Raw genomic sequence first — 57,671 nt, forward strand, 5'->3', positions numbered from 1 at the left:
CTGGGAGAGCATCTGCCTTACAAGCAGGAGGTCACAGGTTCGATCCCTGTATCCTCCATGTTGAGCCGTTAGCTCAGTTGGTAGAGCATCTGACTTTTAATCAGAGGGTCGGCAGTTCGAGACTGCCACGGCTCATTACAATTGAATATTATTTAGCGCATAATATATTGTATGCCGACTTAGCTCAGCTGGCAGAGCACCTGTCTTGTAAACAGGGGGTCGGAAGTTCGAATCTTCTAGTCGGCATTTTGCGGAAGTAGTTCAGTGGTAGAACATCACCTTGCCATGGTGGGGGTCGCGGGTTCGAATCCCGTCTTCCGCTTGTTATGCCGGGGTGGCGGAATTGGCAGACGCACAGGACTTAAAATCCTGCGGTCAGTGATGACCGTACCGGTTCGATCCCGGTCCTCGGCATATTATGCACCCATAGCGCAACTGGATAGAGTGTCTGACTACGAATCAGAAGGTTGTAGGTTCGACTCCTACTGGGTGCATTGTTTTAGCGGGAAGTAGCTCAGCTTGGTAGAGCACCTGGTTTGGGACCAGGGGGTCGCAGGTTCGAATCCTGTCTTCCCGATTGATAGGTTTGCTATCAAAAGTATCACACATCGCGGTGTAGCTCAGCTGGCTAGAGCGTCCGGTTCATACCCGGGAGGTCGAGGGTTCGATCCCCCCTGCCGCGATTTAGGGTCTTGGACCTTCTTGGACCTTTAGCTCAGTTGGTTAGAGCAGACGGCTCATAACCGTCCGGTCGTAGGTTCGAGTCCTACAAGGTCCATTTGACTCAATATTATATGTTTTTTTATAGTTACTTATGGAGGATTACCCAAGTGGCTGAAGGGGGCGGTCTTGAAAACCGCTAGGTGGGTCAAACCACGCGAGAGTTCGAATCTCTCATCCTCCTTTTAATTATCGCGGGATGGAGCAGTCTGGTAGCTCGTCGGGCTCATAACCCGAAGGTCGTTGGTTCAAATCCAGCTCCCGCAATTTTGGTTCGTTGGTCTAGTTGGTTAGGACGCCTGCCTGTCACGCAGGAGATCACGGGTTCGAGTCTCGTACGGACCGTTTTTGGCTCGGTAGCTCAGTCGGTAGAGCAATGGATTGAAGCTCCATGTGTCGGCAGTTCGATTCTGTCCCGCGCCACTATGATTAATTGAATATGCGGGTGTAGTTTAGTGGTAAAACCACAGCCTTCCAAGCTGTTGTCGCGAGTCCGATTCTCGTCACCCGCTTTTTCTTATGTTATAATGGGCCTATAGCTCAGCTGGTTAGAGCGCACGCCTGATAAGCGTGAGGTCGATGGTTCGAGTCCATTTAGGCCCATATTGGAGAAATACTCAAGTGGCTGAAGAGGCGCCCCTGCTAAGGGTGTAGGTCGCGTAAGCGGCGCGAGAGTTCGAATCTCTCTTTCTCCGTTAAATGACCCGTTGGTCAAGTGGGTAAGACACCGCCCTTTCACGGCGGTAACATGGGTTCAAATCCCGTACGGGTCATTCAATGCATAGTTTATTATTTTATATTATCGCGGGATGGAGCAGTCTGGTAGCTCGTCGGGCTCATAACCCGAAGGTCGTTGGTTCAAATCCAGCTCCCGCAATTTTGGTTCGTTGGTCTAGTTGGTTAGGACGCCTGCCTGTCACGCAGGAGATCACGAGTTCGAGTCTCGTACGGACCGTCACTTAAACGAATGTCTCCAAAGATTTGAGAGTTAACAGTGTTAATACTGTTAACTCTTTTTTGTTTGTTAAAAAAATTGAATTATATCGACCGCTAAGGGGCAATCACTCGAGCAGCATTATCGGCCAGTTACTAATTGGTGATTTATCCCTTTCATATAACAGGCAGTTTTAAACAAACTAATCATGAAGTTTACAATTGTAGTTGCATATTTCGACTACTTCGTCTACAATCGTAGATGTAAGAAAAAGAAGTTGGGTTGAAAGGAAGCATAATAGGGCCAACTCATTAATATGATGAAGCGATAGTAAAATAAGAGGGGGAAATAGAATGTCTAAACAAGAAAACAAGCATATGAAAAAAATGGTAATGAACTTGGATCAAGAAAATCATCAAGACAAGAACATGCAAATGGGTGAACATCAAGACCATCAGTCAATGTCTCACATGAAAATGACTCATCATAATATGGAGATGAACCATGACGACATGGAACATATGGATCACGAGATGTCCGGCATGAATATGGGGCATGGCATGAGTGGCCACCATATGAACATGGATATGGGAGATTTAAACCGACGTTTCTGGATATCCTTAATATTAACGATTCCGGTTATTTTGCTTTCTCCAATGGCGGGAATGGGTGGATTTGGATTTCATTTTTCATGGTCTCCGCTATTGTTAACGATCATTGGGTCTATCCTGTACTTTTATGGTGGTAAACCATTCTTTTCAGGCGCGAAAATGGAAATGAAGGGTAAACAACCGGGAATGATGTCATTGATTACTTTAGGTATAACGGTCGCTTACTTCTACAGTATCTATTCAGTAGTTGCCAACAATGTTTTTCACGTGACACCAACCGTTGATGAATTTTTCTGGGAGTTATCAACGCTAATTGATATTATGCTTTTAGGGCATATTATTGAAATGAAGTCGATTGTTAGTGCCGGTTCTGCAGTTGACGCATTGTCCAAGCTATTACCATCGACTGCCAAGGTTGTCAGAAATGGACAAGTGGTTAACGTTAATGTTGCTGACTTGAAAATTAACGATGTTGTTCAGGTGCAGGCCGGTGAGAAAATTCCTGCTGATGGCGCAATCGTAAAGGGAACAACGACAGTTAATGAATCATTAGTAACCGGAGAATCGAAACTGGTTTCAAAGTCAATTAATGATGATGTCATTGGTGGCTCCATTAATAATGATGGCACTTTTGAGTTTAAAGTTGATAAAGCACAAAATGACAGCTTCTTGAATAAAGTCATGCAGCTTGTGATGAACGCATCAAATAAAAAGTCACACGCTCAAACAATTGCTAACAAAGTTGCCGGATATTTATTTTATGCAGCATTAACAGTTGCAATTATAGCTTTTATTTCCTGGATGTTTGTGAGCGGTGCAACCATTGCGTTACCAATTGCAGTGACCGTATTAATCATTGCTTGTCCCCACGCACTTGGGGTGGCTATTCCCCTGGTAGTGTCCCGGTCAACAGCTTTAGCCGCTCAAAAGGGGCTGTTAATTCGTGATTCCTCGGCTTTGGAGCAGTCCAACAAGGTTCAATACGTTTTAATGGATAAAACCGGTACTTTAACGGAAGGAAATTTTAAACTTAACTTTTATCAGACGTTTAATTCCCATTATTCTAAAGATCAAATTTTAGCATTAGCCGGAGCACTTGAAAAAACATCCAGTCATCCATTAGCTAAGGGCGTTATGGATGAGGTTGCAGAAAAGAAACTGCAGCTTGATGAAGCGGAAGATGTTCAGCAAATTCCCGGGTTTGGTCTTACCGGAATAGTTAATGGAAAAAAGTATCAGTTGGTTTCGAGTAATTATTTTGAAAAAGAGTCAGTTGAGTATAATCAGGAAACTGTTAATAAACTGTTAGCCGATAAAAATAATTCCATCAGTTTTCTAATTGAAAACAATCAGGTTATCGGTGTGATTGGCGAAGGCGATGAAATTAAAGCCGGTTCAAAACCAATGATTGATTATCTTAAACGGCACCATATTCAACCGGTCATGCTAACAGGGGATAATGAAGCAATTGCTGCCAGCGTTGCTTCGTCACTTGGAATTGATGATTATCGCGCAAAATTGTTACCGGAAGATAAGCAAAAAATAGTGGCAGAGTATCAAAAAAAGGGGACAACCATGTTTATTGGCGACGGTGTTAACGATGCACCCAGCCTAAGTGGTGCAGATGTTGGTGTTGCCATTGGAGCTGGTACCGATGTTGCAATTGATTCGGCTGATATCGTTTTAGTTAGAAGTGATCCAAAGGATGTCGTTGATCTCTTCAAACTTGCCAAACGAACAGCGGATAAAATGAAACAGAATCTTTGGTGGGGTGCCGGATACAACATTATTGCATTACCATTGGCAGCTGGCGTCCTCGCATTTGCGGGTATTTTGTTAAGCCCGATGGTTGGTGCTATATTGATGTCGTTGAGTACCGTGGTTGTCTCGGTAAATGCCTTGACACTTCGCATTGGATAGGTTGTTAATTAAAAAGCACCAAATTATCTGAAAGAAATTAACCTTTCAAAATAATCTGGTGCTTTTTCGTAGTTAATATATAGTGCTAATGAATTTCCTTTTTTTCAACGGGGGTATAATAAGCCTCATGTGAATAAAAGCTGGGAGAATCTCGGTATTCTTTTGGAATAAATTCATGAGTACTGTTTTTCCAAAGCTCGAAGTCACGATAAGACTGCCAGGTTCCTAGAATGACACGTTGGCTAATATCCTTATGATAGTTCAAGGAATAAATTGAATGCATGCCCTGTGGAAGTCCATTGCTGATTAAACGATTAATTCTGGCATCAAAGACTTTTTGCTGATCGAAGTTTAGATCCAACGCGGAAAAACTAATGAAACTGTTCCAATTGTCTGTGCCACCGTGACCTAAAACATCGTAAAGAACTGGTGAATGAAAAATTGAATTTTCTCCTGAATAATCCAGCATCATTTGTTTACCGGTTTGATTCAAAGCTTTGTAAGTAACAAGTTCACGATCCGGATGTTCTTCTTTAATCTGTTTCATTATCCTATTATCACCAAAGGTAATTGCAATCTGCTTTTTCACAATACCCACCTCCTGTTTCAAATTCATTATACTTTTTTTGAGATGCTTATCCAAACATTTACTTTTAACCGATGCTAACCTATACTGAATTCAAAAAGTGGGAGGTATTTTCTTGAAATTAACAGTCTTGGGATTCTTAGGTGGCTATCCAGCCAATGGTAATGGGACTAGCAGTTATTTGCTGGAATCTGGTAATTTTCATTTCTTAATTGATTGTGGTAGCGCAGCACTTTTAAGCCTTGAAGAAATCCTTGATCCATTAAAACTGGATGCTTTGATTCTAACGCATTATCATCATGATCATACAGCTGATGTTGGTGTTTTACAGTATTACTGGCAGCTCCATGAAAAACGATATGATCAAAAGTGCTTACCAATCTATGGTCACACATTAGATAAAATTAATTTTGATGGTTTAAGTTGGCCTGACTCAACTAAAGGAGTCGCTTATGACCCGGAAAAACAACTTAATGTTGGTCCGTTTTCCATTACATTTTTCAAAATGCACCATCCGGTTCCGGCTTTTGGCTTAAGAATAACAGAGAAAGCAACCGGTAAAGTCTTGGTTTTTACAGCTGATACAGCCTATTTTCCGGAAATAGCATATTTTGCGAGAAATGCTGATTTATTAATGACCGATACCAATTTCTACGCTGATAAAACCGGAACAAAATGGCATATGACATCTACTGAGTCTGGTCAGCTTGCAAAGGATGCCGAAGCTAAACGCCTTTTGTTAACTCATTTACCGGCATATGGGGATCCAAACCAATTAAAGCAGGAAGCTGAAACTACAGCCGGAAGTGACATTCCAATCGATGTTGCCAGTCGGCACTTAACGATTCAGATATAAAAATTTAATTTGTGATGAAAATTTAGTGTTTGTTAGACTATTCTGTGAAACTTATGATTTTTATAACTTTATCCTTTATAATCAAGATATAGAAAAGATTATTAGGAGATGAGTTATAATGACAGTAAAATTTTTAATGACACCAAGCTGTACATCTTGTCGTAAAGCAAAGAAATGGTTGACTGAAAATAATGTGGAATTTAAAGAAAGAAATATCTTTGCGAACCCACTCACTAAAAACGAATTAAAACAGATTTTAATGCTTTCCGAAACTGGTACTGAAGGGTTGATTTCAACCCGGTCTTACGTTTATGATCAATTTAAGGATAAAATCAATGCACTGACGATTGGTGAATTGCTAGAGCTTCTTGAAACACATCCGGAAATGATTCGACGGCCAATTATGATTGATGAGAAACGTCTTCAAATTGGCTTTAATGATGATGAAATTCGACGGTTCTTGCCGCGCGACATTCGTAAAAGTGATCTTGAGCGAATGATTAAAAATGCCCAGTAAGTAAAAGGAATGATTTACTTGTCACTCACCATTTTTAGCCGTATCATTTACTTGGACAATAATTGTGTTACAATGATATAATAATTACCCTCAGAGATTGAAAGGGGTGGCTAACTATGGAAATGGAACGGATCAACGAGAATACAATTCGAGTTTTGATCGGAAATGATGACCTTGATAAACGTGGGATTACCGTTTTAGATTTACTCGGAAATCATAAACAAATTGAAAGTTTCTTTTATAGCATTCTCGAGGAAGTCGACAAGGATCATCAATTTCAAAATAATGATGCCGTCACTTTCCAAGTTCTTCCAAATCAGAATGGTCTTGAACTCTTTATTAGTAAGGATGTTGACATGTCTGATGAAGATGAACCGCTGCTTGGTTCCAGCGATGGGCACGAAAAGCACGACCAAGTTTCAAAATATATTGATGAACATGGCGTGGACAACAAGCCTCAGAGTGACAAGAAGACCAATGATGAATTTGGCCATCAAAAGAGAACTGTTATTCTTGAATTTGATGATTTGAATGATTTTATTGAACTTTCAAAGGCATTGCGTTTGGAAAATGGGACTTCGGATTTGTATTTATATGAAGGTAAGTACTTTCTAAAGCTTCAGTTGTTCAGTAATGATCCTGTTGATATGATTGTCAGTGACGAGGTTGCAATTGCCAATGAGTATGGCAAGAAAACGACGGTTACTGAGGACGTTTTAAATGAATATGGTCAACAAATTATGGAAAATAGTGCGCTTGAACTAAGCAGATACTACTTTAAATAATATTGAACGATAATGAGTTTTAACCAAAAGCTGTCACCCACAAATGTCATTTAACACTTGTGGGTGACAGCTTTTGTTATTTTAGAAACGATTCATACATCAATACGAGATCTTTACTTCAGTAAATTTTTATTCAAATACTTGGTTTTTACTTGGCCTGGCATAGTACATGGTCGTTTTATGACCATGTTTTGAAGCATCATGAACTTCCTGTGTTGCCGATTGAAACCCGCTTGTTTTAGCAACGATATAAAGTGGACGCTTTCTGGAAGCTTCAAAGATACGATACAGATATGATCCAACCAGTCCTAAAGACAGGAAGACAAGCCCAACTAACAAGAAAAGAGAAAAGACGGCAAATTGGAGCGTTTTAAATCCGGTGAAAAGTGTGATAATCAAGTAACCGATACTGAAAATGATTGAAAGAGTTCCCAGCCAATTTGCGAGTTGTAATGGAAAGGCTGAAAACGAGGTGACACCGTCCATCGCAAGTCGGATCATTTTAGAGAGTGGATATTTGGATTCACCGGCAATCCTTTCCTGGCGTTCATATTCGACTGAAGCCTGATTGAATCCAACCCAACTGACCATTCCTCTCACGTAAGGATCCGTTTCGTTCATCTTTGAAAGCTCATGGACTACTTTACGATCCATCAATCGAAAGTCGCCTGTATCTAGAGGAATATTTATACTGGTGATCTTTCTAAGTGTGCGATAAAAGATTGCGGCTGTTATTTTTTTGAAAAAGGTTTCGCCATCTCGGGAAACACGTTTACCGTAAACAACCTCAGCACCTTCCTTCCATTTTTTGATCATTTCAACAATTACCGAGGGTGGATCCTGCAAATCGGCGTCCATGACAACGACTGCATCACCACTGGTATATCTGATGCCAGCTGTGATTGCCAACTGATGCCCAAAATTTCTTGAAAATTGCACAACTTTTATATTACGATGTAAATTTTGTGCTTCATTGATGAGTGCGACACTTTTATCTTTTGATCCATCGTCAACGAAAATTAATTCAAATTTCTGAGGTTGATTACTGATAAAGGCTTCTAAAGTATCAATTGTTCTTTCAATCACTTGTTCTTCATTAAAAACCGGAAGGACAACCGAAATTAAATCTGTGCTTTTTTCCATTCAAAGACCTCCTTGCGTTATTTATAAATTGTGGACAAATCATATAGTGTTCCTGATGATCCCATACCGCCCATACCAGTTGGCATTGCGGTTTGTGATTTCTTGGTAGATTGTTTATTGCCGGTCTTAGCAGCGGACTTGGATGAGGTTGACTGTTTTATCTTGCTAGGAACGCCTTTGCCTGGCATGTTTTTGCCATTTCCCATACCTTTTGGTACATTTGGTGTTGTGGCTGATTTTTTCGAGTATTCTGGCTTATTAGTCGATCCTTTGGATGTTGAAGTACCAAAACCGCCAAATTGTTGCTTGCTGTTTGAGTCTTGATACAAACTACTTTTGACTTTAGTAGCATGTTTTTTGATCCAATTAATAATCTTGGTATTTCCGGAACGGCCGGAGTAATAGAAATACTTTAGATCACCATTTTTAACGAGTTTTTTAAATTGGGGAAGTGTAATTGCCGGATCGGTTCCATTGAAACCACCCATTGCCATAACCGCTTTTCCGGTTTTAATAATATATGGAGCAGCGGTAGTTGAATCACTGGTTGCAAAAAGATATTTTGCGTTTCCTTGATGTTTTTCCAAGTAATTCAATAGTTTTGTATTCACCTTGGAACTGCTCATACCACCACCAGGTCCTGAGCTGCTGGTGGACAGAAGGGACGGTCCAGCGGTGGGAATCATAGCCGATTCTGCTGAAAGAGTCGGTGTAAGTGACCACCATCCGGGAGCGATAAGAATAGTGATTGTCGCCACAACCATGCTGATCTTACTTGCGTTATTCTTAGGAAAAATGAATAAAAGAAGTGATGCAATGATCGTGATTCCCAAGATTAACCATGTCAGCCATGGATAATAACTGTAAACATACCCAGCCTGTAGTGCCGCTGTGGCTAAAATGGCAATCGGGAAGAGATAGAATTTCCAGCTTGTTCTGGTATTATCTTTAAATAATCTGGTTAATGAAACGGTACCGATTCCGAAAAGCGCTGCAATTGGTGGTGCCAGCATAATTGTATAATAAGGATGAAAGAAACTGGCGACCGAGAAGAAACCATATACGGGGACCAACCATCCTGTCCAAAGTACCAATTGCTTTTGCTCATGGGAAAGAGAATACCATCGCTTTTTTCGATCATGGTAATAGGTGAAACTGCCAATTAAACCAGTAATGGCAAATGGAAGCAACCAGCTAATTTGTGGTCCTAATGATGACTGGAACAATCTGAATGGTCCAATTGTACCGATATCAAAGGCACCACCGGCACCCATATTTTGCCGTCCTTTTTGACCGCCAGGAGTGCCTGTTGGCATTGTTGCCTTACCATTTCCCCCCTTTTTTATGGCATTCTTGGTACCAGTTGGTATTTTACCATTGCTGGGCATGCCCGTACTCTTTGACTGACTCTTAGAAGTCATACCGGCTCCAAAGGTTCCGCCGGTTCCCGTTGTTTGTCCAAGCAGACGCTCGGTGCCATTGTATCCAAATGCCAATTCTAGTTCCGAATTGGTTTCAGAACCGCCAACATAAGGACGCTGACTTGCCGGGGTCAAATCGACCGAGACGGGATAGGCGAGGGTGAAAACAGCTAGTCCTACCGTTGCCAAAATGAGTTTTTTAACCTTTTGTTTCCAGTTTTCATTAGCTGCCAACCAGTAGAATAAGTACATGGCTGGTAAAATCATAAAAGCCTGTAACATTTTAACGTTAAAAGCAATACCAATTAGAGAAAAGCTGACAATAGGTGCCCAGACTTTTTTCTGCACAATCGCCTTTTCAAGGAACCAAAGCGCTAGGAGTAAGAAAAAGACTAAAGTGGCATCCATATTATTTGTTCGTGAATCAGCTACCACGATTGGCGTGATCGTCATTGCTAAAGCAGCAAGTCGGCCAGCATTTTTGCCGAAATATGGTGCAACCAATCGGTGCATCAAATAGATGGAACCAACTCCAAATAGGACAGATGGCAGTACGATACTCCAACCATGCAACCCAAATATTTTTGCACTAATAGCCATAAACCAAAGGGCCACAGGTGGCTTATCAACCGTAATGTACCCGGCCGGATCAAAACTACCGTACCAAAAGTTGCTGAAGCTTTCGGTCATGCTTTTGATCGCGGCAGTATAAAATGCGTTGGCAGAACCTGCTTTCCATATTTGCCAACCGTATAAAAACAATGCCAGCAGTAGAATAACTGTTAATATCCAATCAAATCGAAATTTCTTTCTTGATTGACTTTGGATATTGCGTGACGAATAATTATTGATTTCCAAAGTGTTGAGCCTCCCTCATTGATGAATTTTTGAATACCCAAAATTTTGATAGTAGGAAATTAGTGGGTACAGTGATCACAAGACTAAAAATCGGAATTAGATGGTCATTGACCCCTGTGAAATGACTTAAAATATCGGCAATTGCTGTACTGAGAAGCCAAGTAGATAGATAAGTGGCATAATACTTAATTACAACCGACTTGAAATAAGCGTGCGTTTTGAATACCCAATGATTATTTAATGTCAAGCTGATCAATGATGTACCCCCATAACCGATCGCCATTGCAATTGTTGCATTTGTAGGGGATAGCAACAATAAATAAATAGCGTAGGTCAAAAACGTATTTGCGAATCCGATGACTCCAAACTTTAATAATTGCTTGAATCCAGAAATGGTTGGTCCCTCCTTCTCTTAGAATGAAAACTATTTTATCCAAATAACCATAAATTAAGCTTAAAAATTTTCGTTTCAATTAATTTCAAATTGAACAGTTGACGAATGAGAAGAAAACGGATAGTTTATGAGAAGGTTATAATTGGTGAAAAGGAGAAAATGTAAATGAAAGAACTGCATATCTTAATAATTGAAGATGATGAATCATTAGCCCAAAGCTTACAATTGTTTCTTGGAGAAATTGCCCAAACCACCGTTTCCCATGATGGTTTTGAAGGACAGATGCTGGGTGAAGAGGGCATTTATGACTTAGTAGTTCTGGATTTGATGCTTCCCCAGGTCAATGGCTACGATATCTTGAAACATTGGCGAACAGAGTCTCATTTATCGATGCCGGTGTTGATTTTAACCGCAAAAGATACGCTTGATGATAAAGTACACGGCTTTGAACTTGGAGCCGACGATTATCTAACAAAGCCGTTTCACCGTGAGGAACTATTAATGCGAGTGAAAGCATTACTTAAACGTAGTGGTCACTTGGGAAACGATAATCAAATGGTTGTTGAACCATTTACGGTTGACTTAAGTAATCGAACAGTGACTGTTAGGGATCAGCAGTTAGAACTAAATGGTAAGGAATTCGATTTATTAGTCTATTTTCTACAGAACCCCGATACGATTATCACGAAAGAACAGATTTTTGATCGTTTATGGGGATTCGAATCTGAGACGGCCATCTCGGTTGTTGAAGTATATATGAGTAATTTGCGAAAAAAAATAAAAACGGCAACTGACTTAAAACCGATTAAGACGCTGAGAAATGTGGGGTACATGTTCGAAACGAAGGAACTTGATTGATTAAAGGGGATCCACAAAAGAAACAGCAACTATCATTGTTTGCTAAGGAATTAATTGGATTTGCGCTTTTATTTGCAATTCTAGGATTAGTTGTCAATTTCTTTTTTCAACAATCAATTTATGAAAATATCGATCGTGGTTTGAATTGGCAAAGAATAGGAATACTGACCAATCGACGGCAGCCGACATTCAGAACGGGTCAGTCAAATCCATCACAAGGGCAGGTCCTGCCTGCTAGGAATACGCCCTTTAGGACCAATGTGTTGGTCTTTAACAGTAAGGGAAAAATAATGAACAATCAGATGTTGGGCAATCGACTTTATAATGTTTTTGTTAATACGCGCCTTGATGTTTCAAAAGTTAATAAAATTCGGGAAATGACATTAATGTCATCCGACAACTCATGGCATTATTTTCGAACACTGCTTATTAAAGTACCGAAAACTAATAAAAGCCCTATGTATGCCGGACGATATGTGTTGATACTGGAAAATATTGATTCGGATTTACTTGCGATTCGTGGCTTTCGACAATCCTTATTAATAACATTACTGGTATTTTGGTTCTTAGCGATTGCAGTGGCTTACTTTTTGTCGAAATCCAGCATGAAGCCGATCCTGGAGTCATGGAATCGCCAAAAACAGTTTAGTGCGAATGCAGCTCATGAATTGCGAACGCCGCTGACAGTCATCCAAAACCAAATGGAATATATGCTGACCAAGCCCAAAGCAACAATCATCGATCAGGCAGAACCAATTTCAACAACACTTGATGAGGTGAGACATTTGCAGACACTGACAAATCGACTCTTAATGCTTGCCCGTTCAGATGCCGATATTATTCAAATTAATCGTCAAAATGTTTCATTGCAATCTTGGTTTGATCAGGTCATTAAACCCTATATTGATATTGCAAATAGCCAGACAAAAGCGATGGAAACTTATATTCGTGTTTCAGGTGAAGGAAAGATTGATGAAGATTTAATTCGCCAGCTCATAATTATCTTATTGGATAATGCGATTAAGTATACGCCTGAGGATGGCACGGTCACTTTCACCGCTGAGAAAATTCGTGATGGTCGGCTTAAAATCGAGGTTAAAGACACCGGACCAGGCATTTCAGACAATGATAAAAAACACGTTTTCGAGAGATTTTATCGCTCTGATAAATCCCGTAATGCTAAGACGGGTGGAAATGGGTTGGGATTGGCGATTGCAAAATGGATAGTCGATGAACATAAGGGCACCATTTCAGTCAAAGATAATCATCCAAACGGTACTATTTTTATGGTTGTTGTCCCAATTAAATAAAATAAATGTCATCTGCAATAAGATTGTTGAGTCATTTAAAAACAAAAAGCATCTGAGGCAAATTAAGTTTTGCTGTCTCAGATGCTTTTAGTCTTAACATAAGTCAGTTTTTTAGGTTGAAGTGAAACTACCAATTCTTTTTGGCAGCCTTCTCAATAGTTGGGAATAATTCGTATAGGTATTGCAGTGGGCGGTCGTTTACTTTGTTTGAATAAACAACCTGCGTAATATTATCATATGTCAGCATTAGCAATTCTTCACCATGCTCGTCGCGAACGACATAGTAGCGAATTCCAAGCGCAATTGCATGAAAAATCAATCTTTGGGCATTGGGTGTTAAATGGGACATAGCCGGCAATAGGTACTGTGAATTGACTCGCTTGTTTTTCCATTTCTTGGCAGTTTGGATGCCAAAGGCTTTCAAACTATTGTTGTTGATCTTCGGTAATAACATTGCTGATGCCGTTAATTCAGGATGGCTCATGACTTCACTGAAATCATCCAGGGCTTGAAGTTGTTCCGAATGTGCATGAAGTTGCTTCGCCATTTCAATAAGGTTTCTAAAAATTTTTAAGCCCTCAGCTTCTTTAAAGGTTGGCTGGTCAGGAGATTCCAAAGCCACACGGTTATTATCATCAAATGACTGTTTTAATTTATCGTGGATACGCGTTTCATCGACAGGCTGAACCAAGAGGTACATTAAGAAAAATTTCAAAAAATACAAGGCATGGCGACTAATCCCGTTTGGCGTAAATGGTGTGTTGTCCATGACTCTGAATTCCAAATAGGAAATACCTTTGGTGCGATAGTCTTTTAGTGCGCCTTGTCCGCGTAAACGAACCGGACCGTAGAATTCTGCCGGGGAAAACAAACGGTGCTGGTCAATTGCATTTGAGATACGGTCAATATAGTTTCCTAAACTGGAGTAAAGTGTCACATTAACCTGATCCTCAGGTTTATTGACGTAACCATAAATGCTGTTTCGAATACTCCTTACCGGATGAGTGAGTGGTGCCGGCGTTTCACCTGAGAAAAAGCCCTTTTCAGCGATGGGACTGGCACCGAATAAGTAAGTTAACAGCCAACGATGAAGCACAAAATTTTGAGCGATTTGGAAGTAAAGGGCATTTTTAAATTCTACCAAAGATTTAAACTGACCCTCATAGTGTGTATATAAACGGTTAACGACCGGTTCAGGAATACTAAAATTGACGTGTAATCCAGTGACAATTTTCAACGGTACCTTGTATTTCTTGGTTAAATAATCACGGTATTCTTGAAAGGGAGGTCGAGCAAAGTGATTTTCAACAAAATGGATATCATCGTCTGAAAGTGCGGGCGGCATGCTTAACGGCCAGATATATTCGTCATCTTTCATTGAATGATAGAGAACGGTTTGAATGGTATCAAGCTGATCTAAAACGCCACCGATATTCGGGTTGGGATCTGTAATTAATTCGTTCATTGACTCGGAAAAATCTGATTGAAGATAGGGATGGTACTTTCGCGATCCCAGGTTTTCAGGATAGGGATGCTGACTTAACTGGCCATCCCCCTCAATTCGATGTTCTTCGATTTCAATACCAATTAAGCTGTGATAGAGCTGTTCTGCAACGTCTTCCTGTTTGATGTATGCTAATAGATTTTCAAGCATTGGTAGTCTCCTGATGGATAGATTTACAAATAATTATAAACAATTTTGACATGATTGATAGCATATTATCTCTATTTTGCAAAATCTTTGTTGAAAATAAAAGAATGTGTCATATAACGGTGTAATTAATAGTAAATACATAAAAAGGAGAAAAGACATGTTGGTTGCCCAATTCAATGGCCAGTTGATTCAAGCAAATGAAATTAGGCTTGAAAGAAAGGATAAACATGAAAAAAGACGTTATGTTTGGCCCCAATGTCAAGAACCGGTTATGTTCAAGCATGGTCATTCAAGAATCGCTCACTTCAGTCATTTTTCAGTCAGCAAGTGCCCATTTAACGAAAATGAAAGTCAGGTCCATTTAGAAGGGAAAATTAGGTTTAAGAAAGAATTTTTATCAATGGGGCATGAGGCAGTACTAGAGCATTCATTTACTCAGATCGGACAAAGAGCCGATGTCTATATTCCAGATTCTCAAACCGTAGTCGAATATCAATGCAGTCCAATTTCATTTTCAGAAATCAAACGGCGAACACGGGGATACCTTAGTGTTGCAAAACGTGTATTTTGGATCCTGGGAGCACGTTATAATACCGGTATTTACCATCGGGATACGGTTGCCAGATTTAGCAGATACCATCAACAGCTTGGCTTTTACTTTGTTTGTTATTCAGATAAGGATCAGTATTTTCGACTTCATTATCAATTAAAAGAGGTTGCCGGAAAAATAATTGGTGAAACCCAGAACTTTCTTAATTTGAAGACCTTGCTTCGATTTGTAAGAACCAGCCAATATTCTTCGAAAAAGTATCAGGTTGGTCAAAATGCTACCCGCCGGCTATTATTGCATCAGCTGAAAATGATTCAGCAAAGCAATTTAAACCGTAACCGGACATATCTAGAAAGTGTGACCGATTGTTACTCATTTCGTAAACTGTTTATTGGCTGCCCGATGATTTGTCATGGTAATAGGGGTAGTGGTCTGCCGATTTTTAACAAATCCGTGCTTTGTTGGCGAATCTGGGTCATTTTACGGCTATTTGATAGCAATCGGGCCTTACTGTCAGATGAATTTTTAAAGGGTATATTTAATATCAGTTATGAGCAGTTTGGTTTGGCTTTTGCGCAAATTGTCGATAACGAGCCATTTTTTAAGGCAGAATGGCGTCGACTGATTATTCAGCTACATGACCAAGGTTATATTCGTCATACTGTATCCGGTATTCAAATTTTAAAACAGCCGGTTTGGTTTTCCAACTATGATGAAAAGCGGTGGCATATTATGACGACGACACAATTCTTGTGATAATCTAGTGTTAATGACGAATAAGAAGGGATGTAATGAAATGTCAGAGACACAGAAATTACCATTACGAAAGGATGTTCCAGCTGACTTAACCTGGGATTTAACAACCATTTATCAAAGCGACGATCAATTTGAAAAAGATTTTGTAAGTGTTGAAAAGACGTTGCCAAGTCTTAAAAAATTATCAGGGACACTGACTCAGAGTGCAGCAGCCCTGTTAACGGCAACAGAAACGATGCTGACTGCTGCCAGGAAACTTGAAAAGGTTTATGTATACGCTCAGTTGAAAAACGATCAGGACACCAGTGAGGACAGTTATCAGGCCATGTACGCCAAAGCACAGGCTCTAGCAGCCCAGTTTGGGGCCGCAACCGCATGGTTTGATCCCGAACTGTTGAAACTCAATGATAAACAGATGACTTCTTACTATGAGGCACAACCCAAGTTACGGGATTATAAACGGTTATATGATCAAACCTTTGCAAAGCGCACACATATTTTGAGCAATGAGGTTGAGGAGGTTTTAGCCGGAGCCGATGATATTTTTTCATCCGGTGAAAAGACATTTGGCGTGTTGGATAACACAGACCTCTCATTTCCAACGGTTACTGATGAGAATGGTCATCAGGTTCAACTATCCCAAGGTGTGTACGGTATTTTGCTTGAGTCAACGAATCGGGACGTCAGAAGACAGGCGTTTCAAAAACTTTATGAGGTTTATAGTCAATTTCAGCACACATTGGCTGCAACACTGACAACAAATGTTAAAAATCATAATTTTAAAGCAAACGTACGTCAATATCATTCAGCATTGGAAGCAGCCTTGTCCTCAACCGAAATTCCGGTAAAGGTATATGATAATTTAATTTCCGAGGTTAACAAGCATTTGGATCTTTTACATCGATATGTTGCGCTTCGAAAACGCATTCTGGGCGTAGACGAGTTGCATATGTATGATTTATATACACCATTAATCGGGGGGAAATCGCCTAAATACACGTTTGATGAATCTAAGAAGGTGGCCTTGGATGCATTACAGGTGATGGGGCCCCAATATGTGAACCACGTTAAAGAAGAATTTAATAATCGATGGATTGACGTTGTTGAGAATCGTTATAAACGAAGTGGTGGCTATTCTTCAGGAACGTATGATACCAATCCGTTTATTCTATTAAACTGGAAGGACAATTTGGATAATTTATATACTTTGATCCATGAAACAGGTCATAGTATGCACAGCTATTATGCGTCACATAATCAGCCATACCAATATGGTGACTACTCGATTTTTGTTGCCGAAATTGCTTCAACAACCAACGAAAATATTTTGACGGATTATTTATTGGATAAATTTAAAGATGACGATAAGATGAAACGGTATATTTTGAACTATTACCTTGATGGATTTAAGGGCACTGTCTTTCGCCAGACACAATTTGCAGAATTTGAGCAGTATATTCACGAGCAGGACGCAAAGGGACAGCCGTTGACGGCCAACTTCCTTGATAACTATTACCGTCAGTTAAATCAAAAATATTACGGTGAAAGTGTTATTTCGGATAAAGAGATTGGTTTGGAGTGGTCACGAATTCCACATTTTTACTACAACTTCTATGTTTATCAATATGCAACAGGATTTGCGGCGGCTTCGACACTTGCAGACAATATTGTCAATGGTGATGCCGAACATGTTGAAAAGTATCTTAATTATTTGAAGTCCGGGAGTTCGGACACACCGATTAATGTCATGAAAAAGGCTGGTGTCGATATGACGCAGCCGGAATATTTGGAGAAGGCTTTCAGAATCTTTGAAGAGCGATTGGATGAATTCGAAAAATTGTTTTAGATGAGTCACATCACGAAAAATAATTGAAGCGAGTATACGTGAATTTATTAGTGGCACTGTTCATTTCACGTTTCACTTGTTAATAATAGTGACCACAAAAAAGGAAGCTGGGCAAAATGATTTTTGTCCCAACTTCCTTTAGTTACTAATAAAAGTCAATGATAAACTCGGAGATTTTTCGATTCTGATATCATGACTGAATTTCAGAAGAAATTTGATTGTGGATACAAGATAGTCGCACCCTGATTATTTTGATGCTGTTTAATCAATTCTTCGAAATGGTGAACAGATTTAATGCTTTGTGCACAGAATTTGAACATTGAGTTATAATCGAAGTCATTGATTAACACGCCGTTATTATCAACTGCCGAGTTAAACAACACTGCAGTTGCCGGTTCATCTACCGACATTTCATGAACCATCCGTTGATCACATTTAAACATGTTTTCCGCTAGGCTGGATCGTCGGTCTTCTTCAAACATACGACAATCCAAACCGTTATTTTCCGCCAAACCGTAAACCAATTCATCATTATAATTGCGATCATTAAGTAATAATTCTCGCTGCAAGTCCATCAAGAAATGGCGCCCTAACTTTTTACCTTGGAAGGATGCCGCTTTTGAATCAAGAACAATGTTATACGGAAGCTTGCGATCAAACTGGTCGCCTGCTTTCGCTGCCATTTGATTGAGAATCTTGATATTTAACATGGAAATGAATCGAACAGAAACCTTGGTATTTAATTTGCGGGAAATGTTATCAATCGTTTTTTCAGCGTCGTAACAATGTCGATTTAACGGATCAATGAATAAATAAATTTCGAGAACCATAATGCCCCTCCAATTTTTAATCGACAAATAAAAGTAATATACCAATTATTTACTTATATAAGAATACCAAATTTTGAACTAAAAACAATATATTTGCTCATAAAGTGCGTAAAGTAATGTTGGCAATCGGTGAAACAAAAGGCGTTCATTAGTAAAAAACGTTTTTACTTTTTACTAATAATCTTTGCGTTCGAAAGACTATTAGTACAACGAGCCAAGCTGATGGATGCACTTTATTAAAAAACACTGACGTTCATAAATGCTGATTCCGTTTTGGGGAATCCTCATTTATTATGTTAAAATATAGTCTGATTGTAAAATTTAAAAACTGAGTCATTAAAAGAGTAGATTAAATAGTCGTTAGTCGGCTTAATTCATGATATTAATGAAAGACAATCAGATCTCTACTCATCAAAAAGATTGGAAGTGATAGCTTGGTTGAGGATTGGGATAACTTTTTAATTCCATACAAACAAGCTGTTGATGAATTAAAAGTTAAATTACGGGGGATTCGGGCCCAATTTTTAAAATTGGATGGCCGAAGCCCAATTGAATTCGTAACAGGACGGGTTAAGCCTGTTGATAGCATTAAAGAAAAGATGGTTCGTCGACATATTTCCGAAGACCGACTCGAAGAAGATATGGAAGATATTGCCGGTCTCAGAATCATGTGTCAATTTGTTGAGGATATTTATCAGGTGGTTGATTTATTGAGAAAACGCACTGACATCAATATCCTTGAAGAACGGGATTATGTTCATAACAAGAAGCCCAGTGGATATCGTTCGTATCATATCATCTTCGAATATCCCGTGCAGATGTTAAATGGCGAAAAAGTGATTTTGGCTGAAATTCAAGTCCGAACGCTTGCGATGAATTTTTGGGCCACGGTAGAGCATTCCCTGAACTATAAATATAAGGGTGAATTTCCGGATGACTTGAAGGTGCGACTTGAAAGATCTGCAGAGGCTGCATTTAAGTTAGACGAAGAGATGTCTGAAATCCGAGGAGAACTTCAGGAAACTAAAGGAGATTCTTCAAGCAATGATGTGAGGAAGTCGTCAGATGAGAATAGCGATATATAGTAATTTGGGAGAAGCTTCAAATATTGTCGCAACTTCCTTAAAGAATCAAATTGAAAAGTCGTCCGATTTAGTCATTGATGGGCTTAATCCTGAAATTGTTATTTCAGTTGGCGGAGATGGCACACTTCTTTCCGCCTTTCATCACTATCAAGATATTAATAATAAAGTCCGATTCATTGGTATTCACACCGGTCACTTGGGCTTTTATACAGATTGGCGGGACTATGAAGTCAATGATTTAATTGCCAGTCTGGAAAATGATAATGGTCAAAGTGTGACTTATCCTTTACTGGATATTAAGGTCAACTATCCCGGTGGTGGTTCGGCAGATATTGGATTAGCACTAAATGAATCTACTTTAAAGCAGATTAGTGGATCGATGGTTGCGGACGTTTATATTAAGAATCAATTGTTCGAAAGTTTCCGGGGAGACGGCTTATGTGTTTCAACACCAAGTGGTTCTACTGCTTATAATAAATCTGTCGGCGGTGCGATTATCAATCCCAGACTGAATGCCATTCAAATGGCTGAAATCTCATCGATTAACAACCGGGTTTTTCGAACATTGGGATCCCCTTTAATTATTGCGCCTGATGAATGGATTAAAATTGTGCCAAAATCAACTCATCGAACTATCCTAACATGTGATCATCAAGTTATCACAACACGTAAAGTAGCATCAGTTGAGTTCCGGATTTCTCAAAAACGAATTGCTTTTGCCCAATACCGGCATACGCAATTTTGGCGACGGGTCAGCAACTCATTTATCGGTGAGGTTAATTTGGATGACTAAGTTTACCTGGGAGTATAAAGGAAGCTCACCTATTAAAGTTCGAACTTTTATTATGGGTTACGGGATTACCCGAACGTTGCTCAAAAAGATCAAGTATCATGGTGGTCAGACATTGGTCAACGGCGAACCGTCATTGGTTAACCGTAAACTGATAACCAATGATGTTGTTACCGTTGTTTTACCGCCGGAACCCGAAAACGACAACGTACCAGCTTCCGACTTACCGATTCAAATTGTGTTTGAGGATGAACATTTTCTGGTGGTCAATAAACTCTCTGGAATTGCTTCTGTACCGGCTCATAATCGAGCTAATGACTCTTTGGTTAACCGGGTAAAAGGTTACTATCAGCGTAACCATTATGCCAATCAGAAAATTCACATTGTCACGAGGCTGGATAAGGATACCAGTGGATTAGTTATTTTTGCCAAACATCACTTTGCCCATTCGGTTTTGGATAAACAGTTGAAAGATCATCAGATTAAGAAGACATATTTGGCGATTGTAGAGGGCACTTTTTCAACAACTCATTTTGAGATCTACTTACCGATTAAGCGTGCAGATGGCTCACTTGTTAAACGCCAAGTTGGGTTTCCGGGGAAAATGTCGATTACTGAAGCATGGACCAAGCAACGATTGCGGCAACACACACTTTTAAAGCTTCAAATCCATACGGGAAGAACGCATCAAATTAGAGTTCATATGACGGCGATTGGTCACCCATTGGTTGGTGACTGGCTTTATAATCCTGAAGATAAGTCGTTTCCCCGACAGGCACTTCATTGTGCAGGATTAAGGTTTTTTAATCCATTTGCCGGGCATTTTGTTGACTGCCGGGCACCGCTTCCCGATGACATGAAAACCTATTTAGCTAGTCACGAAAGGTAGGCATCGTAATTTTTGAAAAAGATTGAAAAAGCAACTGCTTTTGTGAATGAAAATCGGGACTTGTTTCGTTGCCCGGTATGCGAGCGTCCTTTTGAGCGAGTTGCCGGATTCAGCTTGGTTTGTCCAAATAATCATTCATTTGATATATCGAAAAAAGGTACGCTGTATTTCTTGACCAAGTCAGCTAACAATGAATATGATAAGCAAATGTTGGCTTCCCGTCAGCGTATTTTACAGGCCGGCCTGTTTGATGGTCTTATCCAAAAGATCAGTACATTTTTAAAGGCTGCTCCGGAAACAATATTGGATGTTGGGTGTGGAGAAGGGACACCTTTGGCGCGGTTGTTGAGAAAAAGGGCCAATGCAGATACTGCTATTGGCTTTGATATCTCAAAGGACGGTATTAACTTAGCAACCCAGCATGAAACAAGGGCGTTTTTTTGTGTTGCGGATCTCGCTCGCTTACCTTTTAACACTTCTGTTTTTTCAACAGTAATTGATTTATTTTCTCCTTCTTCGTATAGTGAGTTTAACCGGGTCATTAAACCAGGGGGACAATTGATCAAAATTATTCCGAATAGCGGTTACTTGCAAGAATTACGACAGTTGCTTTATGGAACCGATCAAGCAAACAGTTCGTATTCTAATCAAAAAGTATTAGATTTATTTACAACTCATTATCCACACAGTAGTATCTATCCATTAAGATATCAATTTCAAATTCCTGCCGGGCTACAGCGTGACATGATGATCATGACACCCCTTCATTGGGGTCGCGGGCAAAGCTCGCACAGCTCAGTACAACTTGAGACGTTGACAAAGATTACTGTGGATGTATCAATTTTAATTAATCATTTTAATGATGGAGGAAAAAATGGCTAATCATATTGTTTTATTTGAACCGTTAATGCCGGCCAATACCGGAAACATTGCCAGGACATGTGCCGGCACCGATACGATTTTAGATTTAATTGAACCTCTGGGCTTTAAGTTGGATAATAAGCATTTAAAGCGAGCAGGGCTTGACTATTGGAACAAGGTTCAAATAAATTATCATCAAAATTTACCCGAATTTTTGAAAACGGTTGAAAACCCAAAAAATCTTTTTTTAGTTTCCAAGTTTGCCAACCAAGACTATACTGATCCGGATTATTCAGATCCTAAACAGGACTATTATTTATTGTTTGGCAAGGAAACAACAGGGTTACCCGAACCCTTTATGCGAAAGAATCCGGAAAAGGCCATTCGAATTCCTCAAGACGATGATCATATTCGAGCATTGAATTTATCAAACAGTTGCGCAATTGTGATTTATGAAGTTTTAAGACAGCAAAGCTTTAATCATTTGGAGCGGACACATAAATATCCACATGATAAATTGAAATAGGAAAGTGGTTTATTTTGCATCAGCTAGGAGAAAGTTTCGTTCACACCCGATTTTTTTGCTTTATTAATGTGAAAAGGGGTGTAATGATCGTTTTCATGATGATTATTCTTTGTGAACAATTTAATTATTGAGGAGAAAAAAATGGCGACAAAGAGGACTCGTAAACGTACAACTAAAAAACGAGGTCGCCCAACCAAGGCCAAAAAGCCTGAAACCTTTTTCTCAAAATATGCAGTTAATATTTTGGGAGCGGTGGTGGCCGTTTGGGCATTGTTAGGCCTCTTTCATGCTGGTATTGTTGGAATATTAATGATTAATATTCTGCGCATTTTTGTTGGCATATTATACCCACTAGGGCTGCTGACTTTAATAGTTGGCGGGCTGTGGCTTGCCGGATTTTCTCGTTTGCCCAAGATCAAGGGAAGATATTTTTTGGGAATCGTCATGGTTGTGATCGGCGTTTTAACCTTTATTAGTCTGGTTGAATATGTTCAAACTGCCCAACCGGTTGAGTTTGTAGCCGTAAACTGGGGTAAGTTAACCGATGATATGATTTCCTCGAATACAAATTCCAACATTGGTGGTGGCATTTTATCGGCAATTTGTTTCTATCTTTTACATATGTTGGTTGGAAAAATCGGTGCTGGTATTATCAGTGGCTTATTGGTTGTTGCTGGTGGTTTTGTATTGTTTAATATTTCGTTTGGCAACGTCTTTTTGGCCATTCACAAGACAATCGCATTTATCGGCCATGCTTTTGGGGAAATCCAACAAAAAATACGTTTATTAAGAGTGAAAAAAGAGACAGTTCAACCGGATCATCAAGCAAAACAGCAACCCCTAAAAGAGCAAACTGATGCGCCAAAGGAAGAAAAGGATGTTAAACCCAAGTTTTCGACATCATCTATTACAATTTCTGGAATGCCAGTGTCGGATGAACCAAAAGATGATGTGAAACAGCCCCCAAAAGAGTCTGTCACGGAATCAAAGCCAGAGCAGGACAAGTCAAATGATGTTGATTTGGTAAACGTTCAGGAAGACGATTCCTATAAATTACCAACATCTGATTTATTAACCCAGATGTCGCAGGATGATCAATCCGGTGAATTGAAATCGATTGACCATAACGCAAAGGTGCTTCAAGAAACGCTCGACAGTTTTGGGGTCAAGGCTGAAATTAAGCATGTCAGTCTGGGCCCTTCAGTGACAAAATATGAAATTCATCCTGATATCGGAGTTAAAGTTAGTCGAATTGTTAATTTAACTGATGATATCGCACTTGCACTGGCAGCAAAGGATATTCGAATTGAAGCACCAATTCCGGGAAAATCGTTGGTCGGGATTGAAGTTCCTAACAAAAAGATTGCGACAGTTTCATTTAGAGATGTTGTTGAACATCAACCGGATAATCATGGTCATTTATTGCAGGTCCCGCTTGGAAAAGATGTGAATGGAAATGTGATTGCAGCTGATTTAACAAAGATGCCGCATTTACTGATTGCCGGTTCCACGGGTAGTGGTAAATCAGTCGCAATCAACAGTATCATTACCAGTATTTTATTAAATGCCAAACCAAGTCAAGTTAAATTAATGTTGATTGATCCCAAAAAAGTTGAACTTGGCGTTTATAATGGCATTCCACATTTGCTTAGTCCGGTTGTTTCTGAACCCAAAAAGGCGGCTCGCGCACTTCAGAAAGTTGTTTCCGAAATGGAAAATCGATATGAACTGTTTGCTAAATACGGGCAACGTAAAATTAGTACGTTTAATGAATTTGCGGCGAAAAATAATAAAGAGAATGATGTTAAAATTCAACCAATGCCATATATCGTTGTTATTGTCGATGAATTAGCTGACTTAATGATGACTGTTTCAAATGATGTTGAAGCAGCGATCATTCGATTAGCTCAAATGGGGCGTGCTGCGGGGATCCATATGATTTTAGCAACTCAGCGGCCCTCCGTTGATGTTATTACAGGATTAATTAAAGCGAATGTACCTTCTCGAATTGCATTTGCCGTTTCTAGCGGAATTGATTCCAGAACCATTATTGATACTAATGGTGCTGAAAAATTGTTGGGACGCGGCGATATGCTCTTCTTGCCAATTGACTCAAATACGCCTATTCGAGTCCAGGGTGCTTTTATTCCAGACAAAGACGTTTCCCGAGTTGTTAAGTTCATCACAGATCAGCAATCGGCTGATTACGACGAGTCAATGATGGTTAGTGATGAAGAAATCAAGCAGGAAGATCAGCAGGAATCAGAGGACGATTTATTTGATGATGCACTGGAATTTGTGATTAATGAACAGAAAGCCAGTACGTCGTTACTTCAAAGACATTTTAGAATTGGGTATAATCGTGCGGCCAGATTGATTGACGACTTGCAAAATCGTGGTTATATCGGTCCTCAAAATGGCAGTAAGCCACGAGAGGTTTTCAAAAAGCCTTAGGAGGACGAAAACATTTATGATTTTATCCTGGTTTAAAAATCATCCAACAGCTGATGTGTTGGGATATATGACTGATGGCACAAAAAAAGACCAGCATCGTTTTTGATGTCCAGCCTTTTCCATTGCTTGATCGTTTTGGCTATTGCTGCTCCATAATCGTGATTACAGCTGAAGCTAATAATGAACCAACCGTTGCAATAATCATGATCCATACGAAAGTCAAAGTTATTTTTTGAAATGTTGTTCTCTTTTTACGCGCCAATATTTGCACCACTTTCTGATTATATTCAATAATTAGTCTAACTATCATTATCATTCATTGCAATACGTTTTGTCAAAATTAGGAGGGACGAGCGATGCAATTTCCTTCATGGGCGACCATGATAGCAGTGTTTTTCATGCAATTAGCTGTTCTTTTATTTATTGCCACTGTCATGATCTTAATTCGCAAAAAAATTATGCCCCACAAAAGGGTTAAAGTTGTACCGGTTGACCTGTGGCCGCCATTTATATTATTTTTTATTCACCAATTAAGTGCTTCTGCCGCATCAGGATCGATTATCCCACAAATTGTGATTATTTGGATGACAATTAGCCTGGTCGCGTTGCTTTGGCAAATTTTGACAGATGAAAAAATGACTTTTCGTCGATTCTTTGTTTTATTTTGGCGTTTAAGTGACCTAGTATTGCTTGTTTGCTGGATTTGCACGTTTGTTTATATGATCATTCAAGCAGGTTAGCATGTGTACGAATAGTTGACTATTAATAATATTGCATATATAAACTTATTTAAAATTTGGAATACTGAAAGTTTGAGGAGAAATCTTCATTTTCAGTATTTTTTTATATCATTCCCCACCAATTCTCCACAACTGATAATGCCTATTTTAATAGTCATTATGAGGGGCTGTACCCTTTTATGAAATCGTTTGTGACATTCTTTTTACAAAAATAGGGGCAGTGTGGTTGGTAGTGGGGAATTGTGGTAAAATGTGATTGCAAGTTGAAATAAAAGGGGATGTAGGGATGCTGCTTGGTGAATTTCAGCACAATATCGATGCCAAGGGGCGTATCATCATTCCCGCTAAATTTCGTCAAGATCTTGGTAACAAGTTCGTTATTACACGAGGGATGGATGGCTGCTTATTTGGTTATCCAATGAGCGAATGGAAAAAAGTTGAAGATAAGATCGATTCTCTTTCGATCAACAAAAGAGATGTTCGAGCTTTCACTCGTTTTTTCTTTTCAGCTGCCGTTGAGTGTGAATTTGATAAACAAGGTCGAGTAAATATTCCTAGTATTTTAAGAAATTTCGCAAAAATCGAAAAAAAGTGTGTCGTTGTCGGCGTTTCTAACCGAATTGAGGTATGGAGCGAGCCTGCTTGGCACGCCTTTACAAGTGATGCCGCAGCTCATTTTGATGAAATTGCTGAAAACATCATAGATCTTTAGTCGTTATGACAAAAAATAGCTAACTGAAAAGTGGTGATTGTATGTCTGGCTTTAAGCATGTGACCGTTTTATTGCATGAGGCAGTGGACGGTTTGGACGTTGATCCCAACGGTACATACGTCGATGCAACGCTGGGTGGTGGGGGACACACCACAGAAATTTTAAAAAGAATAGATAAGGGTCACCTTTATTCATTTGACCAAGACGAGGAAGCAATTTCATATAATCAACAGCATCTTCGCCAGTACGTTGAAAATGATAAGTTGACCCTGATTCATGATAATTTTAGAAACATTAAGGTCGCATTGGCTGATCAGGGGATTTCCAAAATTGATGGGATTGTCTATGATCTCGGCGTGTCATCACCACAGTTTGATGAGGCGGGCAGAGGGTTTAGCTATCGTTTTGAAGCCCATCTGGACATGAGAATGGACCAGGATAATCCAGTGGATGCCTGGAAAGTGATTAATGAATGGCCGTATGAGAAATTGGTTCGAATTTTTTATCGATATGGTGAAGAAAAGTTTTCAAAGCAGATTGCCAGGAGAATTGAGCGAACTCGTGAAGATCACCCGATCAATACGACAACTGACTTAGTAACTTTGATTAAAGAAGCGATTCCTGCCGCAGCAAGACGGCATGGCGGTCATCCGGCCAAAAAGGTTTTTCAAGCAGTTAGAATTGCGGTTAATGATGAACTTTCAGCTTTAGAGGATTCATTGGAACAATCACTTGAACTTTTAGCAGTCGGTGGTCGAATCAGCGTCATTACGTTTCAATCGCTTGAAGATCGGCTTGTTAAAACCATGTTTAAAGAAAAGGCATCATTACCAGAATTACCACCTAACTTGCCGGTTATTCCAAAGGAACTTCAACCCAAATATAAGCTTATTACTCGAAAACCAATCATTCCAAATGAAGATGAATTAGCAGACAATCATCGTGCTCATAGTGCAAAATTACGAATCATTGAACGAACAAAAATCTAGTAGAAAGAAGAATACATAAGTATGGCACAAAATAATTTAGCTCGTAACCTTGCCCAAGAGGAACCGCAAACCTACATTTCAACACCAAAACGGGTTCAAACACCTGAAATAGGTGCAAACCAACGTCTGGGATTGAATGCTTTTGAAAAAACGCTGATTGCTTGTGGAAGTGTCATGTTAACTGTGCTAATGTTAGTAGTTGTTTCGTCTAAAATTTCGCTGTCCGATTCGCAGCATCAGCTTCAGCATCTGGATACCCGGATTACGAACATCCACAATAATAATACAAACCTGCAGCAGCAAATTGGGGAGTTACAGAGTAGCAGTCGGCTTCAGAAAATTGCTAAAGAAAACGGCATGTCTCTTTCCAATGGAAATATAAGGAATGTTACTAAATGAAAGACCCATCTAATCGCTCTAAAGAAAATTTAAAAGCCCGAAAAAATCGAAAGCTCGTTGGAATCTCACTGCTTTTGATTTTTTTCATTGTCTTTTTTGTCCTTTCTCTACGTCTGGTCGTGATTGCAGTCGGCAAAAACGTGAAACACGTTAATCTGAACGAAAGAGCAGAGAAATTATACAATCAAACACAGACTTTAAAGGCCAAGCGCGGCACAATTTATGATGCAAACGGGGATCCGATTGCTGAAGATACCAGTACATATTCGCTTTATGCGGTTCTTGATAAGAACCAACGCGGCCTGAATGATAAACCGCTGTATGTCGTTAATAAGGCCAAAACGGCTCGTGTTTTATCGAAGTATTTACCAATTACTCAAAAAAAGGCCCTGAAGATACTATCACCAAAGGACGGTCATCCATTTCAAGTTGAATTTGGCAGCGCCGGTACTAACATTTCTCTCATTACGAAGAAAAAAATTGATGCTAAACATCTCGCAGGGATTAACTTTGTCCAACAACAAGCACGTCTTTACCCTAATGGTGTCTTTTCGTCTAATTTGATTGGGGTAGCCACCTCACAAAATAATAAAAAGACCGGTATGTCTGATTTGGTAGGACAAATGGGAATCGAACAGGCTTTTAATAAACAGTTAGCCGGAACTAACGGGTTTAGGAATGCCGACTATGACGTTTATGGTTACAAACTACCTGGTAAAAAACAGAAGGAACGTAAGGTTAAAAACGGCGACAACATTTATACAACAATTGATTCCCGAATTCAAACGTTATTGGAAAGTGAAATGAATTCGGTTCAATCCCAGGTTCACCCGGCATCTTTGAATGCGATTTTGATGGATGCCAAGACTGGAAAAATTGTAGCCGAGTCTCAACGACCAAGCTTTAACGCTGCTACTTTATCCGGTATTGGCAAGGCTTGGACAAATACATTTACATCCGATACATTTGAACCTGGTTCTACAATGAAAATTTTTACGTTATCCGCTTCAATCGATTCCGGCCATTTTCACGGAAATGATACTTATGAATCCGGTCGTTATTCAATAGACGGCAAGATTGTACCCGATTGGGACACGGCCGGTTGGGGATATATCACTTACAATAAAGGGTTTGCCCTTTCAAGTAACGTTGCTATGGCACATTTGGAACAACAAATGGGGCCCAAGACATGGAAAAAATATATTCAAAAATTCGGCTTTTTAAAATCAACCGACTCCGGGTTGCCAAATGAGTTGACGGGGAAAATTCAGTTCAATTATCCTATTGAGCAAGCCGATACGGCATTTGGTCAAGGAATTGAAATTACGCCGATTCAAATGATGCAGGCTTTAACTGCGGTATCAAATAATGGTAAGATGATGAAGCCGTACTTTATTTCTAAGGTAACGGATCCCAATACGGGTAAAACGGTTAAAAAGTATGGTCCTAAAGAAATCGGAACACCGATTCGATCATCAACCGCAAAAAAAGTCCGTGATCACATGCAGGATGTTGTTTATAAATCTTATGGTATTGGGCAGGATTATAAGATTAAAGGCTATCGAGTTGCGGCTAAAACTGGCACGGCACAGGTAAGCAACGGTAACGGTGGTTATGCTTCCGGCGATGACAGCTATCTTTATTCGGTAGCAGGGATGGTTCCTGCTAATAATCCACGTTATGTGATGTACATTACGATGAAGCAGCCCAAACTAACCGGTACCAAAACAGCTACCCAGTTGATGGCGGAAATTTTTAAACCGGTTATCGTTCGGGCTTTGCAAAATTCTAATACCAAGCAGACGGTGGTTAAGAAGCAAGTACCTTCTGTGACCTATCAAACAACAACGGAAGCTAAAAAAGTATTGAACGAGAAAAACTTTGAAGTTGTATCGATTGGTAACGGTGGAACAGTTATCAAGCAATCGCCAACAGCGAACACAACACTGGCTGAACGAAAGCGAGTCTTTATTCTGACGAACGGGACGTGGAAAATGCCTCGAATTATTGGCTGGAATAAAAAAGATGTTGCTGAATTTTGTCAATTAACCGGATTGAAACTAGAATCTACGGGTTCTGGATATGCAGATAGTCAAAGTATTAACTTTTCGCAAACAATAAAAAAGGGCCAGACACTAAAGGCCAATTTTGAATAAAACAAAGAAGTTGTTTTAATATTATGGTTAAGGATGGGATTGAAAGAAAATGGGGAATTGGTTAGTCTCATCAATCGGGGCATTTGTCATAACAGCACTTTTTATGCCCAGTTTGATTAAGTATTTTAGAAGTAAACATGAAGGCCAGATGATTCGTGAAGAAGGTCCAAGATGGCATGAAAAGAAGTCTGGGACACCAACCATGGGTGGTATTCTATTCATTATTGCAATTGTGATTGCCGATTTAGCGGTTGCAGGATTTCAGGGTGGGTTAACACCGACGTTATCAATTCTGCTGTTTGTTTTGATCGCTTATGGATTGATTGGTATGTGGGATGACTCTATTAAGCTATTCCGTCGCCAAAACGAGGGGTTGAAGGCATGGCAAAAACTGCTGGGACAGATTATTGCTGCAATTGTTTTTTCAATTGTCTATAGCCATGAGGGCTTTCCAATGGCTATCAAAATACCATTTGCTTCAGATTGGCGAATTGGATACTGGTATATCCTATTCATTGTATTCTGGTTGGTCGGCTTTTCTAATGCGGTCAATTTGACCGATGGTCTTGATGGGTTGGTTTCCGGACTCGGAACCATTTCCTTTGCGGCTTACGGTATTATTGCGGCTGTTCAACATCAAAACGATGTTGCAATGTTCTGTTTTACCGTTGTCGGCGGACTATTGGCTTTCTTCATTTTCAACCACAAACCTGCTAAGATTTTCATGGGTGATATGGGATCTCTGGCCTTAGGTGGCGTGCTTGCGTGTGTTTCAATACTGGTTCATCATGAGTTTTCACTCTTGGTTATCGGTATTATTTATGTTCTTGAAACGGCAAGCGTTATGATTCAGGTTGCTTCATTCAAACTAACCGGAAAGCGTGTTTTCAAAATGACACCCATTCATCATCATTTTGAAATGTGTGGTTGGTCTGAATGGAAAATTGATATTGTTTTCTGGAGTATTGGATTGATTGCAGCGGTAATCAGTATGATAACGATTGTTTAAGGGTTGGGGTAAGACTGAGGTTTTACTACCGACCTCTTTGAGTATCTATTTTTAAATCTAAAAAATAAAATATGTTAATAGCTGAGATAAATAAGTTAATTGATGTTTTAACTTCTTAGGAACAAAAGGGGATAAATTCAGGATGAAAATGATTGATGATTATAAAGGCAAGAGAATTCTAGTTTTAGGAGCTGGAAAAAGTGGCACACATGCAGCCGAGTTATTACAGCAATTAGGTGCAACAGTTGTTTTAAATGATGCCAAGCCAAGTGATCAGCTTCCGGAAGTAGTCGAGTTGGAAGACCGGGGTATTAAGACGATTACGGGAAAGCAGACTGCTGATATTTTGGATAATCATTTTGACCTGATGGTTAAGAACCCGGGAATTCCTTATGATAATGAGGTTGTTGCCAGAGCTGTCAGTGAAAAAATGCCCATTATTACCGAGGTTGAATTAGCGGCTCAAATGACCGATGCCGAAATTATCGGTGTTACCGGTAGTAATGGAAAAACAACAACAGTTACAATGATTACTAAAATTTTAAACGAAGAACGTAAAAAGGGACATGCCTATGCAGCAGGAAATATCGGGGTCTCTGCCACTGAAACGGCTTTAAAATCAACAGCAGATGATACGATAGTCATGGAATTATCCAGCTTCATGCTTCTTGGAATTAAAAAATTGCATCCTCACGTTGCTGTTTTAACGAATATTTTTTCGAATCACTTGGACTATCATAAAACTCGAAAAAACTATGTTAATGCTAAAATGCGTATCACAATGAACCAAACACCGGATGACTTTTTTGTTGTTAACTTTGACTCTGATGAGTGGCGACAGTTAAGCAAACGATCCAGAGCTCAGGTTGTCCCGTTTGCCCGTACGTCTGAAATTGATCGGGGCGCCTACGAAAAAAACGGCAAATTATATTATAACGATGAATTTATTATGAATGCTGACGATATTAAAGTCCCAGGTCAGCAAAATGTCGAAAACGCGCTTGCTGCAATTGCGACCGCAAAGATTTTGGGGAAATCTAATCTGGCAATTACAAATGTTTTGGAGACGTTTACGGGTGTGCGTCATCGAGTTCAGTTTGTATTGGAAGCTGATGGCCGCAAATTCTATAATGACTCCAAAGCTACTGACATTGAGGCGACTCAAATCGCACTTGAGGGATTTGACCATCCCATTGTACTCTTGGCGGGGGGGTTAGATCGTGGCTATACATTTGATAAAATGGTGCCACAATTTAAACAGCACGTTAAGGCCGCTGTTTTGTTTGGCCAAACAGCTGACTTGCTGGAAGAATCGTTACAAAAAGCCAGCGTTAAGAATATTACCAAGGTAGATAATTTAGACGAAGCAGTGCCAGCTGCTTATCATTATAGTGATTCTGGAGACATCATTTTACTGTCGCCTGCCAATGCCAGTTGGGACCAGTTCAAGACATTTGAACAACGTGGCGATGAATTCATTAAGGATGTTGAGAAATTGACGCATAAGCAGGAGGAAAAACAATGAGATTAATTATTTCCGGTGGTGGTACTGGCGGTCATATTTATCCTGCTCTTGCGATTATTGAAGATTTGATGAAACAGGAGCCTGATTCAGAGGTGCTATACGTTGGTTCTGAACGTGGCTTGGAAAGCGCCATTGTACCGAATCAGGGGATTAAATTTGTCGCTTTACGGATTCAGGGATTTAAGCGGTCATTGTCTTTGGAAAACTTAAAAACGGTCGCGTTGTTCCTAAAAAGTGTCCATGAATCAAAAAAAATGATTAAAGATTTTAAGCCGGACGTCGTCATTGGAACAGGAGGCTACGTTTCAGGAGCAGTTGTTTACGCAGCTGCTAAAGCACATGTTCCTACAATTATTCATGAGCAAAATAGCGCCGTTGGTTTGACAAATCGTTTTCTGAGCCGATACGTTGATAAAATTGCAATTGGTTTTCATGAAGCAAAGGCCCAGTTCCCGAAAGAAAAAGTTGTTTTTACGGGAAATCCGCGTGCACAGCAGGTCGCTCATATGCAAAGCAATTTCAAATGGTCGTCAATTGGCCTGAAAGATGATGAAGCAACGGTACTGATTTTTGGCGGCAGCCAGGGGGCACCTGCCATCAACAATGCCGTTATTGCATCAGTCAATGAATTTAATAAACGTACCTATCAGGTCGTCTTTGTGACAGGTCAAAAGCGCTTTGATGGTGTTATGAAGAAATTGGGCAAGACTAAAATTAAGGATAACATCAAAATTTTACCGTATATCAACAATATGCCACAGGTACTTCGCAAGGTTGACTTGATTATTGGTCGTTCGGGTGCAACGAGCATTGCGGAAATTACCGCTTTGGGTATTCCGGCAGTTTTGATTCCCAGCCCGTACGTTACGGCAGATCACCAGACGAAGAACACAATGAGTTTGGTCACAAGGGGAGCTGCATTAATGATTAAAGAAGCCGATCTTAATCCTAAAAATTTATTAAAGGCGATTGACCAATTAATGCATGACTCGGATGAACGTGAGAAAATGTCAGAAAACTCAAAGAAACTGGGCGTTGTCAATTCAGCTGACCAAATTTTGGATATTGCACGTGGATTGATAAGATAACCGGACTTAGGGTGAGCAGTGATAAAATTAATTTGTTTGACAGAATTAAATTTGTGAGATAAACGGGGAATCCGCGATTAAATCATTTTGATTAAGTCACTTGCTGACAAGGGGGACAACTATGGGCAGGAAAAACGATCATGATGAGGAGCCGACGCCTTGGCAAAAAGCTTCCGGTCAATCTTCTTTGGGGACTAATTCCCCAAAGAAGAAAATTAAGCGTCGGCTCGTTAAAGACTATCAAATTCGGAACTTTAGACGAATGTGGCCATTTATTATAATATTTCTGATGATCATTTGTGCCATGGGATTCTTGATCTCTCCAATCAGTAGAGTTAAAAGTATCAAAATAAGCGGTAACGAAATTGTCAGTATTAAGCAGATTAAGCATTACTCTCCTGTCAAAAAGGGGATGTCCCTTTTTGGTGTTTGGGGTAAAACGGATAAACTTGCTGGGGAATTAAAAGATCGAAGTCAAAGAATGCAGTCTGTTAAGATTAACCTCGTTAACTTCAATCGAATCCATATTAAAGTTGAAGAGTATCCGACAATTGGTTATCTTTATACCGATGGAGGATACCAGCCTATCTTAAAGAGTGGGGTTATTATTAAGAATAAAGTGCTTAATCCTCGTGATGGATTTCCGGTTTTGAAAAAGTTTAAGAATCCCAAGACGCTTCGGCGAACGATCAGACAATATCGGCGGATCAATCCCCCGGTTCGAGCTGCAATTAATACGATCAGTTATTCACCGGTTAAAAGCAACCGGGATCGGGTATACTTACAAATGAATGATGGCAATAAAGTTTTTGCATCAATTTCCAGTTTTGGTGACAAAATGGATTATTACCCAAGTATTAATGCAAAGCTGAAAGTTAAAAGCATCATCAATTTGGAGGTTGGGGCATATTCTTATCCGTTAACGAAGCATGAATCAAAAGTTAAGTCGTAAGAATACAGGTGATTATTAGCGTCAATTAGGCTGTTTCCGTCGTTATCATTGTGTTAAACTTATGTTATGTTCAGAAAATATTCTAGATGTGGAGGTTCCTTACATATATGGATAATTCGGGTTTATATGTGGGACTTGATATAGGAACTACCTCAATAAAAGTAATTGTTGCAGAAAAAGTTAAAGGGCAACTGAACGTTATTGGTGTGGGGAATGAGCCTTCTAACGGTCTCAGCCGTGGCGTGATCGTTGATATAGATCAGGCCGCTGAAGCTATTAGGAGTGCAGTAAGTCAAGCTCAAGAAAAAGCAAGTATTGAAATTAAAGATGTTATTGTCAGTGTTCCGGCGAACATTTTGCGAATTGAAGATTGTAACGGGTTGGTCACTTTGGATGACCAATCTCGTGAAATTACGGCCGAAGATGTTCGAAACGTAGCGGTGTCTGCATTAGGTACCAGTTTGCCTCAAGAACGCGAAGTTATAGACATTCAACCGGAAGAATTTATTGTTGATGGCTTTGACGATATTAAAGATCCTCGGGGAATGGTCGGTGTCCGCTTAGAAATGCGCGGGAAACTCATTACAGGATCAAAAGGGATTATGCACAATTTAAAAAAGGCGGTTGAAAAAGCCGGCTTGAACATTATCTCCACGGTTTTGACGCCGTTAGCAGAAGGCCATGAAATTTTGAATGATGGTGAACAAGATTTTGGTACCATCATTATTGACCTCGGCGGTGGCCAAACAACCGCTTCGGTTATTCATGACCACCAATTAAAGTATGCAACTACTGATCCCGAGGGTGGCGAGTACATTACAAAAGATATATCAATTGTTTTAAATACTTCAATGGAAAATGCTGAGAAAATTAAGCGAGATTACGGATATGCTGATTCACTGCAGGCATCGGCTGATAATCAATTTCCAGTAGACATTGTTGGCCAAGCTGAGCCAACCTACATTGATGAAAGATACTTAGCTGAAATTATTGAGGCCCGTCTAAGTCAGATTTTCGATCGAATTAAAAGCCGACTTGATCAAGTTCAAGCACTTGAATTACCAGGTGGAATCGTTTTAACCGGTGGCGTTGCCGCACTTCCGGGAATTGCTGAGTTGGCGGCTGATCAATTCAATACGAATGTCAGAGTTTATATTCCAGATCAAATGGGGCTGCGGCATCCGTCGTTTACAGCTGGACTGTCCCTTGTCTCATATTTCTCAGATATCTCGGATGTTGAAATGATTGTTCGTTCAGCCGTTGGTGCTACATCAACAAAAGTTCCAAAGCTAACAGACCCGCAAGATGCTCAAGTTCCTGTGTCGAGTAAATCAGACAAGCCGAAACGAAAAACACAGAAGAAAAAACGTGGCGAAGGAATCAAAAATTTCTTTAGCGATTTCTTTGATTAGCACTTAAACGGAGGTAAATAATTATGGAATATTCACTTGATTCCACCGAAAATCACGGTGCAGTAATTAAGGTCATTGGAGTTGGTGGCGGTGGTAGTAATGCTGTTAACACAATGATTAGTTCAGATGTAAAGGGTGTAGAATTTATTGTTGCAAACACGGATGTCCAGGCGCTCTCTACATCTAAAGCAGAAACAAAAATTCAACTCGGACCCAAGTTAACAAGGGGATTGGGAGCAGGCTCTAATCCGGAAATAGGTGCAAAAGCCGCTGAAGAAAGTGAACAGGAATTATCCGAAGCACTTGAAGGCGCAGATATGGTTTTTGTAACTGCCGGAATGGGCGGTGGTACCGGTAATGGTGCAGCACCGATTGTAGCTAAAATTGCTAAGGATCAGGGTGCATTGACGGTTGGGGTTGTTACTCGTCCGTTTTCTTTTGAAGGTCCTAAACGCAGTAAATATGCTGATGAGGGTGTTTCACAGTTAAAGGATAATGTAGATACACTTATTGTCATTGCAAATAATCGCTTATTGGACATGATTGATAAAAAGACACCTATGATGGATGCCTTTAAAGAAGCTGATAACGTTCTTCGTCAAGGCGTTCAAGGTATTTCAGATCTAATTACAAGTCCGGGATACGTTAACTTGGACTTTGCTGACGTTAAAACAACTATGCAAGATCAAGGTTCGGCATTAATGGGTGTGGGAGCTGCTAATGGTGAGGATCGAACGAAGAAAGCAACTGAAAAAGCAATTTCATCACCATTACTTGAAGTTTCCATTGACGGTGCCGAGCAGGTACTGTTGAACATTACGGGTGGACCGGACCTGTCACTATTTGAAGCTCAGGATGCCTCAGATATTGTTTCGCAAGCGGCAACCAGTGATGTTAACATTATCTTTGGGACATCAATTGACGAATCACTTGGAGACGAAGTGCGGGTAACTGTTATTGCAACAGGTATCGATAAGAAAGCAGCAGAACAGGGGAGATTGGAAACACGTCGTACGCGGACGGCTTCACCTTCTGCTCGACCACAATCCAGTGCACATCCCCGTCAATTTGATGGTCATCGTAATTCTTCCCAGGAGACTACTAATAGCAATTCAAGTGCTAATGATAGTCATACTGATCCTTTGGGAAACTGGGATATTCGTAAACAGCCAACTACTGCCCGGCCATCTGTTCCAGAAAATGAAGAGTTTAATGACGTTGAAAAAAAGGATTTTGATCCGTTTCAGCCTGACGTCAATTCAGATAAATCGGGCAAAACTGATAATGATAATTCACAGGATGATATTCCACCGTTCTTTAAGCACCGTCGTCGTAACAATAAATAACAAATTTCAGTTAATGTAAAGACGGCGCTTATTTGAGTATGGTGAAATTCGAAAGGAAACAAACATGTCAGAAAAGTTTAATTTTGCGAATTTTTTTGGAATGGAATCGGATAAGCCGAAGAATGAGGATGCGAAACTAGTGGATAATGTTGTGCCTTTAACACGAAAAGATTTAGAAACTAACCGTAATATTGTGGTTTTTGAACCCATCAATTACACAGATGTTGACACCATTGCTCAAAGGTTATTGGAAGATAACGCTGTTATCATCAAACTCGGTAAGCTTGATATTAAATCTGCTGAAAGAATGGTTGATTTCTTAAATGGTGTTTTGTTTGCAATTCATGGTACTATTAATCGTCTTGATAAGAACATTTTTATTTGTTCACCTAAAAATTTTAAGGTCACTAAGTAGCTAAGTTTTAAACAAGAGATAAGGGGTATTTTATTGGTATCTGTAATCGCGTCTATCGTTTGGTTATTAAATAAGCTTATCAGCATTTATATGCTGGCAATTGTTATCTATGCATTGATGAGTTGGTTCCCAAATGCTTATGGTACTGCATTTGGTCGCTTTCTTGGCCGAACTGTTGAACCGTTTGAACGATTGTTCAATTTTGCGTCCGTTGGGATGATCAGTTTTGCGCCTGTTGTAGCACTGGTTGTGTTATCCCTAGTTCAGGGTGGTATCACTTATTTGGGGAATCTCATTATTGGATATGGTTATGGGTATTAGTTAGAAGAGGGGTATTTAGTGATGGCTGTTGATGCAAACGTTTCTCAACATTTTCGACCTGATGAAGTGCCGTTTCTTGAGTCAATTGACCATTTAAGTGGGCAGGTTGAAAATGAATATCGGCCTATTTTGACTGAGTTTTTAAATCCCAGACAACTCTATATTCTTGAATCAATCATTAATCGTCATGATGGCATTCATTTCTCAACTTACGGTGGTTATTCAGGTGCTGAGTTGCAACGGGCAATCGTCTATCCTGAGTATTTTACGCCTAAGACGGATGATTTCCGCATCACTGCGTTTGAGATTGATTATCCAAGTAAATTTGCGACACTGGCACATGGAAAAATATTGGGATCATTGATGGGTGTCGGTATTGAGCGAAATGTGGTTGGTGACATTATTACGGACGGTCTTAAATGGCAGTTCATGGTGCAATCCGAAATGGCAGATTATGTCAAAGCTCAAGTTGATCACATTGGCAAAATTAAAGTCATGCTTGAAGATATCTCACCAGAAGGGGTCATTGCACCCGTTGATGAAAGTGAAACGTTAACAACAACTGTTTCTTCTCTCAGAGTTGATGCTCTGATTAGTGATGGTTTTCATATTTCTCGCCACCATGCTAAAGAATTAGTCGATACTGGTGATGTTCGGATTAATTGGGTTGATACGACGAGGCCGGATTTTGAATTATCGACAAAAGACATTATTTCTGTGCGGGGATATGGACGACTTGTCATCAAAGAAATTACCGGAATGACGAAAAAAGATAAAATTAGGATTATCATAAGTGTGTATAACCGGAATAAATAGGAGGATTGGTTCATCATGGTATTAAGTCCACAGGATATTCACAATAAAGAATTTTCAACGAAATTGAGAGGGTACAATATCGACGAGGTCAATGATTTTCTTGACCAGATCATCAAGGATTATCAGATTATTTTGGAAGAAAATAAGGATTTGAGATCTCAATTGAGTGAATCGAAAGATAAACTCTCGTATTTCAATGACCTGAAGGACTCGTTGAACCAGTCAATTTTAGTTGCCCAAGAAGCTGCTGATAAGGTTAAGAGTAATTCGAAAAAGGAAGCCGAGATTACAAATCGTGAAGCCCAAAAGAAGGCTGATGACATTGTTAAAACCGCTGACGAAAAATCGACTCAAATTCTTGAAGAGGCTTCTAAACGTGCTAAAAAGCTGGCAATTGAAACTGACGATCTCAAGAAAAATACTCGAGTATTCCGTCAACGACTTGAGGTTATGCTTGAAAGCCAATTAGCGGTTATTAAGGGCTCTGACTGGGATCACTTAGTCGAAGATGGGCCTACGACAACCTATGAAGATATTGAAAAAGTTGTTGGAGATCTTGACAACCCTACAAATTCAGATGTAGAATCAGAAAACAAACAGGGTAATAATGCTGACGCAGTTGAAAGTACGCCGACAACCGATGATAAACTGCAAACAGTTGTCATTTATCCTGACAGTCAAAAATAATAATAATTAAATCGATCAGAGACCAGAAATTAATCAACCGAAACATTAGCGAGCTAAAGATGGTGAAAGTTTAGCAGTCACCGGTTGTTTAACAGATCAGCTCTATTACATATCGATTGTTATAAAGAGATAGGATTATTAAATCCTAAAATTGGGTGGTACCACGAAGATTTCGTCCCTTGGGCGGAATCTTTTTTTGTATCGTTTGATCTGTCAGGGTGTACAAATAACGGTAGTTTATTACGCTATTACTTTTAAAATGGAGAAAGGGAGTCAAATAATGCGGGTAAAAGACACTTTAAACTTAGGCAAAACGAAGTTCAAAATGCGTGGTAATCTTCCTGTAAAAGAAGTGGAACGTCAAAAGGCATGGGAAGAAAATCGTGTCTACGAACAACGACAAAAATTAAATGAGGGCAAACCAAGTTTTGTTCTTCATGATGGACCTCCATACGCTAACGGAGATATTCATATGGGACATGCGATGAACAAAATTTCTAAGGATATTATTGTTCGTTACAAATCAATGACCGGATATCGGGCACCTTACGTTCCCGGTTGGGATACACATGGCTTACCAATTGAACAAAAATTAACCCAAGCCGGTTATGATCGAAAGAAAATGTCGACCAACGACTTCCGAAAGCTTTGTCAAGAATATGCGATGAAGCAGGTTCAACGCCAAATGGATGAGTTTAAACGTCTTGGCGTCTCCGGGGATTGGGATCATCCCTATCTCACATTGCAGCATGAGTTCGAAGCTGCCGAGGTTCGTGTCTTTGGGGCATTTGCCAAACGTGGCTTGATTTACAAGGGTAAAAAGCCTGTTTATTGGTCATGGTCATCCGAATCTGCGCTTGCTGAAGCAGAAGTTGAGTATCATGATGTTACATCACCATCTGCTTTCTATGGCGAAAAAGTCACTGACGGTAAGGGTGTTTTGGAAGAGGACAATACATTTATGGTGGTTTGGACAACGACGCCTTGGACAATTCCAGCGTCGGAAGGGATCACCGTAGATGCTGATTTTGATTATGCAGTGGTTCAACCTGAAGATGATGAACGAAAATTCGTCATTGCCAGTGAACTGCTTGAAAAAGATGAGAGCCTATTTGGCTGGAAAAATGTCAAAATTGTTAAGACAGTTAAGGGACGTGATATGGAAGGCATCCTTGCTGAACATCCATTTGACCATAGTCGAAAACTATTAACAATGTTAGGTGATTTTGTTACGTTGGATGCCGGTACCGGACTTGTTCATACCGCTCCCGGATATGGTGAAGATGACTTTAATATTGGTCGGAAGTATGGATTGGATATCTTTGCACCCGTTGATGATCGTGGGTATTTGACTAAAGAATCAGGCGAAGATTTTGCTGGAGTCTTCTATGAAGATGCTAATAAAATCGCGTTGGATAAGTTAAAAAAGGCTGGTCTGTTATTGGATTACATGCCGTTGAATCATAGTTACCCATTCGACTGGCGTACTAAGAAACCGATTATTTTCCGAGCAACGCCACAATGGTTTGCTTCTGTTGATAAAATTAAAGATGATATTTTAAATGCTATCGAAGATGTGACCTTTTACCCTGATTGGGGAAAAGTTCGTCTCTCCAATATGATTAAAAATCGTGGCGATTGGGTCATTTCCCGACAACGTGTTTGGGGTGTGCCGCTTCCGATTTTCTATGGTGAGGATGGCGAAGCAATTATTACTCAGGAAACAATTGACCATGTTGCTGACTTGTTTGCCAAATATGGGTCGGATGTCTGGTTCGAACGTGAGCCCAAAGACTTATTACCAGATGGCTTTACCAGTGAACATTCACCAAACGGCAAATTCACTAAAGAAAATGACATCATGGATGTTTGGTTTGATTCTGGTTCATCGCACCAAGGGGTCTTGGCAGCTCGTCCAGAGTTGACTTATCCCGCAGATATGTACCTTGAAGGTTCTGACCAGTATCGTGGTTGGTTTAATTCAAGTCTGATTACCAGTGTTGCCGTTTCAAATAAAGCACCGTATAAATCAATTGTCTCACAAGGTTTCACGCTTGATGGTAAAGGCCATAAGATGAGTAAATCTTTAGGTAATACGATTGCACCAATTGATATTATCAAAAAAATGGGCGCTGAAATTGTTCGTCTTTGGGTAACATCTGTTGATACATCAGCCGATGTTCGAGTTAGTCAGGAAAACTTTGTTAAGATTTCGGATGCTTATAAGAAGATTCGAAACACAATGCGATTCTTGTTAGCAAACACGTCTGACTTTGATCCAAAGACAAATGCAGTTGCGTTTGATGAAATGGAAAGTCAAGATCAGTACATGACTGTTTTGCTTAATAAGTTTCTTGGTGAGGCTCGTGATAGTTTTGAGCAGTATGACTTCTTGACTTTCTATAAGAAATTCCTGAATTTTGTGACAACCGATTTATCGGCTTTCTATCTGGATATGGCAAAGGATATTGTTTATATTGATAAGAAGGATGGTCATAAACGTCGCTCAATGCAGACAGTTATGTATCATACTGTTACGACATTGACCAAGCTGATGACACCGGTTCTGCCGCATACAGCCGAAGAAATTTGGGGATTCTTGAAAGAACCTGAAGACTTTGTTCAATTGACTGATATTCCCAAGCAACAGCATTTTGACAATGAGGCTGATATTTTGGAAGAATGGACCAAGTTTATGACTTATCGGGATGATGTGCTTAAGGTTCTGGAAGAGGCGCGTGATGCCAAAGAGATTGGCAAGGCATCAGAAGCATCGTTGACAATTTACGCGACAACCGAAGTGAAAGATCTTTTTGAATCGTTAAATGTAGATCTTGCAACGGTTCTTCTGGTTTCCCAGTTGACAGTTAAGGACTTTACTGATGCACCGGATAATGCAACGAAGTTTGATAGTGATGGCTTGGCACTTCTGGTTGAGCCGGCAAAGGGTAAAACATGCGAACGCTGTCGTTTGGTTCGAACTGACGTTGGTTCCGATAGTGACTATCCTACTTTCTGTCACTCTTGTGCTGAAATTGTTCGTAGTGAATTCCCAGAAACGGTTGCTGAAGGTTTTGAAGCTAAATAATCAGAATCATTTAACAATTTGAAAAACTGTTTTAAAACTAAGTGTAAACCAGTACAATTAAGAGGTTGAGGCCAGGCAAATGTCTGGACAGCCTCTTTTTTGATTTGAAGATGCTTCAGGAGGAATTTAAAATGCTTTATGGAAAAGTAAAAACGTATAATGCTAAAAACGGTTTTGGATTTATTACACAGGATCAGGGAGACAATCTGTTCTTTTTTAAGAATGCCTTTCATGGTGAAGACTATTCGCGGATTGTTCCAGGGATTCGTGTGAGCTATGTTGTTGTTGAAGGCCAAAAGGGGCCACAGGCTGCTAAAGCACAAATTGTGGAAGAAGCGGGTGAATAATTGCATTAAGGACTGAATGTTTGTAAAATATATTTATTAATGGAAAATAGGGTGATCTTGTGGATTTTGAAGAACATGTCGTTGATTCTCAAAACATTTATGATGGTGCAATTATCAATGTTGAAAAACAAACAGTCCGGTTGCCAGATGGTCAAACGGCTTTTCGAGAAATTGTTCATCATTCCGGTGCTATTGGTGTTTTAGCGCTTACCAAAGACAATAAGATTATCCTGGAAAAGCAATGGCGAGCACCTGTTGAAGCAACAACGATTGAAATCCCCGCAGGAAAAGTGGATAATCGCGATACAGACTTTCATCACGCGGTTATTCGTGAACTAAACGAGGAAATTCGATATACACCAAAGCACGTTGAAGAGCTTTTTGGGTTTTATTCTTCCGTAGGCTTTTCGGATGAATACATGAAATTGTATCTCGCCACTGATTTAGAACCTGTTAAAGATAAATTGCCCAGAGACAAGGGGGAATTTTTGCAAATCATCGAAAAGACGTTGGATGAAGCTGTTTCAATGATTACAAATGGTGATATTAAAGATGCAAAAACAATTATGGCAATTCAGCACTGGCAATTAATGCAAAGTAGGTGATTTTTTAAGTGGTAACCGATGATAAAAAAGAATCCAAAGCCCTTACAAGAGAACAATATCGAAAACTCAAGCAGCAAGAGGATGACGATTTTAAACAACGGGACAAAAAAAGAGTTGAAGTAGAGCGAGCTTATGCGAGGACACATCAACAAAATCCCGGCGATGATGCTGCCATTGCAGATGCCAATCAATTCAAGACGCACAGATGGCATAAAATTAATAGGCGGCTAAATTGGACGATTGGCATTCTAGCTGTTTTGATTGTCATTGTTTACTTGGTTCTTTTCTTTGTTAATTAAATTTTTAATATGATTTACAAATTATAAAAATACCGACACTATACTATTTTAGTTTAAGGAGAATGATCATGACTTACGGCGTTATATGCGCAATGGATGAGGAACTTGCTATTTTAAAAGAGGCATTGGTAAATGAATCTGCTCAAAACTATGGTCAGATGAATTTCTATACGGGTCAAATTCATGGACAGGATGTTGTACTGGTTAAATCAGGCATTGGTAAAGTTCAGGCTGGCATTACAACATCAACGCTGATTAATGAATACCATGTTGACGCGGTCATTAATTCCGGTTCTGCAGGCGGAATTGGCGATGGATTGTCAATTGGCGATATTATTATTTCAACAGAAACGGCTTACCACGATGTTGATGTGACTGCATCAAACTATAAGGTGGGCCAATTACCAGGATTTCCGGCCAGGTTTGAAGCATCCAAGGATTTGGAGGACGCTATCGCGCAAGCAGCTAAAGAAAGCGGCGTGACTGCGCATTTTGGTTTAATTGTGTCAGGTGATCAATTTATTGCAGATTCCAAACGGATTCAACAAATTAAGGACAACTTTCCAGACGCGTTATGTTCGGAAATGGAAGGGGCTGCAGTCGGTCAAGTTGCTTTTCAAAATCATGTCCCGTATGCCGTGATCCGGGCAATGTCTGATGTTGGGGATGAAAATGCCGAAGTTAGTTTTGATCAATTCATTATTACGGCCGGTAAAAAGTCCGGTCAGATGTTGATTGATTTATTTGAGAACGAAGCAGCAAGGAAGTGAAAAGACTTGGAAGAGATTTATTTAGATAATGCTGCAACGACCAGAGTTTCAGATGAAGTTTATGCAGAATTAATGGACAAGTATAAGAATGTTTATGGGAATGCGTCGACGCTTTATGGGCTCGGGCGCCAGTCCAAAGAGGTTATGGAACACGCCAGAGAAGTGATTGCCAAGTCAATTAACGCGGACCCCGAAGAAATTGTTTTTACAAGCGGTGGTTCCGAGAGTGACAACACCGCAGTGATGCAAACGGCTTTTGCGCGTCAGTCTTTGGGAAAGCACATTATTACGACTGCAATAGAGCATGAAGCCATTTTAAGGCCCATGCAGGCGTTAGAGAAGCTGGGCTTTCGAATTACCTACTTGCCAGTTGATCAGTACGGAAACATCTCCTTGGACGACTTTAAGGCGGCGTTGGACGATGATACGATTCTGGTTTCGATCATGACAGGAAATAACGAAGTCGGTTCCGTTATGCCGATCCATGAAATTGGCGAGATTTTAAAAGATCATCAAGCATGGTTTCATACAGATGCCGTTCAAGCATATGGGTTATTAGATATTGACGTCCAACGTGATCATATTGATTTATTGTCAACGTCTGCACATAAAATTAACGGCCCAAAAATGATTGGGTTTTTATATCGTCGAACAGGTGTTAACTTCCCAAGTTTAATTAAAGGTGGCGATCAGGAGACAAAACGCCGTGCAGGTACTGAAAATGTGCCGGCAATTGCTGGCTTCGCCCGTGCTGTTGAGACGATTACCAGTGAGGAAAAGGCACATCGTCAGGCTAAATATCTAAAATTCAAAAAGTATATTGCCGATAAATTAACAAAAAATGGCATTGACTTTGACATTAACGGTCAAATTACCGAGGACAATTTAAACCACGTTTTTAATATTTGGCTAAAGGGAATTTCAACCTATGTGATGCAAACTAATCTGGACTTGGCAGGAATTGCTGTATCTGGTGGTTCGGCTTGTACAGCGGGAAGTATTGAACCTTCCCATGTTTTGGTTGCAATGTATGGTAAGGACAGTCCGCGTATCAGTGAATCGATTCGAATTAGTTTTGGGCGTTACAACACGTATGAGGATTTGGACAAACTGGTTGCTGCGATTACCCAAACGGTTAAACGTTTAAAAAATAAAAATAGGGAAGTGAAACTGTGATGGCTTTTTCCACAACGGCTAAGGTGAGTGGTGATTCGCATGCTTACGAACTGAATTCTGAAGTGAAGAAATATACGTTAAAAGACTTGGGATTTACGGAGACCAAGGCTGGTAATTATTCTTTAGAACGTTCATTAGACCCTAATTCTCCTTACGGAACCGGGTATAAATTTAAAATGATGGTTTCTAAAGGACTGGACGGTTTTCGAATGTCCATTACAACGGGAAATGGACTGCAAAAAGTTAATATTTTTAAAAATTCTGAAACACAAGAAAGTGTTGATCAATTCAATTTCTTGATTAATAATTTGGTTGATCGAGAAGTCTTGAAACGAACGGATTAGGTAAGGATGCTTTGAATTTTTAAATGAAACTCAGTTAGGCAACCGGTTAATATCGGCTTGCTAGCTGAGCTTTTTTGATTTTTGAAGACATAATTCATCTCGTGTTGCACATGTGTTAATGACATTAATTAATCCGTGACAGGGATCCTTTTTTTGAAAAATGTCTGTCAAAAAGATGATTACTCAGTTGATTTGGTTTGAAGAAAGGATTTTTCATATTGACAGAGCTTTTTAAAAGGGCTAAATTAGATATTAATTAAGATACAATGATAAACGCACTAAGGATAATGACTTTTATTATTTCCTATCGGTAAAGCTAGGCTTATTTTTCAACCCAACCACCTTTTAATGTCATAGTTGTTATTTTTACTCGATTATTAGAGTAGCTTGATTTCAATTTTAAGGAGGTTTCTTATCAATGGCAAAACAAGATGTTAAGGATCTTGATTGGTCCAATTTGGGATTTACATATAGAGATTTACCATATAGTTACAACGAAGAATTTAAAGATGGTAAATGGCAGAACGGTGGCTTGACTACTGATTCCACACTTACATTTTCCGAAGCCGCCGAAGATCTTCACTACGGTCAAGAAGTTTTTGAGGGCATGAAGGCTTATCGGACAAAGGACGGTGGCATCAACCTGTTCCGTCCTGAAATGAATGCCGAAAGAATGGCCAATTCGGCTAAGCGACTTGTAATGGAACAATATCCAAAGGATAAGTTTGTTGAGGCTGTTAAAGCCGTTGTTAAGGCAAACCAAGAATTTGTACCACCTTATGGTTCGGGCGGATCATTATACATTCGTCCATTTATGGTGGGAACCGAGCCTGTTGTGGGTGTTTCCCCATCGACTGAGTATACGTTCCATATTTATGCGACTCCGGTTGGCGCTTATATTAAGGGATTAAATCCAATGCCTTATACCGTTAGCGACTATGATCGAGCTGCCGGTGCCGGTACTGGTCAGGCTAAAACTGCCGGTAACTATGCAAGTAGTTTATTACCATCAATTTTAGCCAAAAAAGCCGGCTTTGCGGACTGCCTGTACTTGGATCCTCGTGAACACAAGTATATCGATGAATTTGGTGGCGCTAATTTCTATGGTGTCACTAAGGATGGGCAATTTCTGACACCAAAATCAGATTCTATCTTGCCATCAATTACCAAGAAGTCCATTTTACAAATTGCAAAGGATCAGGGACTAAATCCTCAGGAAACCCGAATTGCAATTGATGATTTGGATAACCTTGCAGAAGCTGGCGCAATGGGAACAGCTGCCGTTATTTCACCTGTCGGCTCGTTGACTTATAAGGGCAATAAGCATGTCTTCTATAGTGAAACAGAAGCTGGCCCTGTTACGCAGAAGTTGTATGATACTTTGTTTGGCATTCAAGAAGGCGATGTTGAAGATAAGCATGGCTGGGTTGAATCCGTCGATCTATAAAACGAATAACTGCCTTTAGGCCATTTGGTATTGTCTAAGGTAAAAACGTTTCTCCCTTTTGGGCGAAGCGTTTTTTGATGTTGTAAAAAGCAATAAATTAAAATCTGACAAAATTACAATTTCAATCGGGTTGACATTAACCCATTAAAATATTAGACTATTAGAAATTGGTTAGACCAAGCCGATTGAATATCATTACATATTTTTAGGAGGATTTTTATGGCTAAAGCAAAACCAGCATCAGAGTTAGATTACAACAACTTAGGATTCAACTATATGGATCTGCCTTATCGTTTCCTAGCCCACTATTCGGATGGCAGATGGGACGCTGGCAAGTTGACTGAAGACAGTACATTACATATTTCAGAAGGGTCAACGTCTCTTCATTACGGTCAGGCGGATTTTGAAGGCCTGAAAGCTTACCGGACAAAAGACGGCAGTATTAATTTATTCCGACCGGATATGAACGCAAAACGGATGCATAATAGTTGTGAGCGTTTACTAATGCCGCCATACCCTGAAGATAAGTTTATTGAGGCTGTTAAGCAGGTTGTAGCAGCAAATGCCGATTATGTGCCGCCATATGGTACCGGCGCAACGCTTTATTTGCGTCCTTTAATGATCGGAATTGGAGGCAATATCGGTGTTCATCCAGCTTCAGAGTACTTGTTCACCATTTTTGCGATGCCTGTTGGTGCCTACTATAAAGGTGGGTTAAAGCCAACTAACTTCACGACCTCATATTATGATCGTGCTGCACCTCACGGAACCGGTCAAAGCAAGGTTGGCGGTAACTACGGCGGGAGTTTACTTCCCGGGGACGAGGCTCATAAAGCAGGTTATTCGGACGTTATCTATCTTGACCCAGCTACTCATACAAAAATCGAAGAAGCCGGTTCTGCCAACTTCTTTGGCATTACAAAGGATAACGAATTTGTTACACCAAAATCACCATCAATCTTACCAAGTATTACAAAATATTCCGCACTTTACTTGGCTGAGCATCGATTGGGACTAAAAGCTGTTCAAGGCGATGTCTTTATTAATGATTTGGATCGCTTTAAAGAGGCTGGCGCAATGGGAACTGCCGCTGTTATTTCACCAATCGGCGGTATCGAATATAAAGATAAGCTTCATGTATTTTATAGTGAAACTGAAGTTGCACCATTAACACGTAAGCTTTACGATGAATTAACCGGTATTCAATTTGGCGATGTAGAAGCGCCGGAAGGATGGATTCAAAAAGTACCGCTCAATTGAATTATTTAATAACTGAAATACAGAATTGAGTAGCGGCATTTTGATCCGAAAGATAAATAAACGACCCGACTATTCTGTTTTTAAGACTAGTCGGGTTATTTATTTATCTGATTAGAAGGTTGAGACTTAAACATTTAAGATAGTTTAGAGAAATGGGAGATAACGATATGCTTAAACGAGAAGGTCATTCTCATACGGAATTTTGCCCACACGGTAGTGGTGATGATGTAGAATTAATGATTCAAAGGGCCATTCATCTGGGCTTCAAAGAGTATAGTATCACCGAGCATGCGCCACTGCCCCCAGAACTTCAGAACGAGTATGCGGGGCAAAAAACGGGTTTAACGGAAGCCTCAATGTCAATGTCCGATTTGGATGCTTACTTTAAAAAAATGACATTAATGAAGACTAAATACGCTGATCAAATTCACATTCATATTGGGTTTGAAGTGGACTACTTGGCAGATTTTGTCTCATGGACGAGAGATTTTCTGGATGAATATGGGCCAAGAACCGATGATAATATTTTATCCGTCCATTTCATGAAGGGAAAAGATGACAAATATTGGTGTGTAGACGATACCATGCAAGATTTCGAAATCGGGTTGCTTAGCGAGTCAGAAAATGCTCAAACGTTATTTGCGACCTATTTTAATTTGGTTGATGAATCCGTTACAGCAAGCTTGGGTCAGTATGCGCCTAATCGAATCGGTCATATGACATTAATTCGAAAGTTTCAGGATCGCTTTAATTTGGATTCTCAATATAACGAAACTAATCAAAAATTAATCCAAGAGATCCTTAGAAAAATCTTGGATAGGGGATTGCAGCTTGATTTCAACGCTGCGGGCCTTTATAAGGCTTATTGTAATCAGCCCTATCCGAACTTTAAAATCGCCATACAAGCGCAACAAATGGGTATTCAGCTGATTTATGGCAGTGATGCGCACAGTGTGGCTGAGATCGGTCATGGTTATCACGGATTGGCAGAATTCTTTTAACCAAATTCTCAGAAAGAGCTTGACTTTTTTATACGCCGTGTTATGATTTCTTATAAATTAAAGATTAATAATAAAATAAAGTTTTGATTAGAAGAAGTAATCGGCTCTGAATGTAAAGAGAGTTCCGCTGCTGAGAAGGGACCATTCCGACCGGTGAAAACACATCTATGAACTAGTTGATTGAACAGAGTAGATCAATTCGCAAGTTTAGCGTTATCAGGGTTACCGCAACTGTTATCGGGCATTTGTCTGCTGAGTAGTTGTTGGCAACGTAAGGCAATCTATCGTGAGGTAGGTGCAAATTGGGGTGGAACCGCGATTAAAATTCGTCCTCGAGAACTGACTTTCAGTTTTCGAGGACGTTTTTTATACAGTATGTGATTCAAAGTGATTATCAGAACACACAGATTTTTTTCAAACACAATTATTATCAATCCTCCAATAAAATCTAAGGAAGTGGTCGACATGAAAAATAAAAATTTACCAAATGGCACTCGGGATGAGTTTGGCGTTCAAGCAGAAGTTAAAGAAGCAATTCAGATGAAACTCTTAGGCCTCTTTAAAGACCGGGGGTTTCGAAAATTAACAACGCCGGTATTAGAGTATTCTGATGTTTTTGAACCACTCAGCACGGATAATTATCGACCATATCAATTCTTGGATGAACAGGGTGAAACGTTGGTGCTTCGACCGGATCTGACATTACCGGTTGCAAGAGTCATGAGTACGACAGGCGTGGATTTGCCAGTCAAATGGTACTACAGCGGGGATGTCTTTCGAGTTAAAAGGCGGCTTTCGGGAAGCTATAATCAAACCACTCAAGCGGGGATTGAAATTATTGGTTACAAAGGAATTAAAGCTGACTGGGAATGCCTTCAGGTAGCATTATCTGGATGTCAGCAAATGGGCTTGGAAGATGTCACTGTTGAAATTAGCCAGGCAAAATTCGTTGATACGGTCATTAATCAACTTGAATTGCCCGAACCTACCAGAAACAGTCTAAAAATGGCATTGTTCGATAAAGATTTAAACCGTTATCAAAGTCTTTGGTCACCATTGGTACACACAAAGTTTGAAAAATTTTTAGCAGAATGGCCATGGTTGTTTGGGGACTTTGATCAGGTGATTCGAATTGTAGAAACACTGCCCAGATCAACAGAACTGGAAGCGATCATTAAGGATTTGATTGCAACTAAATCGTTTATTAATCAACAATTTCCCAACTTTCAGGTCACACTTGATCTAAGTGTTCGGTCACCTCAGTCATATTATACCGGCATGGCTTTTCGAGGCTTTACCGGTAAATCAGCGGATTATTTATTCAGTGGTGGTCGATATGATGATCTGTTAACAAACTTTCAGAAAGTAAAAGTCTCCGCTGTTGGTGTGGCGTTTGACGTTGACGCTTTGGTGGAACGAACGGCTTTACCGGCCAATAAACAGCAAACGCTTATTTATTTTGATGATGATCAATGGCAGCTTGCCGAAAAGAAGCTGCAGGAAATTCCAAATTCAACGCTCTGTCTCACACAATCGGTTCAAGCAGCTAAGCGGTTGGCTGATAGTGATGGTAACAAGCTTTTGGATTTGACGGAAGGCAGGTCACAAAATGGAACCAATTAAAATTGCCCTGACAAAGGGGCGAACAGAGCAACAGGTTGTCCCGTTACTGGAGGCGAGTGGTATTAACTGCCAGGGACTAAAAAATAAGGGTCGTAAATTAATTTTTAATGATGATCCAAGGTATGACTTTATTTTGGTGAAGGGCCCCGATGTTTTGACCTATTTAAATAGCGGTACCGTTCAAATAGGAATTGTTGGCAGCGATGTATTGGATGAACAGGAAAATTCCCAATATGCCATGTTAAATTTGAGTGTTGGAAAATGCCGATTTGTCTTAGCCTCAACTGCTGATTTCAACCCACAGCAACAGCGGCGAAAGATTATTGCAACCAAGTATCCCAACATTACCAAACGTTATTTTGAAGGCATTGGTGAAGATGTTGAGATTATTAAGATTGAAGGCTCGGTTGAACTTGCTCCGCTGATTGGATTGGCGGATGCAATTGTCGATATTGTGGAAACGGGAAATACCTTACGTGAAAACAACCTTCGGGTATACGCAAAGCTACAGCCGGTTAATACCAAATTAGTCGTCAACCGTCTGGCGCTTAGGCAATATCAACCACAGATCAAAACATTGATTTCCAACTTACAGACAGCGGACAGGCAAGCCGTCAAGTCAAAATTAATCAGGGAGTGACTAGTATGAGAACGGCAACTATTTCCAGAAATACAAATGAAACGCAAATTGAATTACAGTTAAATCTTGATGATTATTCAACAATTCAAGTTGATACAGGTATTGGATTTCTTAATCACATGTTAACAGCATTTGCCAAACATGGTCGCTTCGGGTTGATTGTTAATGCCAAAGGTGATTTGGATGTTGATCCACATCATACGACCGAAGACGTTGGCATCGCGCTTGGATTAGCATTAAAAGAGGCCTTGGGTGATAAAGCCGGCATCGAACGATTCGGGTCCGCGCTTATTCCGCTTGATGAAACACTTAGTCGAGTTGTCATTGATTTATCAGGAAGATCCTATCTTGTTTTTAAAGCAGAATTTGCCAATGATCACTTGGGAGGATATGACACTGAAGTGACAGAAGATTTCTTTCAAGCTTTTGCATTTAATGCCGAATTAAATTTGCACGCCGAGGTCCTGTATGGACGTAATACACATCATAAAATCGAAACTTTATTTAAAGCTTTAGGAAGGGCATTACGGGCTGCTGTCACGCTGAATCCTGAAATTAAAGGGATTCCATCAACCAAGGGGGTCATTTAATGATCATTGTGATTGATTACGATACTGGAAATACCAGAAACGTCAAAAAAGCGCTTGATTTTCTTGGTGTTGAAAATAAATTAAGTGCTGATCCACAGGAAATCACAAATGCGGATGGCGTTATTCTTCCTGGCGTCGGCGCTTTTAAAAAAGCCATCGATGCACTAAATGAACGGCAGTTAATTCCGGTTATTCAACAGGTTGCCAAACAGGGAACACCGATGTTAGGGATTTGTTTGGGCATGCAATTACTGTTCGATCGAAGTCTTGAATTCGGTGACACAACCGGACTTTCACTTATCAAAGGCGATGTTATTCCAATCCCAACTAATTTAGGCGTGAAGGTTCCCCACATGGGGTGGGATTTGAATCAGGTTGCGCATTCTGATCCGATTGCAGATATATTTGATCAACAATTCAGTTATTTTGTGCATTCGTTTTATGTCAAAACGTCTGCAGATAAGGTTTTGGTAACGACTGATTATGGTGTTCAAATACCAAGTATCGTTAGACAAAATAATGTGATCGGGATGCAGTTTCATCCTGAAAAGAGTGGTCAAGTTGGCCTTAATGGGTTAACAAAATTTAAGGAGATGGTTGAAAATGCAGATTATTCCCGCAATTGATTTAAAAAACCAAGAGAGTGTGCGACTGTACCAAGGGGACTTTAACCAGACAACCTTGATTAGCGAGTCACCTGTTCAGCAGGCACTTGCGATTGAAAAGGCGGGATTAACCAATTTACATTTGGTTGATTTGGACGGTGCGAAATCCGGGCGTCCCGTCAATCGGGCAATTATTCAACAAATTTGTGAACAAACCGGACTTGCTGTTGAGGTTGGCGGTGGCATTCGATCCCTTTCCCAAATCAATACCTATCTCACTTCAGGAGTGACTCGAGTTATTCTTGGTTCGGCAGCGTTGAATGATCCTGAACTGGTCCAAGAAGCAATTAAGCAATTTGGCGCAGATCAAATCGTTGTTGGCATTGACGGTAAAGATGGACTGGTGGCAGTTTCAGGATGGCTTGAGCAAAGCACTGTCAAAATGGATGAATTAATGGCGTCAATGGTTGCTTTTGGCGTTAAGACGTTTATTGTTACTGATATTTCAAGAGACGGTACAATGAGCGGTCCAAACGGTGACCAGTTGAGCCATTTACAAAAGCAATTTACAGCCGCAACCGTTATTGCTTCAGGCGGTATCCGAAACGTCACAGACCTCAATCAGTTGGCTGGTTTGGGGATTCGTGCAGCAATTGTCGGCAAAGCAATGGCCACGGGAGATTTACCGTTACAGACTTTGGCGGAGGTGAACCAAAATGTTGGCTAAACGAATTATTCCCTGCTTGGATGTTGACCACGGCCGAGTTAAAAAAGGTGTTAATTTTGTGAACTTGCAGGATGTTGGTGATCCCACCGAAATTGCCGCCGCCTATCAAAAGCAGGGGGCAGATGAACTTGTTTTTTTGGATATTACGGCAACCAATGAAAAGAGAAAAGCAATTGTTGAAACAATTGAGCAGGTTGCAAGCCAGGTCTTTATGCCGTTGACCGTTGGTGGTGGCATTCATGACGTTTCGGATATGATGAATCTGCTCAGGGCAGGTGCTGATAAAACAGCTGTTAACTCAGCTGCAGTTCGCCATCCTGAATTAATCACCCAAGGAGCTGAAAAGTTTGGAAGTCAATGTGTTGTATTAGCAATTGATGCAAAATTTAATCCTCAAACCCAAACCTATCAAGTCTACGTGAATGGTGGCCGCAAAGCGACAAATTTGGATGCAGTACAATGGGCAAAGGAAGGTGTCAAAAGAGGTGCAGGTGAGTTACTGGTTACCAGTATGGATAAAGACGGGACTAAAAGTGGTTACGATATTGATCTATACAGACAGTTAACAAAAGCTGTTTCAGTTCCGGTGATCGCTTCCGGTGGATGTGGAAAGCTGACAGATTTTTCGGATGTTTTCCGGGAGTCAGATGTGGATGGTGCATTAGCCGCTTCCGTTTTTCATTTTGGCGAACTGACTATTAGTGATGTTAAGCAACAATTAAAAACGGATGGGGTGATCGTACGTTAAAACCAGACTTTTCAAAATATCCGGACAATCTGGTTCCGACGATTGTTGTTGATAGTCAAACCAACCAGGTCTTAATGATGGCCTACGTTAACGAAGAAAGCTATCAGCGAAGTTTAAAAACCAGGCAAACCTGGTTTTGGTCTCGAAGTCGTCAGGAGCTATGGCATAAAGGCGAAACAAGCGGCAACACGCAAAAGATTGTTTCAATGGCGATTGATTGTGATGAGGATACATTATTAATGCGGGTGATTCCTGCTGGGCCGGCTTGTCATACCGGACACACAAGTTGTTTTTATCGAAATGTTTTAGAGGAGGAAAAAGATAATGGCTGAACAAAATTTGGATGATTTATATCAATTAATATTAGAAAGAAAAAATAATCCTGAAAAGGGATCTTACACAGACTATTTATTTACGAAAGGATTGGATAAAATCCTTAAAAAGGTAGGCGAGGAAGCTACCGAAGTGGTTGTTGCCGCTAAGAATGATTCAGATCCTGATTTTATCTTGGAAGTTGCCGATTTAGCCTATCACGTGGAAGTGTTAATGGCAGAGCGGGGAATTACAACTACCCAGATTAAGGAAGAATTGGCGAGTCGAGAAGGTCGTCAAAGTAAAATTCAGGATCGAAAAGATATTAAAAATTGGTAGTTTAGTACCAAGAATTGGGGGACTCCTATGGTAAAAGAATCTGTTAAGCATCTTAATCCGTACGTTCCCGAAAAGACACTGGATGATCTTAAAAAACAATATGGACTTAAAAAATTAGTTCGACTGTCAGCCAATGAAAATGCGTTTGGCACTTCTCCCGAGGTTGCGCGAGCTTTAGACAGTTGGCATTTTTCAGATGCAAATTTATATCCTGACAGTAACGCCGAGGTCCTTCGACGGAGTATTGCCACCCGGTTTAATATCAGTGAAGATCATCTGCTCTTTGGAAATGGCTTGGATGAGGTCATTGAACTATTATGTCGGGTTATTCTTGAACCCGGAGATGAAGTGATCGATCCTGCCCTGACGTTCTCCGAATACCAGCTTCATTCTCAAATTGAAGGTGCCAAGATCAAACGGGTTGCACTTGATGATGCCGGGTATTTGAACTTAGCAGCTATTAAACGGCAATTAACGCCTAAAACTAAAATCATATGGATTTGCAATCCTAATAATCCAACTGGGACTTTTTTAGAACCGGCCACCATTAAATCCTTTTTGGAAGCTATACCGGATAGCGTTACGGTGATTGTAGATGAAGCTTATATTGACTTTGTGAATGAAAAAAATGTTTCGGTTATTCAATTGACCAAGCAATTTAATAACTTGGTTGTGTTAAGGACACTTTCAAAAGCTTATGGATTGGCTAATTTTCGAGTTGGTTATGCTGTTTGTAATCCACCTTTAATGGCCTATCTTCAAGCCGCTCGATTACCTTACAATTTGAGTACTTTTGCCGAGGTGGCTGCTACCGCAGCTTTTAAAGATACAGAATTTGTCAAACGGGTTGTCAACACGATTGCTGAAGAGCGTATTAAATGGAACCGCTTTTTAACGAAACAAAAACTACCTTTTTACGAGTCATCTGCCAACTTTATTTTTTTCAAAGCAGGTAATTCAGATAAACTACATGATTATTTACTTAGAAACGGTTACCTAATCAGAAATGGATTAAAGCCGGGATGGTTGAGAATTACGATAGGAAGGCCTGAGGACAATTCAGCAGTTCAGAAATTAATGGCAGCGTATTTCAACGCGTAATTTAACATGTGATCAGTGGCATTTCATCGCAGAATGCGTTAATATAAATTTTACTGGAAATTACGACCTTCACTCGTGGATTCTCCAGAATCTAATTGAAATGATGGTGGTTTTATGCAAGACAACAGTCAAACTCGGGTTGTTGTTGGAATGAGTGGCGGCGTTGATTCGTCAGTTGTCGCTTATTTACTCAAACAACAGGGCTACGACGTGATTGGCGTTTTCATGAAAAATTGGGATGATACTGATGAAAATGGTGTCTGTACAGCAACGGAAGATTATAAAGATGTTGCCAAGGTTGCCAATAAAATCGGCATTCCTTATTACTCGGTAAATTTTGAAAAAGAGTATTGGGATCGGGTCTTCACATACTTCTTGGATGAGTATAAAAAAGGCCGGACTCCTGATCCGGATGTGATTTGTAATAAGGAAATCAAATTTAAAGCATTCTTGGATTACGCTTTGGAATTGGGTGCTGATTACATCGCAACAGGACATTATGCTCAATTAACGCGTGATGAAGATGGGCACAACCATTTATTGCGTGCCTCAGATGGTAACAAGGACCAAACGTATTTCTTGAGTCAGTTATCGGCCAATCAGTTGGATCGGGTTATGTTTCCGATTGGTAACCTGGTTAAGCCGGAAGTTCGTGAAATTGCACGAAAGGCTGGTTTAGCCACAGCTGACAAGAAGGATTCAGTTGGTATTTGTTTTATTGGTGAGAAGAACTTTAAGCAGTTCCTGGGTCATTACTTACCTGCGACTCCGGGCAAGATGATGACTGTTGACGGTGAAGTCAAGGGGCAGCACGATGGTTTAATGTACTACACAATTGGCCAGCGTCGCGGTCTTGGTATCGGTGGCGACGGTGTCGATAACCAGCCTTGGTTCGTTATTGGCAAGGATTTAAAGAAGAATATTCTTT

Annotated in this window: 56 protein-coding genes, 18 tRNA genes and 1 other annotated feature (1 of these 75 running past the window's edge); of the genes, 67 read left to right on the forward strand and 7 right to left on the reverse strand. The window is 40.0% G+C overall.

The genetic code is table 11. The features are described 5' to 3' along the window. The first annotated feature begins 62 nt into the window (after positions 1–62). The 19 genes from HMPREF0519_RS11860 to HMPREF0519_RS11950 all read left to right on the forward strand — a co-directional run bounded on the left by HMPREF0519_RS11860 (position 63) and on the right by HMPREF0519_RS11950 (position 4,185). Positions 63–135: transfer RNA gene (locus tag HMPREF0519_RS11860), tRNA-Lys, on the forward strand. Positions 136–173: 38 nt separating this feature from the next. Further along, positions 174–246 (forward strand) — tRNA-Thr (locus HMPREF0519_RS11865). Between the two features lie 4 nt (positions 247–250). Next, positions 251–322, forward strand: a tRNA-Gly gene (locus HMPREF0519_RS11870). Between the two features lie 6 nt (positions 323–328). Beyond that, positions 329–414, forward strand: a tRNA-Leu gene (locus HMPREF0519_RS11875). A 6-nt stretch (positions 415–420) separates the two neighbouring features. Further along, a tRNA-Arg gene (locus HMPREF0519_RS11880) sits at positions 421–494 on the forward strand. Between the two features lie 9 nt (positions 495–503). Next, positions 504–577: transfer RNA gene (locus HMPREF0519_RS11885), tRNA-Pro, on the forward strand. Between the two features lie 32 nt (positions 578–609). After that, positions 610–683, forward strand: a tRNA-Met gene (locus HMPREF0519_RS11890). Between the two features lie 21 nt (positions 684–704). Further along, a tRNA-Ile gene (locus HMPREF0519_RS11895) sits at positions 705–778 on the forward strand. Positions 779–816: 38 nt separating this feature from the next. Further along, positions 817–904: transfer RNA gene (locus HMPREF0519_RS11900), tRNA-Ser, on the forward strand. 9 nt (positions 905–913) lie between these two features. Next, positions 914–987: transfer RNA gene (locus HMPREF0519_RS11905), tRNA-Met, on the forward strand. A 4-nt stretch (positions 988–991) separates the two neighbouring features. Beyond that, positions 992–1,065: transfer RNA gene (locus HMPREF0519_RS11910), tRNA-Asp, on the forward strand. Positions 1,066–1,070: 5 nt separating this feature from the next. Then, positions 1,071–1,143 (forward strand) — tRNA-Phe (locus HMPREF0519_RS11915). An 18-nt stretch (positions 1,144–1,161) separates the two neighbouring features. Then, positions 1,162–1,232 (forward strand) — tRNA-Gly (locus tag HMPREF0519_RS11920). Positions 1,233–1,249: 17 nt separating this feature from the next. After that, a tRNA-Ile gene (locus tag HMPREF0519_RS11925) sits at positions 1,250–1,323 on the forward strand. A 4-nt stretch (positions 1,324–1,327) separates the two neighbouring features. Continuing rightward, a tRNA-Ser gene (locus HMPREF0519_RS11930) sits at positions 1,328–1,415 on the forward strand. A 6-nt stretch (positions 1,416–1,421) separates the two neighbouring features. Next, a tRNA-Glu gene (locus HMPREF0519_RS11935) sits at positions 1,422–1,493 on the forward strand. 30 nt (positions 1,494–1,523) lie between these two features. After that, a tRNA-Met gene (locus HMPREF0519_RS11940) sits at positions 1,524–1,597 on the forward strand. Positions 1,598–1,601: 4 nt separating this feature from the next. Continuing rightward, positions 1,602–1,675: transfer RNA gene (locus HMPREF0519_RS11945), tRNA-Asp, on the forward strand. Positions 1,676–2,007: 332 nt separating this feature from the next. After that, a complete protein-coding gene (locus tag HMPREF0519_RS11950) occupies positions 2,008–4,185 on the forward strand; it encodes a copper-translocating P-type ATPase (protein ID WP_003636567.1) in 2,178 nt (725 codons plus the stop codon). A gap of 85 nt (positions 4,186–4,270) precedes the next feature. On the opposite strand, the gene HMPREF0519_RS11955 is transcribed toward HMPREF0519_RS11950, so the two are convergent. After that, positions 4,271–4,801 carry a hypothetical protein gene (locus HMPREF0519_RS11955; protein WP_003636569.1) on the reverse strand — a complete coding sequence of 177 codons (531 nt, stop codon included), beginning with the start codon at positions 4,799–4,801 and terminating at the stop codon, positions 4,271–4,273. An 85-nt stretch (positions 4,802–4,886) separates the two neighbouring features. On the opposite strand from HMPREF0519_RS11955, the gene HMPREF0519_RS11960 reads away from it, so the two are divergent. From HMPREF0519_RS11960 to HMPREF0519_RS11970, 3 genes are all read left to right on the forward strand, one after another. Next, positions 4,887–5,627: an MBL fold metallo-hydrolase gene (locus HMPREF0519_RS11960; RefSeq protein ID WP_040472832.1), complete on the forward strand. Its 741-nt coding sequence runs from the start codon at positions 4,887–4,889 to the stop codon at positions 5,625–5,627. A gap of 118 nt (positions 5,628–5,745) precedes the next feature. Then, positions 5,746–6,144 (forward strand): transcriptional regulator Spx, encoded by a 399-nt coding sequence (gene spx / locus HMPREF0519_RS11965; RefSeq protein ID WP_003561578.1) that lies wholly within the window; start codon positions 5,746–5,748, stop codon positions 6,142–6,144. A 116-nt stretch (positions 6,145–6,260) separates the two neighbouring features. Further along, a complete protein-coding gene (locus HMPREF0519_RS11970; protein WP_003561577.1) occupies positions 6,261–6,929 on the forward strand; it encodes an adaptor protein MecA in 669 nt (222 codons plus the stop codon). Positions 6,930–7,058: 129 nt separating this feature from the next. Here the strand turns inward: HMPREF0519_RS11970 and HMPREF0519_RS11975 are convergent, their stop codons facing one another. Genes HMPREF0519_RS11975 through HMPREF0519_RS11985 form a run of 3 tightly spaced genes read right to left on the reverse strand, consistent with a single transcriptional unit; the run spans position 7,059 to position 10,688 of the window. After that, positions 7,059–8,072: a glycosyltransferase family 2 protein gene (locus HMPREF0519_RS11975; RefSeq protein WP_003636573.1), complete on the reverse strand. Its 1,014-nt coding sequence runs from the start codon at positions 8,070–8,072 to the stop codon at positions 7,059–7,061. 17 nt (positions 8,073–8,089) lie between these two features. After that, positions 8,090–10,351, reverse strand: a complete 2,262-nt coding sequence (locus HMPREF0519_RS11980) for an ArnT family glycosyltransferase (RefSeq protein WP_003636575.1) — start codon at positions 10,349–10,351, stop codon at positions 8,090–8,092. Then, the gene (locus HMPREF0519_RS11985; protein ID WP_404803321.1) at positions 10,338–10,688 is read right to left on the reverse strand and encodes a GtrA family protein; all 351 of its coding nucleotides are present in this window, start codon (positions 10,686–10,688) and stop codon (positions 10,338–10,340) included. Before HMPREF0519_RS11985 ends, HMPREF0519_RS11980 begins: the two co-directional genes overlap by 14 nt. Before the next feature lie 222 nt (positions 10,689–10,910). On the opposite strand from HMPREF0519_RS11985, the gene HMPREF0519_RS11990 reads away from it, so the two are divergent. Both HMPREF0519_RS11990 and HMPREF0519_RS11995 read left to right on the forward strand, forming a co-directional pair. Beyond that, positions 10,911–11,603, forward strand: a complete 693-nt coding sequence (locus HMPREF0519_RS11990; protein WP_003636580.1) for a response regulator transcription factor — start codon at positions 10,911–10,913, stop codon at positions 11,601–11,603. Continuing rightward, a complete protein-coding gene (locus tag HMPREF0519_RS11995) occupies positions 11,600–12,913 on the forward strand; it encodes a sensor histidine kinase (RefSeq protein WP_003636583.1) in 1,314 nt (437 codons plus the stop codon). The genes HMPREF0519_RS11990 and HMPREF0519_RS11995 overlap by 4 nt, the downstream gene beginning before the upstream one ends. A 127-nt stretch (positions 12,914–13,040) precedes the next feature. On the opposite strand, the gene HMPREF0519_RS12000 is transcribed toward HMPREF0519_RS11995, so the two are convergent. Further along, complete coding sequence (locus HMPREF0519_RS12000) at positions 13,041–14,567, reverse strand: gamma-glutamylcysteine synthetase (protein ID WP_003636585.1); 1,527 nt, start codon at positions 14,565–14,567, stop codon at positions 13,041–13,043. 157 nt (positions 14,568–14,724) lie between these two features. Here HMPREF0519_RS12000 and HMPREF0519_RS12005 point away from each other — a divergent pair, with 157 nt between their 5' ends. Both HMPREF0519_RS12005 and pepF read left to right on the forward strand, forming a co-directional pair. Next, positions 14,725–15,873, forward strand: coding sequence for a competence protein CoiA (locus HMPREF0519_RS12005; RefSeq protein WP_040472833.1), 1,149 nt, complete (start codon positions 14,725–14,727; stop codon positions 15,871–15,873). 40 nt (positions 15,874–15,913) lie between these two features. Continuing rightward, on the forward strand, positions 15,914–17,719 hold the full coding sequence (gene pepF, locus HMPREF0519_RS12010; RefSeq protein WP_040472834.1) for an oligoendopeptidase F: 1,806 nt from the start codon (positions 15,914–15,916) through the stop codon (positions 17,717–17,719). A gap of 203 nt (positions 17,720–17,922) precedes the next feature. Here pepF and HMPREF0519_RS12015 read toward each other — a convergent pair whose 3' ends face one another. Then, positions 17,923–18,549, reverse strand: a complete 627-nt coding sequence (locus HMPREF0519_RS12015) for a DsbA family protein (RefSeq protein ID WP_003636591.1) — start codon at positions 18,547–18,549, stop codon at positions 17,923–17,925. Between the two features lie 434 nt (positions 18,550–18,983). Here HMPREF0519_RS12015 and yjbM point away from each other — a divergent pair, with 434 nt between their 5' ends. The 6 genes from yjbM (at position 18,984) to HMPREF0519_RS12045 (ending at position 25,154) form a co-directional block, all read left to right on the forward strand. Continuing rightward, positions 18,984–19,634 (forward strand): GTP diphosphokinase, encoded by a 651-nt coding sequence (gene yjbM, locus HMPREF0519_RS12020; RefSeq protein WP_003561561.1) that lies wholly within the window; start codon positions 18,984–18,986, stop codon positions 19,632–19,634. Beyond that, complete coding sequence (locus HMPREF0519_RS12025) at positions 19,615–20,427, forward strand: NAD kinase (protein WP_003555106.1); 813 nt, start codon at positions 19,615–19,617, stop codon at positions 20,425–20,427. The genes yjbM and HMPREF0519_RS12025 overlap by 20 nt, the downstream gene beginning before the upstream one ends. Then, positions 20,420–21,313 (forward strand): RluA family pseudouridine synthase, encoded by an 894-nt coding sequence (locus HMPREF0519_RS12030; protein WP_003561556.1) that lies wholly within the window; start codon positions 20,420–20,422, stop codon positions 21,311–21,313. Before HMPREF0519_RS12025 ends, HMPREF0519_RS12030 begins: the two co-directional genes overlap by 8 nt. Positions 21,314–21,325: 12 nt before the next feature. Further along, positions 21,326–22,195, forward strand: coding sequence for a methyltransferase domain-containing protein (locus HMPREF0519_RS12035; RefSeq protein ID WP_003636594.1), 870 nt, complete (start codon positions 21,326–21,328; stop codon positions 22,193–22,195). Beyond that, a complete protein-coding gene (locus HMPREF0519_RS12040; protein WP_035444930.1) occupies positions 22,188–22,700 on the forward strand; it encodes a tRNA (cytidine(34)-2'-O)-methyltransferase in 513 nt (170 codons plus the stop codon). The genes HMPREF0519_RS12035 and HMPREF0519_RS12040 overlap by 8 nt, the downstream gene beginning before the upstream one ends. A 141-nt stretch (positions 22,701–22,841) precedes the next feature. Then, positions 22,842–25,154, forward strand: a complete 2,313-nt coding sequence (locus HMPREF0519_RS12045; protein WP_190870485.1) for a DNA translocase FtsK — start codon at positions 22,842–22,844, stop codon at positions 25,152–25,154. Between the two features lie 139 nt (positions 25,155–25,293). Here the strand turns inward: HMPREF0519_RS12045 and HMPREF0519_RS13455 are convergent, their stop codons facing one another. Next, on the reverse strand, positions 25,294–25,470 hold the full coding sequence (locus HMPREF0519_RS13455) for a DUF4044 domain-containing protein (protein WP_003555119.1): 177 nt from the start codon (positions 25,468–25,470) through the stop codon (positions 25,294–25,296). 40 nt (positions 25,471–25,510) lie between these two features. Between HMPREF0519_RS13455 and HMPREF0519_RS12050 the strand changes: the two genes are divergently transcribed. The 35 genes from HMPREF0519_RS12050 to mnmA form a co-directional block, all read left to right on the forward strand. Beyond that, entirely contained in the window at positions 25,511–25,894 is a 384-nt protein-coding gene (locus tag HMPREF0519_RS12050) for a DUF3397 family protein (RefSeq protein ID WP_003561547.1), read from the forward strand. A 286-nt stretch (positions 25,895–26,180) separates the two neighbouring features. Next, entirely contained in the window at positions 26,181–26,606 is a 426-nt protein-coding gene (gene mraZ, locus HMPREF0519_RS12055; protein WP_035463057.1) for a division/cell wall cluster transcriptional repressor MraZ, read from the forward strand. 41 nt (positions 26,607–26,647) lie between these two features. Continuing rightward, positions 26,648–27,595 carry a 16S rRNA (cytosine(1402)-N(4))-methyltransferase RsmH gene (gene rsmH / locus HMPREF0519_RS12060; protein WP_003636601.1) on the forward strand — a complete coding sequence of 316 codons (948 nt, stop codon included), beginning with the start codon at positions 26,648–26,650 and terminating at the stop codon, positions 27,593–27,595. Between the two features lie 21 nt (positions 27,596–27,616). Next, complete coding sequence (ftsL, locus tag HMPREF0519_RS12065) at positions 27,617–27,994, forward strand: cell division protein FtsL (protein ID WP_003636604.1); 378 nt, start codon at positions 27,617–27,619, stop codon at positions 27,992–27,994. After that, positions 27,991–30,150 carry a penicillin-binding protein gene (locus tag HMPREF0519_RS12070; protein WP_003636606.1) on the forward strand — a complete coding sequence of 720 codons (2,160 nt, stop codon included), beginning with the start codon at positions 27,991–27,993 and terminating at the stop codon, positions 30,148–30,150. Before ftsL ends, HMPREF0519_RS12070 begins: the two co-directional genes overlap by 4 nt. A 49-nt stretch (positions 30,151–30,199) precedes the next feature. Next, positions 30,200–31,159: a phospho-N-acetylmuramoyl-pentapeptide-transferase gene (mraY, locus tag HMPREF0519_RS12075; protein WP_003561539.1), complete on the forward strand. Its 960-nt coding sequence runs from the start codon at positions 30,200–30,202 to the stop codon at positions 31,157–31,159. Between the two features lie 142 nt (positions 31,160–31,301). Then, complete coding sequence (murD, locus tag HMPREF0519_RS12080; protein WP_003636609.1) at positions 31,302–32,684, forward strand: UDP-N-acetylmuramoyl-L-alanine--D-glutamate ligase; 1,383 nt, start codon at positions 31,302–31,304, stop codon at positions 32,682–32,684. After that, positions 32,681–33,772: an undecaprenyldiphospho-muramoylpentapeptide beta-N-acetylglucosaminyltransferase gene (gene murG / locus HMPREF0519_RS12085; RefSeq protein WP_003636611.1), complete on the forward strand. Its 1,092-nt coding sequence runs from the start codon at positions 32,681–32,683 to the stop codon at positions 33,770–33,772. Before murD ends, murG begins: the two co-directional genes overlap by 4 nt. Positions 33,773–33,893: 121 nt before the next feature. After that, complete coding sequence (locus tag HMPREF0519_RS12090; RefSeq protein ID WP_003636612.1) at positions 33,894–34,724, forward strand: cell division protein FtsQ/DivIB; 831 nt, start codon at positions 33,894–33,896, stop codon at positions 34,722–34,724. Between the two features lie 107 nt (positions 34,725–34,831). Beyond that, a complete protein-coding gene (gene ftsA, locus HMPREF0519_RS12095) occupies positions 34,832–36,136 on the forward strand; it encodes a cell division protein FtsA (protein WP_225429158.1) in 1,305 nt (434 codons plus the stop codon). A 23-nt stretch (positions 36,137–36,159) separates the two neighbouring features. Beyond that, the gene (gene ftsZ / locus HMPREF0519_RS12100; protein ID WP_003636614.1) at positions 36,160–37,482 is read left to right on the forward strand and encodes a cell division protein FtsZ; all 1,323 of its coding nucleotides are present in this window, start codon (positions 36,160–36,162) and stop codon (positions 37,480–37,482) included. A 64-nt stretch (positions 37,483–37,546) separates the two neighbouring features. After that, positions 37,547–37,897, forward strand: a complete 351-nt coding sequence (locus HMPREF0519_RS12105) for a cell division protein SepF (protein WP_003636615.1) — start codon at positions 37,547–37,549, stop codon at positions 37,895–37,897. A 33-nt stretch (positions 37,898–37,930) separates the two neighbouring features. Further along, a complete protein-coding gene (locus HMPREF0519_RS12110) occupies positions 37,931–38,218 on the forward strand; it encodes a YggT family protein (RefSeq protein WP_040472835.1) in 288 nt (95 codons plus the stop codon). A gap of 21 nt (positions 38,219–38,239) precedes the next feature. Beyond that, on the forward strand, positions 38,240–39,034 hold the full coding sequence (locus HMPREF0519_RS12115; protein WP_003636620.1) for a YlmH family RNA-binding protein: 795 nt from the start codon (positions 38,240–38,242) through the stop codon (positions 39,032–39,034). A gap of 15 nt (positions 39,035–39,049) precedes the next feature. Beyond that, positions 39,050–39,721 carry a DivIVA domain-containing protein gene (locus tag HMPREF0519_RS12120; RefSeq protein WP_003636622.1) on the forward strand — a complete coding sequence of 224 codons (672 nt, stop codon included), beginning with the start codon at positions 39,050–39,052 and terminating at the stop codon, positions 39,719–39,721. A gap of 280 nt (positions 39,722–40,001) precedes the next feature. Further along, positions 40,002–42,809, forward strand: coding sequence for an isoleucine--tRNA ligase (gene ileS / locus HMPREF0519_RS12125; protein ID WP_040472836.1), 2,808 nt, complete (start codon positions 40,002–40,004; stop codon positions 42,807–42,809). 131 nt (positions 42,810–42,940) lie between these two features. Then, positions 42,941–43,156: a cold-shock protein gene (locus tag HMPREF0519_RS12130; RefSeq protein WP_035444938.1), complete on the forward strand. Its 216-nt coding sequence runs from the start codon at positions 42,941–42,943 to the stop codon at positions 43,154–43,156. Positions 43,157–43,215: 59 nt separating this feature from the next. Further along, positions 43,216–43,761 (forward strand): NUDIX hydrolase, encoded by a 546-nt coding sequence (locus tag HMPREF0519_RS12135; RefSeq protein WP_003561518.1) that lies wholly within the window; start codon positions 43,216–43,218, stop codon positions 43,759–43,761. Positions 43,762–43,769: 8 nt separating this feature from the next. After that, on the forward strand, positions 43,770–44,060 hold the full coding sequence (locus HMPREF0519_RS12140; protein ID WP_003636628.1) for a hypothetical protein: 291 nt from the start codon (positions 43,770–43,772) through the stop codon (positions 44,058–44,060). A 68-nt stretch (positions 44,061–44,128) separates the two neighbouring features. After that, positions 44,129–44,830, forward strand: coding sequence for a 5'-methylthioadenosine/adenosylhomocysteine nucleosidase (locus tag HMPREF0519_RS12145; protein WP_040472837.1), 702 nt, complete (start codon positions 44,129–44,131; stop codon positions 44,828–44,830). A 6-nt stretch (positions 44,831–44,836) separates the two neighbouring features. Further along, the gene (locus HMPREF0519_RS12150; RefSeq protein WP_003555165.1) at positions 44,837–46,006 is read left to right on the forward strand and encodes a cysteine desulfurase family protein; all 1,170 of its coding nucleotides are present in this window, start codon (positions 44,837–44,839) and stop codon (positions 46,004–46,006) included. Then, positions 46,006–46,350, forward strand: coding sequence for a DUF1831 domain-containing protein (locus HMPREF0519_RS12155; protein WP_003555168.1), 345 nt, complete (start codon positions 46,006–46,008; stop codon positions 46,348–46,350). Before HMPREF0519_RS12150 ends, HMPREF0519_RS12155 begins: the two co-directional genes overlap by 1 nt. Before the next feature lie 418 nt (positions 46,351–46,768). Further along, a complete protein-coding gene (locus tag HMPREF0519_RS12160) occupies positions 46,769–47,797 on the forward strand; it encodes a branched-chain amino acid aminotransferase (protein ID WP_003555169.1) in 1,029 nt (342 codons plus the stop codon). Between the two features lie 219 nt (positions 47,798–48,016). Next, positions 48,017–49,057 (forward strand): branched-chain amino acid aminotransferase, encoded by a 1,041-nt coding sequence (locus HMPREF0519_RS12165; protein WP_003636632.1) that lies wholly within the window; start codon positions 48,017–48,019, stop codon positions 49,055–49,057. 152 nt (positions 49,058–49,209) lie between these two features. Continuing rightward, positions 49,210–50,058: a histidinol-phosphatase HisJ gene (hisJ, locus tag HMPREF0519_RS12170; protein WP_003555173.1), complete on the forward strand. Its 849-nt coding sequence runs from the start codon at positions 49,210–49,212 to the stop codon at positions 50,056–50,058. A gap of 74 nt (positions 50,059–50,132) precedes the next feature. Further along, positions 50,133–50,395: a binding site (T-box leader), on the forward strand. 128 nt (positions 50,396–50,523) lie between these two features. Then, positions 50,524–51,681: an ATP phosphoribosyltransferase regulatory subunit gene (locus HMPREF0519_RS12175; protein ID WP_040472838.1), complete on the forward strand. Its 1,158-nt coding sequence runs from the start codon at positions 50,524–50,526 to the stop codon at positions 51,679–51,681. Next, entirely contained in the window at positions 51,668–52,321 is a 654-nt protein-coding gene (hisG, locus tag HMPREF0519_RS12180) for an ATP phosphoribosyltransferase (protein ID WP_003636637.1), read from the forward strand. Before HMPREF0519_RS12175 ends, hisG begins: the two co-directional genes overlap by 14 nt. A 5-nt stretch (positions 52,322–52,326) precedes the next feature. Further along, entirely contained in the window at positions 52,327–52,911 is a 585-nt protein-coding gene (gene hisB / locus HMPREF0519_RS12185; protein ID WP_003555177.1) for an imidazoleglycerol-phosphate dehydratase HisB, read from the forward strand. Further along, entirely contained in the window at positions 52,911–53,537 is a 627-nt protein-coding gene (gene hisH / locus HMPREF0519_RS12190; protein WP_003636640.1) for an imidazole glycerol phosphate synthase subunit HisH, read from the forward strand. The genes hisB and hisH overlap by 1 nt, the downstream gene beginning before the upstream one ends. Beyond that, entirely contained in the window at positions 53,515–54,243 is a 729-nt protein-coding gene (gene hisA, locus HMPREF0519_RS12195; RefSeq protein ID WP_003636641.1) for a 1-(5-phosphoribosyl)-5-[(5-phosphoribosylamino)methylideneamino]imidazole-4-carboxamide isomerase, read from the forward strand. The genes hisH and hisA overlap by 23 nt, the downstream gene beginning before the upstream one ends. Continuing rightward, entirely contained in the window at positions 54,233–54,991 is a 759-nt protein-coding gene (gene hisF / locus HMPREF0519_RS12200; protein WP_003555183.1) for an imidazole glycerol phosphate synthase subunit HisF, read from the forward strand. Before hisA ends, hisF begins: the two co-directional genes overlap by 11 nt. Beyond that, complete coding sequence (gene hisI, locus HMPREF0519_RS12205; RefSeq protein ID WP_081446434.1) at positions 54,961–55,323, forward strand: phosphoribosyl-AMP cyclohydrolase; 363 nt, start codon at positions 54,961–54,963, stop codon at positions 55,321–55,323. Before hisF ends, hisI begins: the two co-directional genes overlap by 31 nt. Continuing rightward, on the forward strand, positions 55,316–55,642 hold the full coding sequence (gene hisE / locus HMPREF0519_RS12210; protein ID WP_003555187.1) for a phosphoribosyl-ATP diphosphatase: 327 nt from the start codon (positions 55,316–55,318) through the stop codon (positions 55,640–55,642). The genes hisI and hisE overlap by 8 nt, the downstream gene beginning before the upstream one ends. A 27-nt stretch (positions 55,643–55,669) precedes the next feature. Beyond that, on the forward strand, positions 55,670–56,743 hold the full coding sequence (gene hisC / locus HMPREF0519_RS12215) for a histidinol-phosphate transaminase (RefSeq protein WP_003636644.1): 1,074 nt from the start codon (positions 55,670–55,672) through the stop codon (positions 56,741–56,743). Between the two features lie 114 nt (positions 56,744–56,857). Continuing rightward, positions 56,858–57,671: the 5' portion of a tRNA 2-thiouridine(34) synthase MnmA gene (gene mnmA, locus HMPREF0519_RS12220; RefSeq protein WP_003636646.1), read on the forward strand. 311 nt of this gene lie beyond the right edge of the window; only the first 814 of its 1,125 coding nucleotides appear in the window; it begins with the start codon at positions 56,858–56,860; its stop codon lies beyond the right edge, outside the window.

The sequence above is a fragment of the Lentilactobacillus hilgardii DSM 20176 = ATCC 8290 genome (assembly GCF_000159315.1).
GTDB classification, from domain to species: Bacteria; Bacillota; Bacilli; order Lactobacillales; family Lactobacillaceae; genus Lentilactobacillus; species Lentilactobacillus hilgardii.

What these genes read in the sequence shown, in the direction of transcription:
- HMPREF0519_RS11950 (WP_003636567.1), top strand. Translation starts at nt 2,008, where the DNA reads ATGTCTAAACAAGAAAACAAGCATATGAAAAAAATGGTAATGAACTTG.
- HMPREF0519_RS11955 (WP_003636569.1), bottom strand. Translation starts at nt 4,801, where the DNA reads ATGAATTTGAAACAGGAGGTGGGTATTGTGAAAAAGCAGATTGCAATT.
- spx (WP_003561578.1), top strand. Translation starts at nt 5,746, where the DNA reads ATGACAGTAAAATTTTTAATGACACCAAGCTGTACATCTTGTCGTAAA.
- HMPREF0519_RS11970 (WP_003561577.1), top strand. Translation starts at nt 6,261, where the DNA reads ATGGAAATGGAACGGATCAACGAGAATACAATTCGAGTTTTGATCGGA.
- HMPREF0519_RS11975 (WP_003636573.1), bottom strand. Translation starts at nt 8,072, where the DNA reads ATGGAAAAAAGCACAGATTTAATTTCGGTTGTCCTTCCGGTTTTTAAT.
- HMPREF0519_RS11990 (WP_003636580.1), top strand. Translation starts at nt 10,911, where the DNA reads ATGAAAGAACTGCATATCTTAATAATTGAAGATGATGAATCATTAGCC.
- HMPREF0519_RS12000 (WP_003636585.1), bottom strand. Translation starts at nt 14,567, where the DNA reads ATGCTTGAAAATCTATTAGCATACATCAAACAGGAAGACGTTGCAGAA.
- HMPREF0519_RS12005 (WP_040472833.1), top strand. Translation starts at nt 14,725, where the DNA reads ATGTTGGTTGCCCAATTCAATGGCCAGTTGATTCAAGCAAATGAAATT.
- pepF (WP_040472834.1), top strand. Translation starts at nt 15,914, where the DNA reads ATGTCAGAGACACAGAAATTACCATTACGAAAGGATGTTCCAGCTGAC.
- HMPREF0519_RS12015 (WP_003636591.1), bottom strand. Translation starts at nt 18,549, where the DNA reads ATGGTTCTCGAAATTTATTTATTCATTGATCCGTTAAATCGACATTGT.
- HMPREF0519_RS12025 (WP_003555106.1), top strand. Translation starts at nt 19,615, where the DNA reads ATGAGAATAGCGATATATAGTAATTTGGGAGAAGCTTCAAATATTGTC.
- HMPREF0519_RS12030 (WP_003561556.1), top strand. Translation starts at nt 20,420, where the DNA reads ATGACTAAGTTTACCTGGGAGTATAAAGGAAGCTCACCTATTAAAGTT.
- HMPREF0519_RS12040 (WP_035444930.1), top strand. Translation starts at nt 22,188, where the DNA reads ATGGCTAATCATATTGTTTTATTTGAACCGTTAATGCCGGCCAATACC.
- HMPREF0519_RS12045 (WP_190870485.1), top strand. Translation starts at nt 22,842, where the DNA reads ATGGCGACAAAGAGGACTCGTAAACGTACAACTAAAAAACGAGGTCGC.
- HMPREF0519_RS13455 (WP_003555119.1), bottom strand. Translation starts at nt 25,470, where the DNA reads ATGATAATGATAGTTAGACTAATTATTGAATATAATCAGAAAGTGGTG.
- HMPREF0519_RS12050 (WP_003561547.1), top strand. Translation starts at nt 25,511, where the DNA reads ATGCAATTTCCTTCATGGGCGACCATGATAGCAGTGTTTTTCATGCAA.
- mraZ (WP_035463057.1), top strand. Translation starts at nt 26,181, where the DNA reads ATGCTGCTTGGTGAATTTCAGCACAATATCGATGCCAAGGGGCGTATC.
- rsmH (WP_003636601.1), top strand. Translation starts at nt 26,648, where the DNA reads ATGTCTGGCTTTAAGCATGTGACCGTTTTATTGCATGAGGCAGTGGAC.
- ftsL (WP_003636604.1), top strand. Translation starts at nt 27,617, where the DNA reads ATGGCACAAAATAATTTAGCTCGTAACCTTGCCCAAGAGGAACCGCAA.
- HMPREF0519_RS12070 (WP_003636606.1), top strand. Translation starts at nt 27,991, where the DNA reads ATGAAAGACCCATCTAATCGCTCTAAAGAAAATTTAAAAGCCCGAAAA.
- mraY (WP_003561539.1), top strand. Translation starts at nt 30,200, where the DNA reads ATGGGGAATTGGTTAGTCTCATCAATCGGGGCATTTGTCATAACAGCA.
- murD (WP_003636609.1), top strand. Translation starts at nt 31,302, where the DNA reads ATGAAAATGATTGATGATTATAAAGGCAAGAGAATTCTAGTTTTAGGA.
- murG (WP_003636611.1), top strand. Translation starts at nt 32,681, where the DNA reads ATGAGATTAATTATTTCCGGTGGTGGTACTGGCGGTCATATTTATCCT.
- HMPREF0519_RS12090 (WP_003636612.1), top strand. Translation starts at nt 33,894, where the DNA reads ATGGGCAGGAAAAACGATCATGATGAGGAGCCGACGCCTTGGCAAAAA.
- ftsA (WP_225429158.1), top strand. Translation starts at nt 34,832, where the DNA reads ATGGATAATTCGGGTTTATATGTGGGACTTGATATAGGAACTACCTCA.
- ftsZ (WP_003636614.1), top strand. Translation starts at nt 36,160, where the DNA reads ATGGAATATTCACTTGATTCCACCGAAAATCACGGTGCAGTAATTAAG.
- HMPREF0519_RS12105 (WP_003636615.1), top strand. Translation starts at nt 37,547, where the DNA reads ATGTCAGAAAAGTTTAATTTTGCGAATTTTTTTGGAATGGAATCGGAT.
- HMPREF0519_RS12115 (WP_003636620.1), top strand. Translation starts at nt 38,240, where the DNA reads ATGGCTGTTGATGCAAACGTTTCTCAACATTTTCGACCTGATGAAGTG.
- HMPREF0519_RS12120 (WP_003636622.1), top strand. Translation starts at nt 39,050, where the DNA reads ATGGTATTAAGTCCACAGGATATTCACAATAAAGAATTTTCAACGAAA.
- ileS (WP_040472836.1), top strand. Translation starts at nt 40,002, where the DNA reads ATGCGGGTAAAAGACACTTTAAACTTAGGCAAAACGAAGTTCAAAATG.
- HMPREF0519_RS12130 (WP_035444938.1), top strand. Translation starts at nt 42,941, where the DNA reads ATGCTTTATGGAAAAGTAAAAACGTATAATGCTAAAAACGGTTTTGGA.
- HMPREF0519_RS12145 (WP_040472837.1), top strand. Translation starts at nt 44,129, where the DNA reads ATGACTTACGGCGTTATATGCGCAATGGATGAGGAACTTGCTATTTTA.
- HMPREF0519_RS12155 (WP_003555168.1), top strand. Translation starts at nt 46,006, where the DNA reads ATGGCTTTTTCCACAACGGCTAAGGTGAGTGGTGATTCGCATGCTTAC.
- HMPREF0519_RS12160 (WP_003555169.1), top strand. Translation starts at nt 46,769, where the DNA reads ATGGCAAAACAAGATGTTAAGGATCTTGATTGGTCCAATTTGGGATTT.
- HMPREF0519_RS12165 (WP_003636632.1), top strand. Translation starts at nt 48,017, where the DNA reads ATGGCTAAAGCAAAACCAGCATCAGAGTTAGATTACAACAACTTAGGA.
- hisJ (WP_003555173.1), top strand. Translation starts at nt 49,210, where the DNA reads ATGGGAGATAACGATATGCTTAAACGAGAAGGTCATTCTCATACGGAA.
- HMPREF0519_RS12175 (WP_040472838.1), top strand. Translation starts at nt 50,524, where the DNA reads ATGAAAAATAAAAATTTACCAAATGGCACTCGGGATGAGTTTGGCGTT.
- hisG (WP_003636637.1), top strand. Translation starts at nt 51,668, where the DNA reads ATGGAACCAATTAAAATTGCCCTGACAAAGGGGCGAACAGAGCAACAG.
- hisB (WP_003555177.1), top strand. Translation starts at nt 52,327, where the DNA reads ATGAGAACGGCAACTATTTCCAGAAATACAAATGAAACGCAAATTGAA.
- hisH (WP_003636640.1), top strand. Translation starts at nt 52,911, where the DNA reads ATGATCATTGTGATTGATTACGATACTGGAAATACCAGAAACGTCAAA.
- hisA (WP_003636641.1), top strand. Translation starts at nt 53,515, where the DNA reads ATGCAGATTATTCCCGCAATTGATTTAAAAAACCAAGAGAGTGTGCGA.
- hisF (WP_003555183.1), top strand. Translation starts at nt 54,233, where the DNA reads ATGTTGGCTAAACGAATTATTCCCTGCTTGGATGTTGACCACGGCCGA.
- hisE (WP_003555187.1), top strand. Translation starts at nt 55,316, where the DNA reads ATGGCTGAACAAAATTTGGATGATTTATATCAATTAATATTAGAAAGA.
- hisC (WP_003636644.1), top strand. Translation starts at nt 55,670, where the DNA reads ATGGTAAAAGAATCTGTTAAGCATCTTAATCCGTACGTTCCCGAAAAG.